Raw genomic sequence first — 57,266 nt, 5'->3', positions numbered from 1 at the left:
CGAGTACGCCGCGGCCCGCCCCGGTGTCCGCCGCCGCCCCCGCATCACCGGCATCGCACACACCGGCGCTGTCCGCGACCACCTCATGCGCCGCGCCCCGGACCTGATGCGGTATCCGCGCCGCTGGCTGGCCGCCTCCGCCGCCGTCCTCGTCCTGGCGGCCTCGGGCATCGCGGTCCGCGGCCTGGACTTCGGTGTCGAGTTCACCGGCGGCCGTCTCATCGAGTACTCCACCACGACCCCCGTCGACCCCGAGCGCGCACGCACGGCCCTCACCGACGCCGGATTCCCCCGCGCCGTCGTCCAGTCCTCCGGCGACAGGGGCCTGACCGTGCGCACCGACCGGCTGACCGATGCCGAGGAGGCCACCGTCACCGACGCCGTGCGCGGCCTCGGCGGCACGACGGAGAAGGTCCGCGACGAGCGGATCGGGCCCAGCCTCGGCAAGGAACTGCGCCAGGGCGCCCTGATCGCCCTCGCCGTGGCCCTCGGTGCCCAACTCCTCTATCTCGCGGCTCGGTTCCGCTGGATGTTCGGCACCGCCGCGGTCGTCGCCCTGACCCACGACGTGCTCATCCTCACCGGCATCTTCGCCTGGCTCGGCAAACCCGTCGACGGGCTGTTCCTCGCCGCCGTCCTCACGGTCATCGGCTACTCGGTCAACGACTCCGTCGTCGTCTTCGACCGCATCCGGGAACTGTGGCGGCGCGAGCACAAGACGCCCCTGGCACGTGTCACGAACCAGGCGGTCCTGCAGACGCTGCCCCGGACCGTCAACACCGGCATGGGCGCGGCGTTCATCCTCACCGCCCTGGCCCTGCTCGGCGGGGACTCGCTCACCGACTTCGCCCTCGCCCTGCTCATCGGCCTCGCGGTCGGCACCTACTCCTCCGTGTTCACCGCCGCCCCGGTGGCCATCGAACTCCATCGCCACCACGGCCCGGCGCACCGGCCCCGCCGCGCATCGAAGACATGACGGGGAGGTGACATCACCGCCGGCACGCATCGGCTGCGACGCACCTGACGGCTTTCAAGCCCTCTCGGGTGCGCCGCGAAGGGCCCAATGGCCCCCGTACGGGGACCGGTTGGCCGACGCTGCCGAGGCGCCCGGGGAGGCATGCTGACGGTGATCGAACCGGAGGTACTCGCGTGGACGACCGCACTCAGCGCCGACCCGGTCCTGTCCCCCGTCCCGGCCAGGGCAGGCGCGTGGTGGTGCGGCCGATGCCATCCGGTCAGGTCACCGTCCGGCCGCCCGCCACGTCAGCCCTGACCCTCGGGCGGCCGGATGCACGGCCCCGCTGTGTGCCCGATGAAGGAGCCGTCATGCAGACGCCTGAAGTCGATGCGGCTGCGCTGGAGACCCTGCTGTCAGCAGCGGTCGCGGCGCCGTCGATCCACAACACGCAGCCCTGGCGGTTCGGCATGGACCCGCTCACCCGGGCGATCGAGGTGCGCGCCGACCGCAGACGTCCGCTGCCGCTGGCCGATCCGGAACGGCGCGCCCTGCACATGTCCGTGGGCGCCGCCGTCTTCAATCTGCGAGTGGCCGCAGCGCATCTGGGCTGGGGTCCCGTCGTACACCTGCTCCCCGATCGCGGTGATCCGGATCTGCTGGCCACCGTGCACCTGACCGCCCTCGAGCCGGGTGGGCGGCCGTCGTACCGCGCTCTGTACGAGGCCGTCGAGCGGCGCCACACCAGCCGTATGCCCTTCACCGGCCGGCCGGTGCCGGAGCCCATCACGACGGAGATGATCACGGCCGCCCGGGGCGAGCACGCGCACCTGGACGTCCCCGACATCGTCGGCACCCGGCGTCTGCTGCGTCTGACCGGCGCCGCCGAGACACGCAACGCCGGCCACCCGGCCCGTACCGCCGAGGCCCGTGCCTGGATCAGCACGCCCGGCGACAAGGACCCCTACGGGATCCCGGTCACCGCGCTGGGCCCGCTGGAGGCGGCCGGGCGGATGCCGATGCGGGACTTCACCGGTCAGGTGCCCGGTATGCGCCTGCCCGCCCTGCGCTTCGAACGCCATGCGCAGGTGGCCCTGTTGTGGACCGCGCGTGACCGCCCGGAGGACTGGCTGCGGGCGGGCCAGGCGCTGGAGCGGGTCCTGCTGGTGGCCACGGTGCACGGGGTGCGCACCTCGATGCTGCACCAGGCCATGGAGTGGCCGGACCTGAGGGCGGCCGTCGGCAGCCCGAGGCGACGCTGCTTCCCCCAACTGCTGATCCGTTTCGGCTACGGCCCCGAGGGCGGCCGCACACCGCGTGCCGCCGCGCGCCTCACGGCCGACCGGTGCGGGGCCGGCGTCCCCTGACCGCCGTCCGGCACCGGAATGCGCCGGACGGTGGTGAGCGGCGACCTTACGACCTGGGGAGCAACAGGGAGCAGCGTCGCGGCGCCCGGTGCGGCCGCTCACGGCGTTGCCGAAACGTCCTGGTAGCTCCGCCACGAGGACCTTCCGGCGCCTTGCGATCGACCGCACCGGACGCCGCTCCTTCACCCACTCCCTATTGCTCCCCAGGTCGTCAGGACGCTGCGGGCAGCGGGACGACCCACTCCACCACGGTGCCGCTCGGCTTGTTCGAGGCCAGGGTGAAGGTGCCGCCCAGTTCCTCGGCCCGCCTTCTCAGGTTGCCCAGACCGCTGCGGCGGGTGACGGTGGGATCGATCCCCCGGCCGTCGTCGGCCACCCACAGGCGCAGGGCCGTACCGGACGCCTCGACGCTCACGTCGACCGCGGCGGCATGGGCGTGCCGGGCCGTGTTGGACAGGGCCTCACCGAGCACGGCCAGCAGATGGGCGGCGTGCTCGGCGGGCACCATGGTGTCCAGCAGGCCGGTCATGCGCAGCGCCGGGGTGAAGCCGAGCGACTCGGCCGCCCGGTCAGTGGCCGTCACCAGCCGGGCGCGCAGCCCGCTGCCCCGGGCCCGGTCGCTCTCCCGCAGGGCGTAGATCGTGGAGCGGACCACCTTGATCGTGTCGTCCAGGTCGTCCACGACCCGCTGGATCCGCTCGCCCACCTGGGGCCGGTCGGCGACCCGGCCCAGCGTGGACTGCAGGGACAGGGCCCCGGCGAACAGCCGCTGGATGACCAGGTCGTGAAGATCGCGAGCGATCCGGTCGCGGTCCCGGAGGACCAGCATGCGTTCCGCGTCCCGCCGGTGCTCGGCGACGTCCAGGGTCAGGGCCGCCTGGTTGCCGAACCCGGTGATCATGTCGACGACCTCTTCCGGGAAGACCGGGCCGCCGGGCACGTTCGCCACCAGCAGCACGCCGCGGACATGGTCGCGTGTGCCGAGCGGCACGAGGAAGGCCGGTCCCAGCTCCACCACCGAGGCGCTGCCGCCCTCGGCGCGTGGGTCCGCGCTGACGGCCTCGCTGATGATCGTCTCCCCGGACGCGAAGACCTTCGCGGCCAGGTTGGTGACGGGCAGCACCAGGCCGCGTAGCGCTTCGGCCCGCTTCCCGGACGCGACCTCGACGACCAGTTCACCGCTGTCGCCGACCGGCAGCGCCAGGGTGACCAGGTCCGCGCGGGCCAGTTCCCGCACGGTGCCGGCGACGGACTCCAGGACTTCGGCGGGGTCCCCGCCCGACAGCAGACCACGGGTCAGCTCGTCACTCGCCGCCAGCCACCGCTGCTTGCGCCGGGCGTCGTCGTACAGCCGGGCGTTGTCGATCGCCACGCCGGCCGCCGCGGCGAGCGTGCGCAGCACCGCCTCGTCATCGGCGTCGAACTCCGCGGCCCCCTTCTTGTTGGTCAGATACAGGTTGCCGAACATCTGGTCGCGCACCCGGATCGGGGCGCCGAGGAAGCTGGTCATCGGCGGGTGCCCCGGCGGGAAGCCCGCGGACGCCGGATGTTCCGCCAGGTTCGCCAGCCGCAACGGCTCCGGGTGCCGGATGAGCAGGCCGAGGATGCCCTCGCCGCGCGGATAGTGTCCGATCCGGGCGATGGTGCCCTCGTCCATGCCGACCGTGACGAACTGCTTGATCGTGCCGTCCTCGCCGAGTACCCCGAGCGCCCCGTACCGGGCGTCGACCAGGGTGGCCGCGGATTCCACGATGCGGTGCAGCACCACCCCCAGGTCCAGGTCGGAACCGACGGCCAGCACCGCGTCCAGCAGGGGGCGCATCCTGTCCCGGGCCGCCCGCACCTGCTGGACCTGCTCCTGCAGGCCGTCCAGCAACTCGTCCAGCCGCAGCTGCGGAGACGCCCCGGGGGTCCCATCGTGCCGACCCTGCCCGCGCTCGCTCACCACGGCTCCTTTACCTCTCTCCGACCTTGACCCATTCAGGATGCCCGACGCCCCGCGCTCCTTCGACGCCGCCCTTGCGGCACGGCCGGAGTCGGCCCCGGTCAGCGGCCGTCCGGGGTGCGCGGCCCCTCGCTGATCAGTACGGTGCTGGTGTCCGGCCGTGGACGGGTACGAGCGTGGCCGGACGCGACGTCCGTTGGTCATCGACTGGTCATCGACGCGGGGAGGCGACATGGCCGGCAAGAAGGCGGCGGCGACACTGCCGCGCAAGGTGTACGAGCGGGAACTGCTCCGCCTGCAGACGGAGTTGGTGAAGCTGCAGGAATGGGTGCGGTCGACGGGCGCCCGGCTGGTGGTCGTCTTCGAAGGACGGGACGCGGCGGGCAAGGGCAGCACGATCAAGCGGGTCACGGAGCATCTCAGTCCGCGCGTGGCCCGGATCGCGGCACTGCCCACGCCGACCGAGCGCGAACGTACCCAGTGGTACTTCCAGCGGTACATCGAGCATCTGCCCGCCGCCGGGGAGATCGTGCTGTTCGACCGCAGCTGGTACAACCGGGCCGGTGTCGAGCACGTGATGGGCTTCTGCACGAAGGAGGAGCACCAGCGCTTCCTGCGCCAGTGCCCGATCTTCGAACGGATGCTGGTGGAGGACGGAATCCTGCTGCGCAAGTACTGGTTCTCGGTGAGCGACGCCGTGCAGCAGGAGCGTTTCCACCGGCGCCTGGCGGACCCGGTGCGGCGCTGGAAGCTGTCGCGGATGGACCTGGAGTCGATCACCCGCTGGGAGGCGTACTCCCGGGCCAAGGACCAGATGCTGGTGCACACCGACATCTCCGAGGCGCCGTGGTACGTCGTGGAGAGTGACGACAAGCGCCGGGCGCGGCTGAACATGATCGCCCACCTGCTGGGGTCCGTGCCCTACCACGAGGTGCAGCCGCCGGTGCTGGAGTTGCCGCCGCGCCCGCCGGCGACCGGCTACGAGCGCCCGCCACGCGATCTGCAGACCTACGTCCCCGACCATGCAGCAAACCTCTGAACCGGTTACGGCACGCGCACCCAGGACGCCGGTCAAGCGGGTCTGAGCAGCACTTTCGACTCTGCATGCCATGTACACGCGGCATGTAGAGTCACGATCATGTTTTCGACGGGGAAGATGATCAAACGTGCGGCCGGGTTGCCTGCCGCGGCCCTTCTGTTCACGACCGCCTTCACGCTCTCGGGGTGCACGACCCTCCACACCACCGCGCCCGCCACCGTCCGCGCGCACCCCGCGGCGGGCGCACCGGCCCGGTTCGGGACCGTGGACTGCCGTCAGGCCAAGTGCATCGCACTGACCTTCGACGCCGGACCCAGCGAGAACTCGGCACAGCTGCTCGACATCCTCAAGGAGAAGCAGGTCCCGGCCACGTTCTTCCTGCTCGGCAAGCGGCACATCGAGAAGTACCCGGAGCTGGTGCAGCGGATGGCCGCCGAGGGACATGAAGTGGCCAGCCACACCTGGGACCACAAGATACTCACCGAGATATCAGAGCAGCAGATACGCGAGGAACTGAAGAAGCCGGACGAGGCGATAGAGAAGCTCACCGGGCGCAAGCCCACACTGATGCGCCCGCCCCAGGGGCGTACGAACGACACCGTGCACCGGATCTCCCGCGAGCAGGGGCTCGCCGAGGTGCTGTGGAGCGTCACCGCCAAGGACTACACGACGGACGACCCCGAGCTGATCCGCAAGCGGGTGCTGGAGCAGGCGTCCCGGGACGGGATCATCCTGCTCCACGACATCTATTCGGGCACCGTGCCGTCGGTGCCCGGAATCATCGACTCGCTCAAGGAGCGGGGGTACGTCTTCGTCACCGTGCCCCAGCTGCTGGCACCGGGGAAGGTCGAACCCGGTACGGTCTACCGTCCCTGACACATCGTCAGTCCCGCTTTGCCGCAGGGGGGACGTCCGCCGCGTACGATCCCCCTGATGGTCCTCTTCAGCCTCGAACGCCTCGCCCCACTCGCCGCCGACCAGGCGTGGCTACGGCTCACGGACTGGCCGCGCCACGCGGACGTGGTGCCGCTGACCCGGGTCACGGTCCTCACCCCGCCACCGACGGGAGTGGGCACGCTGTTCGTGGCCCGCACCGGCATCGGACCGCTCGCCTTCGACGACCCGATGGAGGTGGTCGCCTGGCAGCCGCCGACACGCTGCCGCCTGGTCAAACGCGGCGGTTTCGTCACGGGCTGGGCGGAGATCGAGGTGCGTCCCGACGACACGGGGCACGCGCGCGTGGTGTGGCGGGAGGAGCTGGCCGTACGCCCGCTGCCGAAATTCTTCGACCAGCCGCTCGGCTGGGTGGCGCGGTGGATGTTCGGGCGGGCGGTCGACGGGCTGCTGTGGCGGAATCCGGACCGCGGTGTCGGTGGCGGCGTCTAGGGTACGGCCCCATGACCGAGACCTCGCATCTGCAGATCACCAGGACGTCGTACGACACCGTGGCCGTCGACTACGAGCGGCTGCTGCGGGACAACTTGGCCACGAACACCTTCGACCGGGCCATGTTGGGCGCGTTCGCCGAGCGGGTGCTGGGCGGCGGGGGCGGGCCGGTCGGCGATCTCGGATGCGGACCGGGGCGGGTGACCACGTATCTGGACAAGCTGGGTCTTGACGCCTTCGGGATCGACCTGTCGCCGGAGATGATCGCCGTGGCCCGGAAGACCCACCCCGGGCTGCGGTTCGAGGTGGGGACGATGACCGGCCTGGACATCCCGGACGGCACGCTCGCCGGAGCCCTCGCCTGGTACTCCACCGTGCACACCCCGCCGCACGAACTGTCCGTACTCTTCACCGAGTTCCACCGCGTACTGGCGCCGGGCGGTCATCTGCTGCTCGCGTTCAAGGCGGGCGACGAGTGCGTGCACCTGGAGCACGCCTACGGCCACGACCTGTCCCTCGACGTCCACCGCTTCCCGCCGGACCTGGTCGCCGACCTGCTGGGGCGGGCCGGTTTCGAGGAGGTCGCCCGGCTCGTACGCGCGGCGGAGGAGCGGGAGGCCACCCCGCAGGCGTACGTCATCGTCCGCAAGCCTGTCTGACCTCGCGCCCCTGGACTTCGCATGCGCAAGAGATTGAGCTGCAGCCCTCTCCGGGGCGTCTCGGCTCCCGCCAGCCGCAGGTGACGGGAGCCGAGATGTTGCCTGTTGGGGCACCAGGACGCCATTCAGCCCCTGCCCGTCATTCGGCCGGCACCCACGAAAGGGTCACATCGCAAGACACGCTTTGCATGGCCATGCGTTGTTATGCATACTCTTTCTATGTCCAAGGTTCTCACCTCCCTGCCCGCCGGGGAGCGCATCGGCATCGCCTTCTCGGGTGGCCTCGACACGTCGGTCGCGGTCGCATGGATGCGCGACAAGGGTGCCGTCCCGTGCACCTACACCGCCGACATCGGCCAGTACGACGAGCCCGACATCGCCTCGGTGCCCGGCCGTGCGACGACATACGGTGCCGAGATCGCACGTCTGGTCGACTGCCGTGCGGCGCTGGTCGAGGAGGGTCTGGCCGCGCTCGCCTGCGGGGCGTTCCACATCCGCTCGGGCGGCCGTGCCTACTTCAACACCACGCCCCTCGGCCGCGCCGTCACGGGCACCCTCCTGGTCCGGGCGATGCTCGAGGACGATGTGCAGATCTGGGGTGACGGCTCGACCTTCAAGGGCAACGACATCGAGCGGTTCTACCGGTACGGCCTGCTCGCCAACCCCCACCTGCGGATCTACAAGCCCTGGCTGGACGCGGACTTCGTGACCGAACTCGGCGGCCGCAAGGAAATGTCGGAGTGGCTTCTCGCCCACGACCTGCCCTACCGCGACAGCACGGAGAAGGCGTACTCCACCGACGCCAACATCTGGGGCGCCACCCACGAGGCCAAGACCCTGGAGCACCTGGACAACGGCGTGGAGACCGTGGAACCGATCATGGGCGTGCGGTTCTGGGACCCCTCGGTCGAGATCCTCACCGAGGACGTGACGATCGGTTTCGAGCAGGGCCGCCCGGTGACGGTCAACGGCAAGGAGTTCCCCTCCCCCGTCGACCTGGTCATGGAGGCCAACGCCATCGGCGGCCGGCACGGCATGGGCATGTCCGACCAGATCGAGAACCGGATCATCGAGGCCAAGAGCCGCGGCATCTACGAAGCGCCCGGCATGGCCCTGCTGCACGCCGCGTACGAGCGCCTGGTCAACGCGATCCACAACGAGGACACCCTCGCCCACTACCACAACGAGGGCCGGCGCCTCGGTCGGCTGATGTACGAGGGCCGCTGGCTGGACCCGCAGGCGCTGATGGTGCGCGAGTCGCTGCAGCGCTGGGTGGGCGCGGCCGTCACCGGCGAGGTGACGCTTCGGCTGCGGCGCGGCGAGGACTACTCGATCCTCGACACCACAGGCCCGGCGTTCAGCTACCACCCGGACAAGCTGTCCATGGAGCGCACCGAGGACTCGGCGTTCGGCCCGGTGGACCGGATCGGCCAGCTCACCATGCGCAATCTCGACATCGCCGACTCGCGCACCAAGCTGGAGCAGTACGCCGGGCTCGGCCTGATCGGCACCGCCAATCCCGCCATCGGTGCCGCCCAGGCGGCCGCGACCGGGCTGATCGGCAGCCTGCCGGAGGGCGGCGCCGAGGCCATCGCCTCCCGCGGCGAGGTCTCCGGTGACGACGAGTTGCTCGACCGCGCCGCGATGGAGTCCGGCACGGACTGACCGAACCCGACACAGCGGCCCCGGCCATCCGCGATAAAGCGGACGGCCGGGGCCGCGGCACACTCAGCAACCGGCCCGCTCCGACCCGTCCACGCGACCCTCCCTCATCACCCGGGCATCACACGGCGGACGAGGTGGTCCAGGTGCTCACTGAGCGCTCTCTCCGGGTCCGGCGTGCAGGTCGACAGCGCGACCATGGCCGTCACGATGACGTCGCACAGCTCCTTGTTGACGTCATCCCAGGTGTGGGAGGCGCCCTTGCGGGGGTTGGCACCGAGCGCGCCGTGGACGGCCTCGGCGACCTCGCCGAACTCCTCGCCGATCTTGAGTACGCGCAGCAGGCGCACCGTGTCCCGGTTCGCCGCGTCATCCGCGTTCTCGTCCAGCCAGTTCCGCAGCCAGGCGACGCGGTCCCAGTCGCGTGCGTCCATCAGGGTTCTCCTCGCTCGTTGACAGGTGGTCCGACCAGCCAAGCAATGCGGACCAGCGGGCTTACCAGCGAATGACCTGCCCTTGCGGGCTGACGTGGACGGTGAACTTTTCGAGCGCCGGTGCGCCGTCGGTGCGCCAGCGGCTGAGCCGGTCCTCGACGGCGTCCCAAAGGGCTTCCGGACCGTCCTGACGGACGACCCAGCGGTCATTCACCTCATAGAGCGCAGCCCACGAGCCGGACTCGACGTCGATCAACACGTCTTCGACATGCCCGTCCTGCTGAAGGGTGAGGCGCTGAGCGCGCGGCGCGGCGCTCTGCACGACGAAGCGGGATGTCCAGTTGCTGAGGACGTCGGCTCCGATGGCGGCCTCGCGTTCCTTGCCCGCGCTCAGGTCGGGGAGTAGGCCGAGCGGGGGTGGCAGCTGCGGGCGCGCGAGCATGAAGCTGGCCCCGCCGCCCAGCAGCGGACCGGATGCCGTGCCGTCCTCGTGGACCGTCAGGCGGGCAAGCTCTGATGAGCCGAGCCAGCCGCCGACGGTCGCAAGGATCAGTCCGCCGGGGCGGGTCTGCTCGATCCAGTCCGGGGGAATCGTGCGCACGCCGCAGGTGGCGATCACGCGGTCGTACGGTGCCCCTTCCGGGTAGCCGAGCAGTCCGTCTCCGCTGATGAGGGTGGGATACCTCCCGACCCGGGCGAGGGCTGTCCGCGCCCGCGACGCCACGTCCTCGTCGTACTCGATCGAAGTGACCTGGCCGTCGCCAAGCCGTGCGCAGAGCACCGCGGTCGAGTACCCGGTGCCGGTCCCGATCTCCAGCACCGTCGACTCCGGCTCGGCCTCGAGTTCCTCCAGCATGCGCAGCACGAGTGACGGCAGTGTGCTGGAGCTGGTCGGCTGGCGCATGATCTCGCCGCGGATGTCCGTCGGCACGACGGTGCCGGCGATCTGGGTCACCAACGACTGGTCCTGGTAGCAGCCTTCGAGCCATCCGTCGCCGTCCTCCAGGACCGGGGACCAGGCCGAGGGCACAGCGCCGGCGACTGGACGGAAGAACCCGCCTCGCATGAACTCGTGCCGGGGGACCCTTTCGACGGCGCGCTTCCACGGCTCGGTGCGCAGGCTGCCGTTCGCCGTCATGTCCTCGATGAGCTTGTTGCGGAGCTGTACTTCGTCGGTCACGTCTTCCTCTCCAACAGGTCGGCCAGGGCCGCGCACATCGGCAGACCTGTCTCAGGCTCCAGCCAGTACCACTGGCCCGAGGGGTTGCACTCCAAGAACCACCATCGCCCGTCTTCGCCGACACAGAAATCGAAAGCGCCGAAGACGAGCCCGAAGTGGGCCAGGTATCGGCGCAGCGCCGTTTCGATCCCCGGCGGCGGCACTACGGGGGTGTAGTGCAACCGGTCGTAGTCGGTACGCCAGTCCAGAAGATCGGAGTCGATACGGACGCAGAACACCTGTGAGCCGATGACGGTGACACGGACGTCGGCCGTCTTGCGCACGCGTACTTGGAACAGGTGCGCAGTGCCCGCCACGCTTTCGTCGATGTCCTCGGCGGCCACCTCGGTGACCTTGACGGCGGAGGAGACGCCGTCGATGCGGTACACCGGATTGGACAGGGGCTTGTGGATGACCGAGCCGTGCCGCTTGACGAAGGCCCTGGCGGCATCGGGACCCGAGGTGATCAGTGTGGGCGGCACGTCGAAGCCCGCCTCCACCGCCGCAGCCAGTCCGGACGGCTTGAACTCCGCGTCCCCAATGCGGTGTGGGTGGTTGACGTACAGGCAGTCGGGCAGTGAAGCCAACACACCGCCGAGTCCGTACCTGGCCTGGGTGACGGCGAACCGCGCATCCTGCTCGCTCAGGTGCGGGAACGCGAACCCCGTCGGGCGGCGGTAGTACAGGGACCGGACGTTGGCCAGGTCGGCGGTGCGGGACGGTGTGAGGAGGCGCCCCCGAACGCCGTGCGGGGTGATCTCTGTCTCAACCGACAGTGATGCGGGGAAGTCCCCGGAGTCGAGCCGCACGACCGGGATGTCCCGGCCGTGCAACTCGCGGATCACCACGTCGGCGGTGGGGTCGTGCAGGCTGGTGACGACCAGCACCGGACGCGGGTCACTCACTGGTCGCTGTCACTCCCTGTGTCGCTGTCCTGGGTGGTGCCGTTGCCGTCAGGGCTGGTACCCGTGGACGGGGTCGTTCCGGTGCTGGTGCCGTGGCCGGGCATCTCCATGACCTGGCCAGCCTTGTCGAAGAACACAGCGGTCTGAGTGTCCGGGTCCAACACGGCCGCGGCGTAACCGGGCGCCATCGTGGGATAGGGCGCCATTCGGTTCACGCCCCATGGGGGCGGGGTGACGATTCCCTGAGGGATCGCCGGACTCGTGGGCAGACGGTCAGAGTGGGCGTACATACCTCTCCTTTGTGTTGCTGTCGTCGGTACCCGCCTGATCGACGGGTACGGTCCAGGTTTGAAACCGTCCGGTGCTGGGGCCTCGCAGGGGACAACGTGACCCCAGCACCGTTTTCCGCCCGTGCCGACTGCCTGCCGTGTGTCATCGGGCGGAGCTTGTAAGTGACCTGACCAGCCGCGCGGCCGTCCTTCCGTCTTCACCACGCGGGGGTCTTCAGAGTCACGCCCACGGACGTGGTGTACGGCGGCTGTTGGCCGGTAGGGGGATCCGCGGACGTGACACATCTTCCGGATGTGTCACACTCCAACCGCTACACCGCCGCCGCGGACGTGACCGTCTTCAGGACCGGCGGAGCCAGGGGCTGTGATGGCCCCGCCAGGGCCCAGAGGAGGACCGGCGCGGCTCACCACTGTCCCCTCGGATGCGGGTCCTTATGGCGGCGGATCTCGACATTGCAGTCCGAGACCTTCGACTGGTCCCCGGCACCTGCGGCCTCCGCGCGCTGCCTGGCCAGCGCCGCGCACACGCAGCAGCCCGGTACGGGTTGCGGCCACTCCGGCGGCACGCCGAGGTGAACGGGTCCGCTCATCGCGTTCGTCATCAGGAATCCTCCGCGGAAAGCCGACAGCCGCCGAGCGGTCGGCATGTCGTTCGGCACAGTGACTCACTGTGCCTGGCTGCCCGGCCCTCCCTGAGGCGGTCAGCCGGGACCGTGACCCCGCCCCCAACCCGGCAGGTGTATCGGGGAATGACACCATCGCCCTACGCCGGTCTCAGCGCGTACCAGCAAATTGCGGGGGACAGTTCCAGTCCAGGGGCTAGCTGGGCGCGACACCGGCCACGATGGTGGCCGTCAGGACGCTGAGGACAAGCACGTAGAGGACCTGCCCGACCACACTGTTCGGTCTCATGTCGCGCCGGTCTGCCCGCGCTGCACCATCGCCCACACCACACGCGGATCGCAGAGTTCCCCGGGGGAGTTCATGGGAACGCACCAGTACGCGCGCCCTCGCCGGCGCCCGGGCTCGGGCACGGGGACGCCCAGGTAGCAGTCCCGGCCGAGGCACTCCAGGCCCGGCCAGGCCCGCGCGTTCCACCGCCACGCGGTACTCCCGGGAACCAGGGCGTAGTACATGTCGGAGATCCGGTCCCTGAACACCGGGCCGCCCTCCAGGGCACGGTGGAGGAAGTCGTCCACGGCCTGGTCGTCGTCCGTCTTCACGGTCACCCGGACAAGGTCACCGGGAATCCGGATCGCGGCGAAGATCCCGCCGGCCGCCAGCAGCGCTACCCCGTGCTCTCGCCATTCCGCGCGGGCCCGCTCCTGATCCCCGGAGGCGGCCAGGAGCCAGTGGGCGACCGCGAGGTCCCGCTCCCGTCGCGTCACCAGGCCGACGCCCTCCAACTCCTCGGCCCTGTTCTCTCGGCGGCCCCACACTCCGCGGTGCACGCCCAGCACTTCGCCGCCAGAGCGGGAGTCAGCGTTCTTCGCTCGGCGCACACGTACAGCACGGCCATGGAGGGGCCAGGTGTGGTGGGAGTGTCGGCGGGGCTCTGCTGCGCAGTCCTGGTCATCGTCCAGCCTTGTGGTTGATCAAGAAACGTGGAGGTGGCCATTCCCCACGAGGGCAGGGGACGACCACCGCGTGCCAACCCGCCTACATGCGGCGACACTTGGCACTGAACCCAGTCAACGGTCACGCTCCGCTATGAGACCATCACGCATGCGGTACCCGCATACGGATATGCGCAGAGCGGGTACGGACAGGCACCCGGCGCCGTAAAGACGCCTAACGTGGAGGTACGTCATGAACTTCCAGACAGGACCGATCCGGGATGCCTCCCGGATCGGGGATTACGGGCGCGTGATCGAGCTGGCGCGCAAGGCTCAGCAGATGACGCAGACCGCATTGGGGCAGGCCCTTGGCCTGTCGCAGTCCGCCGTGTCCCGTCTGGAGAAGAAGGGCCAGGGCGACAGCGGGTCGGCCCGCTCCTGGTACGGCGGAGCAATCAAGGCCGCCCGAGCGGCAGGGAAATCGCTGCTGACCGCTTACCAAACCGGCACCCTGGCCCAGTTCGAGGCACATGCCGGGAACGGCACCGAGGCCCTGAACCTGACCCACAGGGCACGGCGGGCAATCGGCGAGAGGCGCCCGGCCGTCGCGGATGCGTGGCTGGCCTCGGTTGAGGCCTTGGCACACGCCGCGATCGGGGACCAGCGCGCCGCCGACCGGGCGCTGACGGCCTCCCGGAAGGCGGCGGAGACATTGACCACAGCCGAGGAGCCGCCGCCGTGGCCGTGGGTGTTCTCCTTCACCCCGGCGAAAGTGGCCGCCTGCCGCGTCAACTGTGGCGCTCTTCTTCGCCTCCCCGAGTGGGCGATCTCGGATGACGTAGAGGCATTGTCGACCGGCCACTCGAAGCAACGCGCCTTGCTAGTACTGGACATCGCAGCCGGTTACCTCTTCGCCGGCAGAGTCGAGGCTGCGTTCGCCCTCGCGTCGCGAGCGCTCGACACCGGCCTTGAGTACCGGTCCGGGCGGATCGTCGAGCGAGCCCGCACCGTGCGCCGTACTCTCACCACCGCCACCCCGCCCAAGGTGGTGCGGGACTTCGACGAGCGCCTCCACGGCGTCTGCCTGTAGGAGAGGGGATCAAAGCATGCGGACAGGAATCACCGGTCACCGCGGGCTGAGCAAGGATGTAGAAGAGCGGATTCGCGCGATGCTCGCTGACACCGTACGCGCCTACGACGCCGACGACCTGACGGCCGTCTCGTGCATCGCCGACGGCCCCGACTCCTGGTTCGCCGAAGCCGTCCTCAAGCACGGCGGTCAGCTCGAAGTCGTCATTCCAGCAAGCAAGTACCGTGAGAACCTTCCGGAATGGCATCACCCCGTCTATGACGAGCTGTACGCCCATGCGGCCGAAGTCCACGAGACCGGCATGACCGAGTCAACGTCTGAGGCGCACCAGGCGGGCAGCGAGGCTCTGGTGGGTCTGGTGGACGAGCTGATCGCCGTGTGGGACGGGAAGCCGGCCCGGGGTTACGGCGGGACCGCGGACGTGGTCGCGTACGCCGAGCGCACCGGCGTCCCGGTGCGGGTGCTGTGGCCGGAGGGCGCCAGTCGTTGAACCGGTCTGGGAGCGGACAGCGTAGCCCTGCTGCGTCTGCGGCCATCGGGGCGATGTAACTCTTGCCCTTCACCCAGCCAGGCAGTCAGCCCTGCTCAGCCTGGCCGACAGCCCCTTGAAGGGTTCACGCGGGCACCTTCTTCAGGCTCCTGACACATCGTCAGGTCCCTAGAGCCACCAGCCCCACCAGCGAGAGCGCGACGCCAACCAGCAGGGAAGGAACGCCCAGCAGCAGGATGAGCACCGCACCGAACACGAGGCTTCCCGTCGTACGGCGACCGACCTGGGCGGTCTCGGGGGCCGCAGGCTCGTATCTGATCTCAACCCGCTCATCGCCCCCGTTCGCGCCCGTGAGCTCACGCCGTACGCCGTGACTGTCGACGTACGCGTAGGTGTACTGCTTGACATCTTCGAACCAGAAGATCCTCTGCAGCTCTCCCTCGACGGTGATCCCTCGGGTACGCAGCACCCAGGCCTCCCGGAGCACCCGCCATCCGCCGAGCACGCCCAGCCCTCCGACGGAGAGCACCGCGGGGGCCACCGCCCAGAGGATCCCCGGGAACGCCGCGCCCTTCACCAGCAGCAGGACGAGCACCAGTACGTACGCGCCCCCGAGGCCCCACCACAGACGGACTCGGTTCGGTGTCGCCCGCTCCAGCAGCTCCTCGGCCACGAGCCCCGTCCCGTCCTGCCGCCGCTCGTCGGCGTCCCGTACGGGCAGTGCACCGCGGACGGCCTGCGCGAACTCGTGCACGGCGGGGGCACTGCGGCACCTGAGGTGGTACGCCGCGGGTTCGTCACCCGTCAGTACGACGGTCAGCCGCCGCCCCTTGGCGCCGTGAACGTCGACCCGTTCTATCGCCGCCACCGGTATCCGGCGCCGCACGCCGTCCGCCTCCAGCAGCACCACTCCGTCCCGCAGCCGGACAGAGGCACGACGTCTGCCGTGCAGCACCAGCGAGGACGTCCCTGTTGAGGTCACGTGGGCACCTTGGACGAGCCCGGGACCGGAGGAGACAGGTCAGACGTACGTCGTGAGCGATGCCGTGTCGCGGTGGATCGGCATGTGGGCGCCGGCCAGTGGAATCCCGCTTCCGCCGTGGCGGGTGGCGACGATCTCCGACGCGATGGACAGGGCCGTCTCCTCGGGCGTGCGGGCACCGAGGTCGAGCCCGATCGGGGAACTGAGGCGCGTCAATTCCCCTTCGGTGACGCCGACTTCGCGCAGCCGTTCGTTGCGGTCCAGGTGGGTGCGACGGGAGCCCATCGCGCCGATGTAGGCGACCGGCAGGCTCAGCGCCAGCTTCAGCAGAGGTGCGTCGAACTTGGCGTCGTGGGTCAGGACGCACAGGACCGTGCGAGCGTCGACCTGGGTTCCCGGGGGACGCCGTCCCTCGTCGTCCCCCAAGAAAGGCCCCCCTCAAACCCTGAAGGGTTACGCCCCGGCCAGATGCTCGGGGCGCACCGGCGTCCTGTTCAGCTCCAGTCCCGTAGCGTCACGGATCGCCGCGAGGACGGCCGGAGTCGACGAAAGGGTAGGTGCCTCGCCGACGCCGCGCAGCCCGTACGGGGCATGCTCGTCGGCGAGTTCGAGCACGTCGACGGGGATGGTCGGCGTGTCCAGGATGGTGGGGATCAGGTAGTCCGTGAAGGAGGGGTTCTTCACCTTCGCCGTCCTCGGGTCGACGACGATCTCCTCCATGACCGCGATGCCCAGTCCCTGGGTCGTGCCGCCCTGGATCTGGCCGAGGACGGACAGCGGGTTGAGCGCCTTGCCGACGTCCTGGGCGCAGGCCAGCTCGACGACCTTGACCAGGCCCAGCTCGGTGTCCACCTCGACGACGGCGCGATGCGCGGCGAAGCTGTACTGCACATGGCCGTTGCCCTGGCCGGTGCGCAGGTCGAAGGGCTCGGTCGGCCGGTGCCGCCACTCCTGCTCCACCTCGACGGCCTCGTCGCCGAGGACGTCCACCAGGTCGGCGAGCACCTCTCCGCCGTCGGTGACGACCTTGCCGCCCTCGAGCAGCAACTCGGCCGTGGCCCAGGCGGGATGGTACGAGCCGAACCTGCGGCGCCCCATCTCCAGGACCTTCTCGCGCACCAGCTCGCAGGCGTTCTTCACGGCGCCGCCGGTGACGTACGTCTGGCGGGACGCGGAGGTCGATCCCGCCGAACCCACCTGGGTGTCGGCCGGGTGGATCGTCACCTGTGCGACGCCCAGCTCGGTGCGGGCGATCTGCGCGTGGACGGTGACACCGCCCTGGCCGACCTCCGCCATGGCCGTGTGCACGCTGGCGACGGGCTCGCCCGCGACGACCTCCATGCGGACCTTGGCGGTCGAGTAGTCGTCGAAGCCCTCGGAGAAGCCGACGTTCTTGATGCCGACCGCGTAGCCCACTCCGCGTACGACGCCTTCGCCGTGCGTGGTGTTGGACAGGCCGCCGGGCAACTGCCGTACGTCCGCGCCCTCGGAGCTCTCCCACTGGCGCTCCGGTGGCATCGGCAACGCCTTGACACGGCGCAGGAGTTCGGCGACCGGCGCCGGGGAGTCGACGATCTGGCCGGTCGGCATGACCGAGCCCTGCGACATCGCGTTGCGCCGGCGGAACTCCACCGGGTCCATGCCGAGTTCCCCCGCGACCTTGTCCATCTGGGCCTCGTAGGCGAAGCACGCCTGGACCGCGCCGAAGCCGCGCATGGCGCCGCAGGGCGGGTTGTTGGTGTAGAGGCCGATGGCTTCGATCTCGACGTCGTCGACGTCGTACGGGCCCACCCCGAGCGAGGCCGCGTTACCGACCACCGCCGGGGAGGAGGAGGCGTACGCGCCGCCGTCGAGGACGATCCGTCCCTTGACGTGGGTGAGCTTGCCGTCCTTCGTGGCGCCGTGCTCGTAGTACAGCTTCGCCGGGTGGCGGTGGACGTGTCCGAAGAAGGACTCGAACCGGTTGTACACGATCTTGACGGGCTTTCCGGTGCGCAGGGCGAGCAGGCAGGCGTGGATCTGCATCGACAGGTCCTCGCGGCCGCCGAAGGCCCCGCCGACGCCCGCCAGGGTCAACCTCACCTTGTCCTCGGGCAGGCCCAGCACGGGCGCGATCTGGCGGAGGTCGGCGTGCAGCCACTGGGTGGCGACGTAGAGGTCGACGCCGCCGTCCTCGGCCGGAACCGCGAGACCGGACTCGGGGCCGAGGAAGGCCTGGTCCTGCATGCCGAAGACGTACTCGCCCTCGACGATCACGTCGGCCCGGCGGCGGGCCTCGGCCACGTCGCCGCGGACGATCGGCTGGCGGTGGACGATGTTGGGGTGCGGGACGTGGGCTGCGTGGTCATCCGTGCGGTTCTCGTGGACGAGGATCGCGTCCGGGGCGAGCGCGGACGCCTCGTCCGTGATCACCGGAAGGTCGCGGTACTCCACCTTGATCTTGGCGGCGGCGCGGCGCGCGGTCTCCGGGTGGTCGGCGGCGACCATCGCGACCGGCTCGCCGTGGTGGCGCACCTTGCCGTGGGCGAGGACCGGGGTGTCCTGGATCTCCAGGCCGTAGTTCTTCACCTCGGTCGGCAGGTCGTCGTACGTCATGACGGCGTACACGCCCGGCACGGCGAGGGCCTCGCCGGTGTCGATCGACACGATCTCGGCGTGCGCGACCGGGGAGCGCAGGATCTGGCCCCAGAGCATGTCCTCGTGCCACATGTCGGACCCGTATGCGAACTCGCCGGTGACCTTGAGGGTGCCGTCCGGGCGGAGCATGGACTCACCGATGCCGCCCTTGGTCCCCGAGGCCTGTGTGATCTTGGTGGGAGCGCCGTTCGGCATGTTCAGACCCCCTCGGACTGCCGGGCGGCCGCCAGGCGGACCGCGTCCATGATCTTCTCGTAACCGGTGCAACGGCACAGGTTGCCCGACAGTGCCTCGCGGATGTCCGCGTCGGTGGGGTTCGGGTTGCGCTCCAGCATGTCGTCGGCGGCGACCAGCAGGCCGGGAGTGCAGAAGCCGCACTGGACGGCGCCGGCGTCGATGAACGCCCGCTGGATCGGGGCGAGTTCCCCGCTCTCGCCGCTCTGGGAGCAGGTGTCCCTGGTCTGCGCGTGTCCGGCCTCGCCCGGTGGGGTTCCGCAGGCGGACAACCCATCGGAACGCTGCCTGGCCAGGTCCGCGAGGCCCTCGACGGTGACGACCTCGCGGCCTTCCGCCTGCCCGGCGGCGACCAGGCAGGAACACACCGGCACGCCGTCGAGGCGGACCGTGCAGGAGCCGCACTCGCCCTGCTCGCAGGCGTTCTTGGACCCCGGAAGGCCGAGCCGCTCCCTCAGGACGTACAGCAGGGACTCGCCCTCCCACACGTCGTCGGCCTGCTGCGGACGTCCGTTGACCGTGAAGTTGACACGCATTACGCGACTCCCTCCGAGGCGTGGGCGGTTCCGCGGTACGACTCCCAGGTCCAGGTCAGGGTGCGGCGGGCCATGACGCCGACCGCGTGGCGGCGGTAGCTCGCCGTGCCCCGGACGTCGTCGATCGGATTGCAGGCGGCGGAGCACAGGTCGGCGAACTGCCGGGCGATGGACGGGGTGATGATCTTCCCGTTGTCCCAGAAACCGCCCTCGTCGAGCGCCGCGTTCAGGAACTCCTCGGCCGCCGCGGCGCGGATCGGGGTGGGCGCCGCCGAACCGATGCCCGTACGGACCGTACGGGTGCCGGGATGCAGTGCGAGACCGAAGGCGCACACCGCGATCACCATGGCGTTGCGGGTGCCGACCTTCGAGAACTGCTGCGGACCGTCGGCCTTCTTGATGTGCACCGCCCGGATCAACTCGTCGGGGGCGAGCGCGTTGCGCTTCACCCCGGTGTAGAACGCGTCGATCAGGATGCGCCGGGAGCCGCGCACCGACTCGGCCTCGACCTCGGCGCCGGCCGCGAGGAGGGCGGGATGGGCGTCGCCGGCCGGAGAGGCGGTGCCCAGGTTGCCGCCGACGCCTCCGCGGTTGCGGATCTGCGGGGAGGCGACCGTGTGCGAGGCGAGAGCCAGTCCCGGCAGCTCGGTCCGCAGGTTCTCCATGATCCGGGTGTACGGGACCGAGGCCCCGAGCCGCACGCTGTCCTCGCCGACCTCCCACTCGTAGAGATCGCCGATACGGCCCAGGTCCATCAGGTAGTCGGGCCGCCGTTGGTCGAAGTTGATCTCGACCATCACGTCGGTGCCACCCGCAATCGGAACAGCGGTGGGGTGCTCGGCCTTCGCGGCGAGCGCCTCCTCCCAGCTGGCGGGGCGAAGGAAGTCCATGACCGGCTCTCTTCTTCGTCTCGTGATCGTCGGTTCGAAGCCGGGACCGGCGCGGCGGGCCCGGCTCGCTCATGTGCTGTTCACGGGGAGTGGTGTCAGTACACCGCTGTGTACTCCAGCGGGGTCAGTCACGGAAACCATGAAGGAGTTGGCTGGCCAAGGTGCCCATCTTGTAGATTCGTATGAACGGAAGCCCCGGTAACCTCCCCGCTCTCCTCTGGAAACACCAGGCACTGCCAGGAGGAATCACGGGCCCTGCTTCCGCAAGAACACCCCGCAGACACAAGAACGGCGGCGACGAGACATGCGGCTGCGCGCACTGCTGAACACCGACGCGCTGGGGCTGCGCCTGCTCGGCGGCGCGGACGAGCTGGACCGCACCGTGCGCGGTGTGATGACCACGGACCTCAAGGACCCCAGTCGCTATCTCTCCGGCGGTGAACTGGTCCTCACGGGCCTGGCATGGCGGCACGACGCCGCCGACTCCGAGCCGTTCGTCCGCATCCTCATCGCGGCGGGCGTCACCGCGCTCGCCTCGGGCACGGCCGAGCTGGGCGGCGTCCCGGACGACCTGATCGCGGCCTGCGCCCGGCACCGTCTGCCGCTGTTCGCCGTGCACGAGTCGGTGGCGTTCGCCACGATCACCGAGCACGTCGTCCGGCAGGTCTCCGGCGAGCGGGCGGGCGACCTGGCGGCCGTGGTGGACCGGCACCGCCGGATGATGACCTCGGGCCCGGCGGGCGGCGGCCCGGACGTGGTCCTGGACCTGCTCGGCTCGGACCTGGACCTGCGCGCCTGGGTACTCTCCCCCGTCGGCCGTCCGATCGCCGGCCCGACGCCGGGCCCCACGGCGGACGTGTGCTCCGCGCTGGCCGCCGAGCACCTGGCCGCGGCGCGCACCGGCCGCCACGGACCGCACCGGTCGACGGTCGGTACGACGACGTACTCGCTCTTCCCGATCCCCGGTAGCGGCCGCTCGGGCGGAGCCTCGCCGGACGTGCGCGAGACGGTGCTGTCCGACTGGCTGCTCGCCGTGGAGGCGGACGCCGGGGACTGGCCCGCGGAGCGGCTCGACCTGCTCCGGGGCGTCACCCAGCTGATCGCGGTCGAGCGGGACCGGCAGGACGCGGCGCGCACCGTGCGGCGCCGGCTCGCGCAGGAAGTGCTGGAGCTGGTGCAGGCGGGGGCCGCGCCCGCCGAGATCGCCGCCCGGCTGCGGGTGGCCGCACCCGTGCTGCTGCCCGGGCTCGGCGCGGCGCCGCAGTGGCAGGTGGTCGTGGCCCAGGTCGAGTGGGACGGCGGCACAGTCGAGTACGGACCGGTCGCTCAGTCGCTCCTCGAGGAGATCCTGGTCGACCCCCGGTCGGCGGGCCTCGAGCACTCCGACCGCATAGCCGTGGCCCAGATGGGTGATGAGGCGATCGCCCTGGTCCCACTGCCGGCGCTCTCCTCGGAGCACGACGGCCCCGAGTCGGGCATCCTCGCCGACGCGCTGCTGGAGTCCGTACGGGTCCCGCTGTCCGCGGGGCTCGACGACGACGGCCGGATCACGCTGGGCGTCAGCGCCGCGGTGCACTCGGCCGAGGGGCTGCGCGGTGCGCTGGAGGAGGCGCGGCACGCCCGCCGGGTCGCCGCTGCCCGCCCCGGACGGGTCTGCGCGGCCGGCCACCAGGAGCTGGCCTCCCACGTCCTGCTGCTGCCGTTCGTCCCGGACGACGTACGCCGCGCTTTCACGGCCCGCCTCCTGGACCCGCTGCGCGACTACGACCGCCGGCACCGCGCCGAGCTGATCCCGACCCTGGAGGCGTTCCTCGACTGCGACGGTTCCTGGACCCGCTGCGCGAGCCGGCTCCACCTGCACGTCAACACACTGCGCTACCGGGTCGGCCGTATCGAGCAGTTGACGAGCCGGGACCTGTCGCGTCTCGAGGACAAGCTCGACTTCTTCCTTGCGCTGCGCATGAGCTGACGTCACGGAATCGAGGATTCGGCACCGCCCTGCGCCGCCGAGGTCCCCCAAGTTTGTGAAATCTTTCACCCGCCCTCTTGGCCCCGTGCCACGATTGGTGCTGGAATGCCGCCACCACTCAACAGCTCAATGGCGTGCTCCGGGAGGGCAATGTGGCGCATACCGCCATGTCTGGTATCGGAACGACCTCAGGTGACGATCCCCTCCAGACCGCGGTATGGCGGCTGCGCTCACGCGCATGCTGGGCCGACGCGGCCGCCCTCCTCCAACCGCACACGGCGGGGGCCTCGCTCCAACGGGCCTGTCTGCTCGTCGAGCGGTGCCTGTACACGGAGCAGGGCTGGGAGGAGGCCGAGGACGCGCTGCGCACGGCCGAGGCGCAGGCCCACAGCGACGAGGAGCGGGGCGCCGCGGCCTGTGAGCGCGGACAACTGGCGTACGCGGCCACGCTGCACGGGGTGCGCGACCGGGCGGACGAGGCGCGGGCCGCGCTCGGCCGGGCCGCCGCGCTCATCGCGCCCGGCGCCCCGGGCCGGGCGCTGCTGGACTTCCGGCGCGGGCTCCTCGCCGAGAACCTGGCCCGCTCCCCGCAGGCGGCCCGCGCCGCCTACCGGCGCGCCCACGCGAGCGCCTCCGCGCACGGCGACGAACTGCTGCTCTCCTTCACCTGGCGCCACCTCTCCGGTCTCGCCCTGCGCGACGGCGAGATGACGGAGGCACGGCATGGTTTCGCCGAGTCGCTGCGGATCCGCGAGGAGCTGGGCTACCTCGTCGGCACGGCTCCGGCGCTGGCGTCGCTCGCGGACACGGAGAGCGAACCGGAGGCGTCCCGGCTGCGCGCCGAGGCGGGCCGGCTGTTCCGCCTCCTGGGCGGGGTGCCGACCTGGCTGGCACGCCAGCTGACGGCGGCGGAACCGTCACCGGGACCAGCCGCTTCGTAGGGCTTCACACGCAGTCGTCCCGCTTCAGGTTCAGAGGATGCTGAGAAATTGCTGTGCCCGGCACGATGGCTTCTCGCAGAAGGCGACAGGGCACGAAGACTGACAGTCCAGGGCCGGTGCGGTGTGCGGCCCGACTGTCAGGCCGCTCCCGCGACGTGCTCCCGCACCAACTGCTGCACCAGCACGAGATCCTGGGCGATCAGAGCCTCCAGCAGGGCCGTGTGCTCGGTCGCGTCGGCGAGCAGGTCGGCACGGCCGTGCGAGACCCGGCCGTCGACGAGCGGCCACTGTGCGCGGCGGTGCAGGTCCTCCGCGACCCGCGCCAGCTGCTCGTTGCCCGCGAGGGCGAGCACGCCGCGGTGGAAGGCCCGGTCGGACTCGGCGTAGACCGCCGGGCATCCGGAGGACGCGGCCAGGACGGTCGCCTCGGCCAGCGGGCGTAGCTCCACCCAGCGTTCGGCCGGCACCGTACGGGCGAGCCGCATCATCACCGGGATCTCGATCAGCGCCCGGACCTCGGTGAGTTCGGCCAGTTCGCGGGCGCCGCGCACGACGACGCGGAAGCCCCGGTTGGGTACGACCTCGACGGCGCCCTCCTGGGCGAGGTGCTGCATCGCCTCGCGCACCGGGGTCGCGGACACCCCGAACCGCTCGCCGAGAGCGGGCGCCGAGTAGACCTCGCCGGGCTCCAGCTCCCCCGCGACCAACGCGGTGCGCAGAGCGTCGAGGACCTGTCGGCGCACCGAGGCCCGCCGGATGACGGGGCGCCCGTCCACCGGGCGCGGTCCCGGGACCGGCGGCTCGCTGTGGGTGTGTTCCCCCCGGGCGGCGGCAGCGGAGGTGCCCCGCTCGCAGGCCTCGCCCCCCGGCCGGGGCCGCGCCGGCATCCCGGCGACGTCCGTACGGAAGCCCTGCGTACGGACATCCGGAACCCCCGTCTCGGCGGAGCCCTCCACGCTTCGGGAACGGGCCTGTTCCACGGGCTCCTCCTCCGGTTCTGACGGCGCCGGGTGACACTTGGGGCCATTCGCTAGTTACCGCTCGTTCAGCACCTTAGGCGTCTTACGCTCCAGTTCAAACACCGATTCGTTCAAGTAAGGCAAGGCTTACCTTCAAACGATCGCGCCACGACGGCCCGCACACCCCTCACCGCTCCGGCCCCGCCCGCACTCACGGACGCGCACGCCCGACCAGAGGCCTCCCCATACCCGATGGCCACGACGACTTCGAGTCGACCGTCGCACAACAAGCCGGCGGCCCGTTGAAGCACGCCAACCAGCTTCGCTCGTCGCAAGTTGAGGTGGCGTCAGCGGGTCCCGCAGACCGGACGTCTGGCCGCGTACCGTAAAATCCCCTCCGAACGAGGCCCCATGCGCATCACACGCGTATCACAACTTCCTCGGCTACCACAGGAATTTCCCGTGGAACCAGTCGCACGGGTAACCTTGTTCGAACTCACCTCCCGCCAATCAAGCGTGAGTTCGAGCAGAACGCCATCCAGCACATTCCCTTGCGCTTCCTTGGTGACCTCTTGCTCCGAAACCCCCTGAGGGATGGCGGGATTGGGCCACTATGGCGGGCGTTACGCCCTATCCCCATGCAAGGGACCCCAGATGACACTGACCGACATATCGCTGAACTGGCTGCTTCCGGGCGCCGTGCTGCTCGTGGGCGTGCCGACGGCGGTGGCGGTGCTCGCGCGCGGCAAGCGGTCCAAGGAGAACACGAGCGCCGACGACTCGTGGGAGCGCAGCGAGGAGCGCCGCAGGCGCAAGGAAGCGATCTACAGCAGCGCCTCCTATGTGCTGCTCTTCTGCTGTGCGGCCGTCGCCGCGGCGCTCTCCTTCCACGGCCTGGTCGGCTTCGGCCGGCAGAACCTCGGCCTCACCGGCGGCTGGGAGTACCTGGTCCCCTTCGGCCTGGACGGTGCGGCCATGTTCTGCTCGGTCCTCGCGGTGCGCGAGGCCAGCCACGGTGACGCGGCGCTCGGATCCCGGCTCCTCGTGTGGTTGTTCGCGGGTGCGGCGGCCTGGTTCAACTGGGTTCACGCGCCCAGGGGCATCGACCACGCGGGCGCCCCGCAGTTCTTCGCGGGCATGTCGCTGTCGGCGGCGGTGCTCTTCGACCGCGCACTGAAGCAGACCCGCCGCGCCGCACTGCGCGAGCAGGGCCTGGTGCCGCGACCTCTGCCGCAGATCCGCATCGTCCGCTGGCTGCGGGCGCCTGTTGAGACGTACAAGGCCTGGTCGCTGATGCTCCTGGAGAACGTGCGCAGCCTGGACGAGGCCGTCGAGGAGGTCCGTGAGGACCGGCGCCAGAAGGAGCAGGACAAGTCGCGCCAACGCGAGCAGCGGCGACTCGAGCGGGCGCAGCTCAAGGCGCTCAGCCGCGGCCACCGTTCACTGACCGGCGGGAACGGCGGCCGCAAGGTCGAGGTGCAGACCGTGGAGCGCACGGCTGAACCGGTCCCTTCGGAGCCTGCCCTACCGGCGGCAGAACTGCCCGTACGCACCCGCCACTCGCTCGAGCCCGTCCGGACCACCTCCGCTGACCCGCTCACCGTCGACCTCACCGCCGAGGACGACACCATGGCCCTGCCGCGGCTCGACTCCCTGGAGCGCAAGCTCAAGGATCTGGAGAAGCAGTTCGGCTGATCGGGCGCACTCAGGCGAACTCACGGCGTAGGCAGTCTGCGCAGGGTTGTATCCGACAACATGCGGTGACCATGACGGATGCCGATCTGAGCCAGCGGGAGTCAGTCTCACTGACTCCCGCTCTCCCATGCCGGCTCTCAGCGATCGCCACACACCTCCGACACACTCATCCCGCCGCTCAGGCAGCTCCCGCATCGAGTTCGAACCACACGGACTTCCCCACGCCGTGCGGCCGTACGCCCCACGCGTCCGCGAGGGACTGTACGAGGACCAGGCCCCTGCCGTGCGTCTCGTCCTCGGCGTCCGGTGCCCGCAGCGTCGGCCTTTGCCCCATGAAGTCCCGTACCTCCACGCGGAGTTTGCTCGGGGAGACGGTGGCCGTCAGGACCGCGTCGTGGTCGGTGTGGATGAGTGCGTTGGTGACCAGCTCAGTGGTGAGCAGTTCGGCCGTCTCGGACCATGCCGGCCTTGCCCAGCGCGTCAGCAGTTCCCGTAGCGCCCTACGCGCCTCGGGCACGGCCTTCAGATCGGCCCGCCCCAGCCTGCGCCTGAGATGTGCGTCTTTCGACCGGCCCCCCGCGCCGTCCGACGTCTCCTGCGTCTTCTCTGCCAAGTAGGCCCCGATGACCACAGGACCGCCCCCTCGTGCTCGCATCGTCATGGCCCCCCGCCCGCACGTGGATGTGGATTCCCCTCCTGCTCGAACGTGTTCACCGAATCCATGCCCCGTAGAAAGGGCGCCACTCATCCCGATTCGTCGGCGACCGGACGTAAGGGCGTGGATGGGGTCCGTGTGACCGGTGTGCGACGGCGACGGGCGGTCCGCGTGCGCGCATCGCGCAGGAGACGGGGCATCCTGCTCGCGCCCGGCGACAGCAGGCGCTGAGGCCGTGGGGGGTGTGGGGCCCGTCCACGCGCCCCCGACGGCGGGCCCACGCCCGTGAACCCCCGTCAGCCGAACTGGCCGGTGGGCACGATGGTGACCTGCCGGCGGTTCACCCGCGGGGGCAGCGTGGCGATGAAGGCGGTCTCCGCGATGTCCTGCGCCGCACCCACGGCGCCAAGCACTGCCACCACCCCCTCGTCGGCAACCTGCGCTTCTGCCACGAGTCCTTCCAGGCCCCAGGTCGAAGCGCCCTCAGGTGCGCGAAGGGCTTGGCGCCGGCTTCGTTGCGATGTTCCTCAACCCCGTTACGGACGAGGCAGGTTACGCAGGTTGGAGCGGGCCATCTGCACCATGCGGCCGACACCGCCGTCCAGCACCATCTTCGAGGCGGAGAGCGCGAAGCCCGTCACCATCTCCGCACTGATCTTGGGTGGGATGGACAGGGCGTGCGGGTCGGTGACGACATCGACCAGGGCGGGGCCGTTGTGCCGGAAGGCGTCCTTCAGGGCGCCCGCGAGCTGCTTGGGCTTCTCGACGCGGATGCCGTACACCCCGCACGCGCGGGCCACCGCCGCGAAGTCGGGGTTCTTGGTGGCGGTGCCGTACGAGGGCAGTCCGGCGACCATCATCTCCAACTCCACCATGCTCAGCGAGGAGTTGTTGAACAGGATTACCTTCACCGGCAGGTCGTACTGCACGAGAGTGAGGAAGTCGCCCATCAGCATGGAGAATCCGCCGTCGCCGGACATCGACACGACCTGCCGGCCCCGGTCGGTGAACTGCGCGCCGATCGCCATCGGCAGCGCGTTCGCCATCGAGCCGTGGGAGAACGAACCGATGATGCGTCGACGCCCGTTGGGGGAGATGTAGCGCGCGGCCCACACGTTGCACATCCCGGTGTCGACCGTGAAGATCGCCTCGTCGTCCGCCATCTCGTCGAGCACCGAGGCCACGTACTCGGGATGGATCGGGACGTGCTTCTCGACCTTGCGCGTGTACGCCTTCACCACGCCCTCGAGAGCGTCCGCGTGTTTCTTCAGCATCCGGTCGAGGAAGCGGCGGTTCTCCTTGGACTTCACGCGCGGGATGAGACAGCGCAGGGTCTCCTTCACATCGCCCCACACGGCGAGGTCCAGCTTGGAGCGGCGGCCCAGGTTCTCCGGTCGTACGTCGATCTGAGCGATCGTCACATCATCCGGGAGGAAGGCGTTGTACGGGAAGTCGGTGCCCAGCAGGATCAGCAGGTCGCACTCGTGGGTGGCCTCGTATGCGGCACCGTACCCGAGCAGTCCGCTCATGCCGACGTCGTACGGGTTGTCGTACTGGATCCACTCCTTGCCGCGCAGGGCATGCCCCACCGGGGATTTGATCTTCCCGGCCAGTTCCATGACCTCGGCGTGCGCGCCCGCCGTGCCGCTGCCGCAGAAGAGGGTGACCGTCTCGGCCCGGTCGATCATCTCGACGAGCTTGTCGATCTCCTCGTCGCCGGGACGGACGGTGGGCCGGGAGGTGACGAGCGCGGTCTCCGCGGGCTTGTCCGGGGCGGCCTGGTCGGCGATGTCGCCGGGGAGCGAGACGACGCTCACCCCGCTGCGGCCGACCGCGTTCTGGATCGCCGTCTGCAGCAGCCGGGGCATTTGCTTGGGGTTGGAGATCAGCTCGCTGTAGTGGGAGCACTCACGGAACAACTGGTCCGGATGGGTCTCCTGAAAGTAGCCGAGGCCGATCTCGCTGGACGGGATGTGGGAGGCGAGGGCGAGCACCGGCGCCATGGAGCGGTGGGCGTCGTACAGGCCGTTGATGAGGTGGAGGTTGCCGGGGCCGCAGGAGCCCGCGCACGCGGTCAGCTTCCCGGTGATCTGCGCCTCGGCACCCGCCGCGAAGGCGGCGGTCTCCTCGTGCCGCACATGGACCCAGTCGAGGGAAGGGCTGCGGCGTACGGCGTCCACGATCGGGTTCAGACTGTCGCCGACCACCCCGTACAGGCGTTTGACTCCGGCGCGGACGAGGATGTCGACGAACTGATCGGCGACGTTCTGCTTGGCCATCGATCCATGCACCCCTTCGGTTCCGAGATCCCGCCGTCGAACCGCCTTCCTGCGCCCGGCAGGCGGAAGAAGCCCGGCGACAGGCCCTTGGGTCCATCAATCCACAGCGACCGGGATCACGCCTCCCAAACGGCGGCCGCCGTACGGTCGTCGGCGTAGCCCTTCACCCGCACCGCGGTGTCCGCGAGAAAGGCGGCGAGGCCCGGCGGTCCGCCCGTCGACCAGCGGGTCGTCAGGTGCTCGGCGAGCTGCGGTTCACCGCGCAGCGGGTCGGCGAGGCCGCTGGTGCACAGCAGGAGCGTGTCACCCGGCCGGCCGATGGAGGCGCGGAAGCGAAAGGGGGCGCGCGGCGGTTCGGGCGCTGGATCGTACGGGCTCGGGGGCGTCGGGATCCCCAGGTCCATGGTGAGCCGGTCGCCCTCGGGGATCTCAGCGGGGAGCGAGCCGAAGCCGACCACCGCGTCGCCGGTCGTGTCGGCCACGCGCGGCTCGATGTCCTGCCATTCGCCGCCCCGCAGCCGGAACAGGCCGCCCGCTCCGACACCGAAGAACACCCGTGTGCGACAGGCCGGATCGGCCGGCAGCAGCAGACAGCGCAGGGAGGCGGTGTACTCCTCCGGCTCGACGCCCTGCTCGGTGGCGCTGGCGCGGAGCTTGCCGAGGCTGCGGTCGGTCAGCCGGTGCAGCCCCGACTTGAGGTCGCCGCGCCGGGCGGCCCTGATGTCCTCACCGAGGCGGGCGTGACTGCGCCCGACGGCCCGCCCGATCCAGTGACACACCTCGAGGGCGGCTCGGTGCGCCCCGGGCGTGTCTCGTGCGCCGGTGGCCATGGCGACGAGCACGAGCGCCTGGTCGCCGGTGCCGAAGCGGGCGGTGAGCAGGGAGTCCCGGCGCGGCTCGCCCCGGTAGCGGGCCGAGTCGCCGCGTAGGGAGACCGCGCGCAGCGTGCAGGCCCCGTATCGCGCTCCGTCCAGCACGGTGTCGGCGACCAGGTCCTCGAGGTCGTCCGGGTCGGCGGGCGGGAGGGCGGTGGGATCGGCGTCGTAGGTGGGCGGGCCCGACCCGAGGTGTCCGAGCGGAGGCCGGCTGCGGGGCACGGCGAGTGACGACGGCTCGGCTTCTGCGGCCGAAGGGGTGAGGTCCGCTTCAGCGGGCGAGGCCAGGGAGGCGGAAGCGGGGCCGGGAGATGCGGTCCCGGCCGGTAGGCGGTCCGGGGGCGGGGGCGCCTGGACAGGCGGCCGGTCGGGGGGCGGGGGCGCCTGGACAGGCGGCCGGTCCGGGAGCGGAGGCAGGCCGGCGGACGGCCGGAAGGCCGAGGCGGACGACGGCTCGGGCAGGGGGCCGCCGCGCGGTGGCTGTGCGCGGAACCCCGGCGGTTTGGGCCCGGGCGGGAAGGTCACGGGGCCCGGCGGGCGACCGGAGGGGGGTTCCCACGGGGCGCGCCCGCGGGCGTCCCCCCGGTCGGCCGGGTCCGGGAGCGGGGCGGGACCGGTGTCCTGGACGGCGTCACCCGCACCCGGCGGCGATGCGTCCGCGCCGGACGCATCGCAGGCGGCCCCGCTCCCCTGCCCCACGGCACCGGCCTGCGGTCCCGTCGCGCCCGGCGGCACCTCAGGCACTGGCGGCGCCTCAGAAGACAACGGCGCCTCAGAAGACAACGGCACGTCAGAGGACAACGGCACCTCGGAGACCGGCGGCGACCCATAACCCCCCACCGCCCCCTCCGCCGAGGCGAAGCGGTCGTCGAGGGTGTCGGCCGCGGGGGCCGCTCCCGTGTCGCCCGTGGAGTCGTCGTACAACTGCCCCCACCAGTCGTCCTTGTGCCCGGTAGGCCTCTCCCCCTGCTGGCTCATGCCCCCAATTGTCCACCGCACGGGCCATATGAAAATGGGGCAACCGGAAAATCGGCCGGGTGATCGGCTCCCGTCTGGTACGCCATCGGCTCCGGACCTGCGCGCCGGACGACGCCACGCGCGGTGATACGAATCCGGCCATCGTGAGACGGGCCGCCGGACGGTTCCACCCCCCACAGGCGAACCGCCCGACGGCGCCGCGGTGACAGGACCCGGCACACTTCCAAGGCCCGTCACGTTCTTGCGGGCCGAGTTGTCCTCGGCCCGATGGTCCCGGACGGGACCGCCACCTGGTTCCGCGGCGGCTGTCCGCCCTCGTCCCAGGCGATGGCCGGCGGCCAACGACCTGGGGAGCAATAGGGAGTGGGTGAAGGAGCGGCTTCCGGTGCGGTCGATCGCAAGGCGCCGGAAGGTCCTCGTAGCGGAGCTACTGGGACGTTTCGGCAACGCCGTGAGTGGCCGTGCCGGAAGCCGCGACGCCGCTCCCTATTGCTCCCCGGGTCGTAAGCCTCCCCAAGTCCCTCGTCGCCGGGCGCCCGTCCGCGTCCCGGCGGGCCAAGTCGACTCAATCCGGGAATTGCGGATGGCAGTTGTTTAAGCGGTGACGTCACTTTGGCAGAGGGGAAGGGGATACGGCGATGATGTTCTGAGGCGGGATTGCGCCGTGGCTGGTTTCCGCCACGACACAGCACCGCAGGGGCGGTCTTTGGGAAGGAACGACGGCTGATGCTGGCAGTGATAGGTCTGGACGAGACTCACGAGTCGGCGTATCGGGCACTGGTGTCCGCGGGTGCGGCCGATGTGACCGATCTCGCACGGCGGTTGACGATCGGTGAGCATGCCACCGAGCGCGCCCTGCGTCGGCTGGAGCGGCACGGCCTCGCAGCCCAGTCGACGGCCCGCCCCGGCCGCTGGGTCGCCGCACCGCCCGGGGTCGCCCTGGGTGCGCTGCTCACCCAGCAGCGGCACGAGTTGGAGCGGGCCGAGTTGGCGGCGGCGCTGCTCGCCGAGGAGTACCGGGCGGCTGCTGCCGAGCCCGCGGTGCACGATCTGGTCGAGGTGGTGATCGGTGCGGCTGCGATCACGCAGCGTTTCCTGCAGCTCCAACTCGGGGCGAGCGAGGAGGTCTGCGCCCTGGTCACCGGCACCCCGATCGCCGTGAGCGGCATGGAGAACGATGCGGAGGAGCAGGCGGCCGGCCGCGGGGTCCACTACCGGGTGGTGGTCGAGCGAACCGTGCTCGACCAGCCCCACGGCATCACCGAACTGACCGCCGCCCTCGTCCGCGACGAACAGGTGCGGGTGGTCGACAAGGTGCCGACCAAACTGGTGGTCGCCGACCGTTCACTGGCCCTGGTGCCGCTCACCTCCCCCAGCGCGGAGCCGGCCGCGCTCGTCGTGCACGCGAGCGGGCTGCTGGAACTGCTGTCCGGTCTCTTCGAATCGGTGTGGCGGGACGCACTGCCCCTGCGGCTCGGGACGTCCGGTGCCACCGAGCATCAGCCGGACGGCCCCGACAGCACCGATCTGCAGGTCCTGTCCCTGCTGCTCGCCGGGCTGACCGACGCGAGCGTCGCCAAACAGCTCGACCTGGGCCTGAGAACCGTACAGCGCCGGGTGAAGCGGCTGATGGAGCTGACCGGCGTGACAACCCGGCTGCAACTCGGCTGGCACGCGTACGAACGCGGCTGGGTCGCCCGGGACTGACCTGTGCTCCTTCCTCCGTTGCGACGCCCTTGTGCACGCCGCCTCATCGGCCGAGGAACGCCGGATCGATCGTGTCCGCGAGCGCGCTCATCCCCGCATCGTTGAAGTGGAGGTGATCACCCGGGTCGTAGGCGGGCAGGATGCGGGCGGGGTTAGCGGGATCGCGGACGGCGGCGTCGAAGTCCGCGACCGTGTCGAAGAGTTTTCCGCGGATGCGAGCGTTGACCTCCGTCCGTACGGCCTCCCGCTCCGGCGTCCAGGTGCCATGACCACCGAACGGCGTGAGCGTGGCGCCGACGACGTGGATGCCGTGGGCGTGCGCACGGGACACGATCCGGCGGTAGGCCTGTACGTAGGCGCCCGGATCCATCTGGGGCGGGTTGACGATGAGGTCGTTGATCCCCTCCAGGACGATCAGCGTACGTACTCCGCTGCGGGAGAGGGCGTCGGCGTCGAGGCGGGCGAGGGCGTTCGGGCCCGTTCCGTCGAGGAGGAGGCGATTGCCGCCGATCCCGGCGTTCAGAATGCCGGGCCTGCGGCTCTCGGGCAGCTTGCGCAGGCGTTCCGAAAGCAGGTCGGGCCAGCGGTGGTTGGTGCCGTAGGAGGATCCGGTGCCGTCGGTGAGGGAGTCGCCGAACGCGACGACACTGCCGGCGGCCGGACCCAGGACGTCGACCCCGGTCACGTAGTACCAGTGGGAGACGGTCCTGGTGTACGCGGCTCCGTCGGTGTCGGCGGCCCGATTGCCCTTCTCGGCGATGAAGTTGGTCTGCAGGGCGGTTTCGTGGAACGTCGCAGGGCCGAAGTCGCCGGGGGTGTGCACGGTGACGAGAAGGTCGGCCTCCGCCGGGACGCGGAAGCCGACGGGATCGCTGACGCGGTCCTCGCCCACCGGGACGGTCACGGAGGTGGCACCGGCGAAGGTGGCGCTGTGCACGGAGCCCGGAACCGCGTCGGGGCCGACGTGCACAACCGGCCGCTGCAACGCGACGGTGACGGTGTCGAGTTGGAGCGGGGCGGTGCCGAGGCGGTTGGAGACGTGGATGCGGACGGCGGTGCCGCCGACGCTGATGTGCACGACATTGCGGATGGAGGCGTCCGGGAGGGCGGGGGCGGTCCCGGAGGGGGCAGCCTCCCAGGTGCCGGTCCAGGGCGAGGCCGCCTCGGACCGGGCCGATGCGCCTTGGAAGGTGACCGTGGTCGAGACGACGGTGAGGGCCAGAACAGCGAGGCAGCGGCGCAAGGTTCCCCTCGCGCGGGGCAGTCGAATCATGCGCGCAAACTCTTTTCGCGGGCGGCCCCGGGCGCGGGGCCGGCGTTCCCTGCCTTCCCGCGACACGCCGACGAAGCAACACCTCGTCACACCTTCGGGTACATACGGCGGTCACCCCTTGTGAAGACCGCCGCGCTCATGTCCGTGGCCAGGGCCGGCGTTTCGGGCACGGTACCGCCCCGAACCGGCCTGTCGTGGCAGGCTTGTCGGCGGCGACCGTGCCCGCGAAGTCCTCTGTACGAAACCCGAGACGGCCTCGGAGGACCCCGACCGCAGGACGTGAGGAGCTCAGAAGTCGCGGGGAGCGAGGTCTTCGACGTCCTCGACCACCCACTGCCATTCCTCCTGGTCCATGTCCCACCTGGCCATGATCGCCCTGGCGCGAGTGCTGTTGTCCCGCTGCACCTCGTCCAGGGTCTGCAGGAAGTGGACGTGGAATCCGGACGGCAGTGACTTGCGCCTGCCACCCAGTGTCACGCCCACGGCGAGAGACACCACGCCCTGAGTGTCCGACCTCAAGGCTCGCACACGGTTTCCGTCTCCGCTGACGCTGGTGATGACGTCGGCTCGGACGAAGCCCCTCCTCTTGCCGCCCTCGGTGGGCTGGGTGAGAACCCAGATGTCCGCCACAGTCCCCTCCTCGATAGCCGGTCGGTCCACGTCCATCATTGCGGGGCGGCGTCAGGCCGCGGGCCCGGATCGCCTCAACTGCCCGATCTGCCCGGCGGCCTGCGACCACTGCGCACCCCGATCACCCGTGACGGGAAATGGCGGTGCGGACGTCGCTATGTGCTGCTAGCGTTCCCGGCATGAAGCGCGCTGCTGTGACGACGACGCCGGAGAGTGTCCCGGCGCGCTGACAGATGTCTCAGTCCGAAGCCCCGGGGCGAGTGCCCCGGGGCTTCGTCTTGCGGTCACTCGCCCGATGTCCGCGAGGAGACCGCCATGCATGACCACCGCAAGCTCGGCCGTGAACTGGGCCTGTTCGACACCGACCCGCTGATCGGCGCGGGACTGCCCTACTGGCTGCCCGACGGCGCGGCCGTACGGCACACCCTGGAGGAGTACATCCGCACCGCCGAACGGCGAGCGGGGTACCGGCACGTGTATTCACCGGTCCTCGGCAAGCGGGAGCTGTACGAGATCTCCGGCCACTGGGCGCACTACAGCGACGACATGTTCCCGCCGATGCACCTCGGTGGTGAGCAGGTCGTCCTGCGGCCGAGCCTGTGTCCCCACCACGCGGTCATCTACCGCTCCCGTTCCCACAGCTACCGCGAGCTGCCCCTGCGCATGGCCGAGCTGGGAGGCATGTACCGCTCCGAACTCTCCGGTGTGCTCGGCGGGTTGACCCGTGTCCGGGCCATCCAGCTCAACGACGCGCACATCTTCTGCACCCTGGACCAGGTCGCCGAGGAGGCGCGGGCAGCGCTGGAGATGATCCGCCGTGCGTACGAGGCGCTCGGCATCACCCCGACCCGCTACCGGCTCTCCCTGCCCGGCCCCGGCGGCAAGTACGTCGCCGCACCCGAGAAGTGGCAACGCTCCACCGCCCTGCTGACCGACGTCCTTGACCGCTCGGGCCTGCCCTACGAGGCGGCCGAGGGCGAAGCCGCGTTCTACGGCCCCAAGATCGATGTCCAGGTCGCCGACGGCGCCGGCCGGGAATCCACCCTGTCCACCGTTCAGGTCGACTTCCACCAGCCCGAGCAGTTCGACCTCCACTACATCGGCGCGGACGGCGCCAGACACCGCCCGGTCATGGTCCACCGCAGCATCATCGGCAGTGTGGAGCGAGCCGTCGCCCATCTCATCGAACGGCACGGCGGTGCCTTCCCCGCCTGGCTCGCCCCCACCCAGCTCGCGATCCTCCCGATCTCCGACACCGAACTGCCGAACGCCGTGGCGCTCGCCCGGCGATGCTCCGGCCTCGGGCTGCGTGCCGAGATCGCAGGACCGGACCGCGGCAGCCTGGGCGCCCGTGTCCGAGAGACCCGCCTGATGCCCTACCAAGCCGTCATCGGCGCCAAGGAAGCCGCCGTCGATCACGTCGCACTGCGGCTTCGTGACGGACGCCGACTCGACCCGCAACCGATCGGCAGTGCGCTTGCCCACATCAGCGCTCTCGTCGATGCCCACAGCACCGACCTGTGGGTTGACGCCGCCTGAGGCCCCAACAGCTGCCCACCGGCCGGGCGGGGCAGCGGGGAGCCGGACGGGCCGGATCCCCGCTGCAGGCGGCCCGGTGGGGCAGGCGGGCACGAGCCCGCCTACCGCCACCGTCCGCGCTTCGCCTCCATCGCGGCCCTCCCCTGGGCTCCCTTCCGCTTCCACTCGCGCCGCAGCTCCGCCCGAACCCGTACGTCCGTCTTGGCGACGATCCACTGGTTCTCCCTGAGCAGCTTCCGGTAGCTCTCCAGCCGCCGCTCGGGCAACTCCCCCGCCTCGACCGCGGCGCGCACCGCGCATCCGGGTTCGGCGACATGGGCGCAGTCGTCGAAGCGGCATCCCTCGGCGATCTCCTCGATCTCGGAGAACACCTGGCCGACACCGGTCCCGGCGTCCCAGAGTCCCACTCCGCGCAGGCCGGGCGTGTCGATGAGGACGCCTCCGCCCGGCAGGGCGAGCAGGTTGCGTGTGGTCGTGGTGTGGCGTCCCTTCCCATCCACGTCCCGCGTGGCATGCACGGTCATCACATCCTCGCCGACCAGCGCGTTCGCGAGGGTCGACTTCCCCGCGCCGGACTGCCCGAGCAGCACGGTCGTACCGCCGGACAGCAGCGCGGCGAGGACGTCGAGTCCCTCTCCCCGCTGTGAGCTGACCGGCAGCACCTGCACTCCGGGCGCGGTCGTCTCCACGTCCTGGACGAGGTAGGAGAGCGTCGTCGCTTCCGGTACCAGGTCGGCCTTGGTGAGCACCACGACCGGCTGCGCCCCGGACTCCCAGGAGAGTGCCGACTTGTGCAGCAGGGCCTCACCGCTCGAGCTCGCATGGGCGAGCGCGAGGAACCGCTCGACCCGACCGAGGTCCAGTTCGAGCGCGAGCGACACACAGATGACGACGTGATCGATGTTAGTGGCCAGCACCTGACCGTCGGAACGCTTGGACGACGTCGACCGCACGAACGCGGTACGGCGGGGCAACAGCGTCCGCACGTACCGCGGATCGCTGCCTTCAGGGTCGACAGCGACCCAGTCCCCCGTGCACACGACCTTCATCGGATCGCGGGGAACAACGAACTCCGTGTCGGCACGAACAGTGCCGGCCGACGTGACGACATCGCACAAGCCACGGTCGACGCGTACGACGCGGCCAGGTACGAGGCCCTGATCGACATAAGGGGCGAACGCCGTCTCCCAATCGGCATCCCAGCCATATGGCACGAGCGGATGCGAGGAGGACAACGAAGCCATGGCAGAAGAGAGAGGCAAGGGGTGACCCTTCGAAAGGTGGCCCCGGCACACGCGCGTCGGCGCGGAAAGGGAAAGGTCAGCCGGAAACCACGGAGGTGAGATGAATGAACGTCCGGATGCGCGCAGCACCCACCACAGAAACAGCCATCGGTCACACCTCCTCGACCACGCCGAACCACCACGACAACTCGACCAGCTGCCGCGCGAACACAGACGACCCTAGAGGCAACGGGCAGACGACGCCAACGAATTACTCCCCCACTCGACAGTGCCGGCTTGCCGACCCTCCGGGTGGAGCTCTGCAGCCGTCAAAGCGGACCGGCTCGAGCGTCGATGACGCGAGAGCCGCATCAACATCAGCCCTGCTCGTTGCCGGTGCTGTGGGCGAACAGAGCCCGCCGACAGTACGGTGTCCGCCTTGCGGAATTCCGCTTGGCCGCGACGGACCCGTTCTGCTGGACTACCACCTTGACCGGGACCCGTCCGCAGGCGTGTACGGGCCATTCGTCCAGCCACCACCACGTTGCCGGGAAGAGCCATCCATGACCACCGAGCACCCGACAATCCGGGCACTCCAGGGAATCGACGCGTTGCCCTGGGCCGATCTGAAGCACAACCACGGGACCGCTGAGGACATCCCGGGGCTGCTGCGCGACATCGCCACCGGTGACAAGGACGGGGAGGCGAGCGAAGAAGCGGCCTACGAACTGCTCGACCGACTCTTTCACCAAGGCGGCTGGATCTGCCCGGCCGCGACGGCCGCACTCCCGTACGTGTTGGCCGTGGCGGCGATACCAACGGTGCAGCAACGGCTGACCCTGCTCGAACTGGTCGAGAGACTGGCCGAAACGGCGGCAACCGCAGAGCCCCGCTTCGTGGATCGGAACTGGCCGGACGCCTGGGCACAGTCCCGGCCCTCCGTCGTGGCTCTGTTTGCCGACGCGGTCCCTGCGGTCCGCCGCGCGGCTGTCGCCATCCTGGCCGTGGCACCCGAACCGGTCACGCCGACCCTGACGCTGCTGCGGGAGCGCTGGGAGCAGGACAACGATCAGACGACCCGGCTCACGGCACTGATCGCGCTGGGCCAGACGGCGGCGAAAGCCTCGCCGGACGAGCTCGGCCGGGTGACCTCCCTCCTCGACTCCCTGCTCACCGCAGAGCAGCCGGCCGTGAGGCTGGCCGCACTCCACGCTCTGGGATCTGTGGACCGCGACGCGCCCGCCCGCCACCTCGACCTGCTCATCGACACGCTCACCGCACCCCAGGCAGCGACGGATCTGCCCGAGGCCTGGTCGGACACGACCCTGGCCCGCCTCACCCGCGAGAGCTACGACCTCGTGGCAGGCAAGCCCGAGACAGCCACCGCTTTCGTGACCCGCCTGGCAGCGCCGACCAGGCCGGTGGAGCTTCGCCGCGCCGCGCTGGAACGCGCCGGTCTGCTGTTGGCGCAGTGGCGCTCCCCGGCCACGGCCCTGCTACCGGTGCTGGCGCAGAGCCTGGAGGCGGCAGAACCCGAAATCCGGGTCCAGGCCGCACACCTACTCGCAGCCCTGGGCGCCGTCTCAGCCCCGTACGCCGAGCAGTTGGTCGCCCACCTGGCCGACCACGGGTCCCGGCCGTCACGGCGAGTCGCGGACACAGTCGCGGACAACGCCCTGTGGGCGCTCAGCCGATGGGGAGATCCGCGCTGCCTGCCCGGACTCGTCGACCGTCTCTTCGCGCGCAGGGCCGTCTTCGCGACGCACGGTTCGCACTACTCGCCCGACTTCCTCTACTTCCCCACGCTCCCGGGCATGCACGAGGTGCTGATGCCGCTGAGCGCTCACGCGGATGAGCTGCTGCCTGGCCTCCGGGCACTGCTGCGTCGAGTTCACACGTCCGACGACCAGGAGGCAGCACGCGCGTGCGCGCAGGTCCTGGCCGCCTGGGGGCCGGCCACGCTTCCCGCCCTGCCTGAGCTGACTGACCTGCTGGCCCACCCGCAACTGCGGCGCTTCGCCACCGAGGCGCTCGCGTCAATCGGCCCCGGAGCCGCCGATGCTCTTCCGGATCTTCGTCGCGCGGAAGCCCGCATCGAAGCGGGCACGCGCGCGGAGGCGTCAGAACGACAACTGTTCGCGTGGGCGCGGGTACAGCTGGGCGACGACCCGCAGCCTGCCCTGGAGTTGCTGGGAGCGGCCTTGGGGAAAGACGGAGTGTTCCACGCCGCGATCCGGTATCTGGGGGACCTCGGTCCGCAAGCCGTCGGCCAGGCCGACCGCCTGCACTACCTCATGGAGAGGGCTCATCCCGGGAGCTGGGAGCAGATCGAGGCGGCGGTCGCACTGTGGAAGGTCACAGGCGCGCCGGAACCAAGCCTCCAGTCGCTCGAACAGGCCGTCCTTCCTCTGGCCCAGGGCCGATACCTGCCGGTGATGCGTCGAGCCGTGGAAGGGCTGGCCGACATCGGCCGGCTCGGTGCCGAGACGCGCGTCGCACTCGAAGCCGCCCTGACCCTCGACCGTCGACTGACCTCGTCGGGAAGTTGGCGAAGTTTCGTCGAAGACGAGCAGATCCGCCACGCCGTCCACCAACTGCTCGCCACGGTCGACTGATCGGCCCTGAGGGCACGTCTCCCTGTTGCCTGCGCTTTCCAACTGTTCCTCTGGGTGTCCAACCGGGTTCGCCACTGTTCTGACCGGCGGCACAGCGCCTGGCCTCGGCCCGCTCGGACCCCTTGAACGGAATTGAATGCAACCCGAACTGCAACCTTTTGGCGGTCAGCCACCAGCTGTCCATCGCTTGATCACGGCGGGGGCGCTGTAGGGGGCCGGCCAGATCCGGAGGTATACCTGCTCGATCGCCTCGGGGGCTTCGTACCCTTCCTCGCCTGGCTGGCGGACGTTTGCCAGGTTCGCCCGTGACGCACGGATCCGCACGAAGCCCTTGGGGACTTCGAAGCGCGCAGCGTCCGGTAGGTAGTCGGTGCAGCCCAGAACCGCGATGCGGCCGGTAGGCACCTCGATACTCGCTTCCACCACGTGGTCGAAGGTGTCGATGTCGTCAACCGGCGGATGGTCGAGCAGCTCGACCGTCACCGCGACGTGCATGTTGACCTCGGTGCCGATGCCGAGCGTCTGCTCCGATACGGCGAGGGCTTCCGACACCGCCTCCTTCGTCCACGCGTCGCCCAGATCGTCTTCCGCGTCCTCGTCCATCACGTGCAACTGGAAGTAGTCGGCGAAAAGCAGCAGTTGTGTGGTTGCCACCGGCCGATGAACCTTCTCTCGATCTTCTTGCTGGTCAACGTCTCGTGCGACTCCTCAGACGCTCGCTGCGAGGCGGCGTGCGGCGTCGGGCCAGGGCGTGGGTTGCAGTCCGTCCTCGGCCATCATGACCTCCTCCTCCCACCAGCCGGTCCCGTCCAGCCAGGAGATCAGCCACTGGGCCACGGACGGCGAGTCCAGGAACCTCGCGTCGGCCCATTGGTCAGGGCCGGCGTTCGGCTCGAAGAGGAGAACGGGAGCGTCGGGGGCCAGGCAGTCAACAGCGGCGTACATGCCGCAGCCCCAGTCCAGAATCGGCAGCACGCCGCGCGGCCAGTACTCCGAGCGAGTGTTGCGGAGCGGCCCGTACTCGGCCACGGCGGTTCGCCCGTCGCCGACAAGTGGCAGAAGGGTGCAGTCAGGGCCGAAGCCGCCGTTGGCGACCTGGAGGTACAGAAGGCGGAGCAGCGGCGGCAGGCGGCTGAAGCCGAGTGCCTGCTCGGCGTCGGCGATGTCCTGTTCGCTGACGTACGGGGCAAGGACCCCTCTCTCTTGCTCAGCGCGGTCACGCACGCGCAGCAGGAGCTCGGGCAGGTTGTTCATGCAACTGCCTCTTCGCTGGCGAAATGCCGGTCGATGACGTCAGCGGACTCAGGTGCGAGCTGGTAGATCCCCTGCAGGCTCAGTGCCCGCAGGAGCCGACCGCCCTCGACGTACTTGAGCTTCCGCTCGCCCCGTCGCGAGATGAAGGTGAGGTGTTCCAGCTGGCATCCGGGCAGCGGCCGGTCGAACCTAAGCGGGCTGCCGGGTGGCCCCAGCACGACCTCGGAGAGGCAGCCGCTCTTCAACGGGCGCCAATGGATCAGCTTGGGATAGTCCTCGTCGGCGAGCTCCGCACCCGCCCTGTCGTAGTCGACGATCCGCTGGACTTCCATCGAGCAGACCGGGTACAGCGCGGTCCGCCGGGCGCGGACAGCGAAGATCCGGTCGCCGGACGCGACGCCGGCACGTCGGAAGCTCGGACGCGACTGATGAGGTCCGCCGAACAGCACCGTCGGGCGCTGCCCCGTGAAGCCTCCGCGTATCAATTCACGGCACAGGTCATTGGTCCACAGCACGGTGTAGGAGTTGGCCACGGCCCCGAACATAGCGGTGGGCACCGACAGTGCGTCACGGCTACCGGTCCAGCAGATGGTGCATGACGGTTTCGGGGATGGCGGGATTGGCGGCGGCGCCGGTTGCAGTCGCGGTGTCGTGCAGGAGGGTGGCCAGGACACGGGTGGGCAGGCGCGGGTCGGCGGCTGCCTCGTCCCGTATGCCGTGGTGGGGGTCGTCGAGCATTCGGATCACGGATGCGGCGGACAGGCGCTGGTCGCGCAGGGCTCGCCAGCGGACGCCTGAGTCCGCGTCCCGGCTGAACCGTTCCACCAGCTCGGCGGTCGACTTCGGATCGAGGAGAGCGAGCTCGCGCGTACGGGGGTCGGGATCGTCCGCGTAGCGCAGGGTCCCCTGCCGAGGGAAGTTGGGGTGCTCGGTCATCCGTGCGGCTGAGTAACCGTTCCAGCTCTGCGCCATCTCCAACAGTACGTCGGCCGGGGCCTGGGCACAGTGTTCGGCCAGGAAGAGCCGGACGACCCAGTCCTCGTCCTGCGCCAGCAGGTCGACCACGTCGGGTGGCAGGTTCTTCGCGCACGCGGCGCTGCGGCGGAGCATCACGTGCGCGGAGGTGGCGCAGCGACGCATGGCCTCCTCGTCGTCCTCCAGGTCCCGGACCCACTGGAGAGGATTGCAGCGGGCACTCGGGTCGAACTCTACGGCAATTCCGGAGCGTTCCGCTTCGGTGAGGTCCGGGCGGACGGAGACCAGCCAGCGAACGCCGGGCTCCGGGTCCTGGCCGAGCAGGGCCACCAAGTCGGTGTCCAGATTCGGGTTCTGCGCGGTGGCGCTGCGCAGAACGGTCTCGGTGCCGTGGACCAGATCCTCGGCCAGCTCACGGGCGAGCACGCAGGTACGGGCAGCGCCTTCTCGCCCTCCGTCGCTGGGGAGTTCGGCGAAGTCGGCCGCCGAGAGCGGGGTGGAACGGTGGTACCGCAGGAGGGCTTCGGTCCGCACCTCGGCATCCGGGTCTGCGAGGAGGGCTGCCTGCGCCGAAGGGGCCAGGTGAATCCACACGCGTGGGGCGGCCACCTTGCGTACCTGGGGGTCCGGGTCGGCGGCGAGCGCGGCAAGATTCCGCACCGGCAGGTCGCGGTGGAGGGCCAGTTCGGCGCGTACACGCGGGCTGGGATCGTCTGCGAGCTGAGCGTACGTGGCGGCGGTGAGCGCTGCTCGGCCGTCCACCGCGCACGTGAGGAGGATCCACCGATGACGGGGCTCGGGATCGTGGAAGTGTTCGGCGCGCTGTTCGGCGTCGAGCAGCCATCGCTCCGCCAACGCTTTGCGTACCCGCCACTCGGGGTGCGCGACCCAGGCCCCGACTACGTCTTCGGGGAGGTCCCGATAGATGAGCCAGGAGGGGAGCCGCTCCTCGGGAGCGACGTCGAGGAGACGGAGCAGCACGGACGAGGAAGCGCAGCGGTTTTTCGCCAGCCCCTCGCGCCATGCTCCCTGCAGCCTGGCCGAGGCGGTCTTCCACCGCAGGACGGTGTTCCAGCCGGCCTCCCGGTCCTCCGGGCTCTCCGCAGCCCGGGCCTGTGCCGACGACTCCAGCCAGTCGGTGAACGTGGCGATGGCGACGAACCAGACCGCGAACGCCTCGGTGGTGACGCCCAGGACGCTCTCTCCGTCCAGGGACATCGCCACGAATTCCGGTTGGCCCGCCTTCGGGCCGCGAAGCCCGGCCAGATCCCAGCCCTCCGCCAGCCGCACTCTGGTCCAGTGGCCGTGTTCGCAGCAGGTGCAGCCCTGGTTGGCGACGCTGATCAGGAACTCTCCGTCCGCGTTGATCACGTCGTGCTCGACAGCGATTCGGTGCCATTGCCGGTTCAACTCAGCAACCAGGTCGGCATGGTCGTCCGGCACCGCGAGCGTGGGCTCTGTGCTCCCCCCGATCACAGGGCGCCAAGCGGCCGCTGTGGGCAGCGCATTGGAGACCCGGCCGTGCCCGACCACCTCCAGGCCGGCGCGATGGAACAGTTCGCTTAGTGGTCGGCTCCGTAAATCCTTCAGGGGTTGACTTCGAAGGCGGGATCGTGGCTGGCGTCCGGTCAGGTGTTCGGGGCGGCGAGGTGGAGGTGGCAGGCGCAGTCGAGGGCCTGTGCGGGGGTGCCGGTGAGTGAGCCGGTGGGCAGGACGGTGTTCTCGTACGTGTCGCTGCTGGCGAGGTAGAGGGCGAAGCCCCACGTGGCGGCGGTGCCGTTGTAGCGCAGTCGCATCAGCTTGACCTGTTCGCCGTCGGCCAGCTGCCCGGGCACGTAGGCGAAGGTGCCGCGGTGGCGGACGTGCAGGCGGGTCAGCTGCGGCCAGGCGGTGCGGGCGTGGTCGCCCAGGCGCTGCTCGAGTGAGAGCCTGGTGTGTTCCGAGGGTGCGGGCATGGCACCATCCTGCCCGCCGGGCCGGGGCCGAGAGACGGCAGGCTACGGCTGTCGTGCTCTGTCTCTCTCATGATCGGCTCCCGCTCCATGCCTGTTGTCCCGGCCCGCCTGATCACCCTGACCGCTTCCGAGCGTGGGCGGCTCAAGAAGATGGCCTACGGTCACAAGACCGAGTACCGGCTGCGGGCTCGGGCGCAGGTGGTCCTGCACGCGGCCAGGGGACGCTCCAACGCTCGGATCGCCCGGGAGACCAGCCTGCATCTGGACACGGTGCGCAGGTGGCGGGGCAGATTCGCCGAGCAGCGCCTGGCCGGGCTCGCCGACCGTCGACGCTCCGGCCGCCCGCCGGCCTTTACCGCGTTGCAGATGGCCGAAGTCAAGGCGCTGGCCTGCCGGTTACCCGCCGAGAGTGGTGTGCCGCTGTCGCGCTGGTCGTGCCCGGAACTGGCCCACGAGGCGATGGTCCGGGGCATCGCCACGTTCGTGTCGGCCTCCACCGTGCGCCGCTGGCTCGCCAACGACGCGCTCAAACCCTGGCAGCACCATTCCTGGATCTTCATCACCGATCCCGACTTCCGCACCAGGGCCCAGCGCGTGCTGGATCTGTACGCCCGCACCTGGCAGGGCGTCCCGCTCGGCGAGGACGAGTACGTGATCAGCGCGGACGAGAAGACCTCCATCCAGGCCCGCTGCCGCTGCCACCCCACCCTCGCACCCGGCCGGGCGAGAGCGATGCGCGTGAACCACACCTACGAGCGCGGCGGCGCCGTGGCCTACCTGGCCGCCTACGACGTCCACACCGCCAGGGTGTCCGGCCGCACCGAACCACGCACCGGCATCGAGCCTTTCATGAACCTGGTCACCCAGGTCATGACCCAACAGCCCTACGCCAGCGCCAGACGGGTGTTCTGGATCGTCGACAACGGCTCCTCCCACCGCGGCAAGAAGGCCGCCGACCGGCTGACCGCCGCGTTCCCGAACGCCGTCATGGTCCACACGCCCATCCACGCCTCCTGGCTGAACCAGGTGGAGATCTACTTCTCCGTCGTCCAGCGCAAGGTCGTCTCACCCAACGACTTCACCGACCTCACCGAGGTCAGGAACCGGCTCCGAGCCTTCGAAGACCGCTACAACGCCACGGCACAGCCGTTCCAGTGGAAGTTCACCACCTCCGACCTGGACGATCTGCTGGCCAGGCTCGACCGGCACACCACCGATCACCAGGGAAAAATCCTCGCTCCGCCTCGCCGCATAATCAACCCCCGAAGGACTTCCGGAGCCGATCGCTCAGAGCCAGGGCCGGCGGCCCGGTCCGGTCGGGTGCGTGCCTGTGACGCCCATGACCACCGAGTAGAGGCTGGTCTCTGCGGCAATGAAGAGACGGTTGCGCTTGGCGCCGCCCCAGGAGATGTTGGCAACTGCCTCGGGGACGTTGAGCCGCCCGATCAGCGTGCCATCGGGGTCGTAGCAGTGCACTCCGTCGCCCATCGCGGCGGCCCAGAGCCGACCGGCGTCGTCGAAGCGGAGATTGTCGAAGCGGGCGGCCTTGCGGGCCTCCGCTTCAGCGAAGACTTTGCCCTCGGACAGCGTGCCGTCCTCGTGTACGTCGAAGACCCGGATGAAGCCTGCTCGGGTGTCGGAGACGAACAGTTGCTGCTCGTCATGTGAGAACACCAGGCCGTTCGGGGCGCCGAAACAGTCGGCGACCAGCCGCACTTCGCCGGTGGCCGGATCAATGCGGTAGACGTTGTTGGAGCCGATCTCGCTCAGCGCACGATAGCCCTCGTAGTCGCTGGTGATGCCGAAGTCCGGGTCGGAGAACCAGATCGAACCGTCGGACTTGACGGCCGCATCGTTCGGGCTGTTCAGGCGCTTGCCCTTCCACCGGTCCGCCAACACGGTGATGGTGCCGTCGTGTTCGGTCCGGGTCACTCGACGGTTGCCCTGCTCGCAGGTGATCAGCCGGCCTTGACAGTCGAGAGTGTTGCCGTTGGTGTGCCCGGCGGAGTGGCGGAAGACGCTGACGGTACCGGTCTCTTCGTCCCAGCGCAGCATCCGGTCGTTGGGGATGTCGCTCCAGACCACTTGCCGCCAGGCAGGCAGGTAGATCGGCCCCTCGGCCCAGCGGCAGCCGGTGTACAGGACCTCCAGCGCCTCGTCACCGTTCATGCATCGCCCGGTACGGAACCGGTCGTCGAGCATCTCGTACAGTCCGGGGCGCTCGCCGGTCATGAGGCCTTCCCTTCTGTAGGCATCGCACACTGAACATGCTTTGGCTAAGAACCTAGACAACAGGACAAGGTATGGTCAGCACAAGAGAATTCCGAACGGAGAGTTGTGGATCACGTCGATCGCGTCCTGCTGGCGCAGCTCCAGCGAGACGCCACCCAGTCCTACGCCGCGCTGGGCCAGGCCGCCGGTCTCTCGGCCGGCGCCGCTCACGAACGTGTGCGCAAGTTGCGGGAGCGCGGCGTCATCCGGCGCACCACCGTCGAGACAGACCCGGCCGCGCTGGGCGGCGCCGTCCTGGCCTATGTGATGGTCGACTCGACTTCCTGGATGGGTGATGCGGCACAGGATTTCGCCGCGCTCCCCGAAATCCTGGAGGCGCACATCATCGCTGGCAGCGCCTCGGTGCTGGTGAAGGTCAGAACCGCATCCACCGAGCAACTGCAGGACGTGTTGCGCCGGATCTACGCCATCGACGGGGTCAGCAGGACGCAGGCCACGGTGGTCCTTGAGACCTTCTTCGAGCGGCCGCTCTCCCCGCGGACTCCCGAGCAGACGTGATCGAGCACTTCATCGGACACTCCCTATCTCGCGACCACCGACATCTGCCGCAGCGACATGCACGGTCGCTGCTCCGGCGTCAACCCCCGAGGGACTTCCGGCCCCGACCACTTAGTTCACTCATTTCACCCGTCATGACGCCCATCTTCCTCCACGGCCAACGAGGTGGGTCCGGAAACCTGCTGGGTATCGGATGGGTAGGTACCCGACGCTGTCAGAGGCATCCGCCGTCCGCTGAAAACCGAGACCAAGGTCCAACGAAGACCCCGGCCGTCGAGCGGTCCGGGTGCCCAGCCGAGCGAACGGTCGCGCTGGTCGGCACATGTGGGTGTCGGCCGGCGACCGCGCGTTATGGGAGGAGCTGATCGGTGAGAAGACGCTTCTTCCGGTGACTCCGGCCAGCGAGGAGGACGATGTGACCACCTTCGCTGAACAGGAGCTCGACCGATCCTGCAGGGAGGGAAAAGAAGGCTGGTTCGTCAGCGACGGCCGGCCTATCCGTGATCTCGATCTGTAAACCGGCGGTTTGACCCTTCCGCGCATGCCGGTTCAGCGCTCCCATGAACCGATGTGGATCACTTCCGTCGAGCGCGCTGCTGCCTCCGTCGCGCTGGGGTGCCCGCCGTGGGAGCTTGGGCTGTGCGCGGGCTGCGGCCAGCTGATGCGGCGGTCCGGACGGAGCGCCGCCATGTACTGCAACGTGTGCCGGGCAGTGCTCAACGGGCGATAGCCGGGAACTGCAACCGCTGACGTTGAAGGGCCCGCTGCACAGTCGCGCCGGACTCCCAGGCCAGCGCGAGGAAGCGTTCGACGCGGCCGAGGTCCAGTTCCACCGCGAGTGACACGGCGACGACCGCGTGGTCGACGTGGGCCGCGAGGATCTGCCCCTCGGACCGCTTGGAGAAGGTGGAGCGCACGAAGGCGGTACGGCGCGGCAGATACGTCCGCACTTGACTTGCTCCTCGGGCTGAAGCCCGAGGATTCTGGTCTTCTCTTCCGCCCTGTGCCGCTACGCGGCATGGGGTTCGGGGGAGAATCCGTGGCTTCCTGCTTCGTCGCGCTGTGCCGGGACGGGTCCTGGTCTTACCTGCGCTCCACAGGCTGTCACCGCCAGTCCGGCGGCCGTTTTCACGTTCTTCGCGGCGTTGTGGTCCCGGTCATGGACTGTGCCGCAGGCGGCACAGGTCCACTCCCTGATGTGGAGGGGCTTGAGGCCGTCCTGGACGCCGCAGGCCGAACAGGTCTGGGAGGTCGGCTCGAACCTGCCGATCTTCACCAGGGTGCGCCCGTACCTGAGGGCTTTGTACTCCAGCATGGCCGTGAACTGCGCCCAGCCCGCATCGTGCACACTCTTGGCCATCCTGGTGCGCGCCAGTGCCGTGACCGCCAGGTCCTCCACGCCGATCGCTTGGTTCTCGCGGATCAGCCGTGTGGAGAGCTGGTGGTGGAACTCGCGGCGCACGTCGGCCACTTGCGCATGGGCACGGGCGACCTTCAAGCGGGCCTTGTCACGGTTCTTCGATCCCTTCTGCTTTCGGGACAGGTCCCTTTGGGCTTTCTTCAGTTTCTTCTCCGCCCGGCGCAGGAACCTCGGGGAGTCGATCCTCGTGCCGTTGGAGAGGACCGCGAAGTGTGTCAGGCCCAGGTCGATACCGATGCTCTGGTCGCTTGCGGGCATGACGGCCAGGTCGGCGGCCGGGTCGGTGTCGATGACGAAGGACGCGAAGTACCGTCCGGCCGCGTCCCTCACCACGGTGACCGAGGAGGGCGTGGCGGGCAGGGCACGGGACCACTTCACCTTCACCGCACCGATCTTCGGCAGGTTCAGCCGCCCGCTGCCGTTGACCGACCAGCGGGCATTGGCCGTGAACCGGATCGACTGCCGGGCGTCCTTACGGAACTTGAAGCGGGGCGCGCCCACTTTCGGGCCCTTGCGGGTCCCTTGGAGGGAGGCGAAGAAGTTGCGGTAGGCGGCCTCGGCGTCCCGCAGGGCCTGCTGGAGCACCACGGCGGAAACCTCCCTGAGCCAGTGCCGCTCCACGGTCTGCTTGGCCCGGGTGATCAGCTGTTTGGACAGCTCACCAGGCGTGGGGAAGGCCGCTCCCGTCTTCCTCGCGTCCTCGCGGGCGCGGACCGCGTCGTTGAACACGACGCGGGCGCACCCGAACGCCCTGGCCAGCGCGGCGGCCTGGGCGGTGTCCGGGTACAGGCGGAAGCTGTACCGAAGCTGCATGGCAGCCACGGTACATATTTGGGTTATGGGTGAGATGTAGAAGATCAGAACTGGTCGGCACTGTGCTTTCGTCATGCATGTCCACTTGGTCTTCGTGACCAAGTTCCGGCACAGCGTGTTCGGGGATGCTCATCTGACGCGCATGGAGGAGATCATGCGGTCGGTGTGCGGGGACTTCGAGTGCGAGCTGGTGGAGTTCAACGGCGAGAGCAACCACGTCCACCTCCTGGTGAACTTCCCCCCGAAGGTCGCCGTCACCAAGCTGGTCAACTCCCTCAAGGGTGTCTCCTCCCGCCGCCTGCGCCTGGGGGTACCTCCCGGCCGAAGGCTGGGGGAGAGTTCCCCGACCTGGTACAGCACTACTGGCGGGCCAACAAACCCTGGTCAGGCTCCTACTTCGCCGGCACCGTCGGTGGCGCTCCGCTCTCCGTGGTCAAGCAGTACATCGAGCAACAGAACCGGCCCGTGTGAGCATCACCCGGCTCCGCCGGCCAGGATTCCGCGACACTCCGCGTCGCCACGACAAGATTCACCTCACCACCGACCTGAAGGCCGATGCACTGCGAATGAATCCGGTAGCGGGGGTTGCCCGCGGGTTCGATGGCGACCCAGTCGCCGGTGCACACGACCCGCAAGGGGTCGTGGGGTGTGACAAAGGCGGTGTCGGCGCGCAGCACCCCGTCGGCGGTGATCACGTCGCACCGGCCGCGGTCGACCCGGACGACCCGCCCGGCGATCAGTCCTTCGGCGTCGTACGGGGCGAACGCGTCCGCCCATGCGTCGTCCCAGCCGTAGGGGGCGAGCGCGGAGAAAGCAGAGGGCGTGGAGGTGGAAGTCAAGGGAGACCCTTCACAAGGGTGGCCCCGGCGGGCGCGCGTCGGCGCCTGTGGGTGTGGTGTCAGCCGGTGGCCACGGAGGTGGGCGAGATGAATTCCTGAATGCGGGCAGCGCCCGTCGCAAGGACAGTCATCGGTCGACACCTCCTTCATCCCATGTAGTTGCCGACGGCCACGGTCGGCCCCGGCGTACGGCCGTCACCTTAGCCCGGCCGGTCGGCGATCCGCCAGGGTATTTTTTTCCCAGCCGGTCGGCGCGGGCGCGGGCTCCGCGCGTCGTCGGCGTTCTGCCAGGTTGTACGGGGGAAGCGAAAGCCGGAGGGTTCGCGGGTCCGGTGACCAGCAGCGGGAGGGGCCGACACGCCCATGGGCGCAGCCGCGGTGTGCGAAGCTCCTCGCCGAACTCGCAGCCCCTCGAGGAGATCGCCGCCCCAGGGCATCAGTCCGCTGACCGCCGAGACCCGCACTGGCCGCACGATGGCGAAGCCCGGCACCCGGGGCCGGGCTCAACTGGTGGTCTTCACCTGCGAGTCGGGGCTGGGCCGGACCCTCTCAGGCCTCGGCGACAGTGATGACGTCGTGGCACACCGCGTGCGGGCGGTCCGCCTCGACCTGGAGCGTCCATGTTCCCGCCGCCGCCGTCAGCTCTGCGGCCAGACCACCCGTCCCGTCCGGCAGCAGGGTCACGGGCTTGGCGTCGGTCTCCGGAAGCCCCGGAGCGACCAGCCGGGCCCGCAGTGTCCGCCCGGTGACGGTCGGGCCGCTCACCCGAACGGTGAAGGGCTCACCGTCCAGCGCCAGATCGGGCATTTCCAGGCCGAAGTCGGCATCACCCGAGAGCATCTGACGGGCCGGCCTGCTGCGGCGGATCGCCATCAGCTGCGGCCGCAGAGTCTCCGCGCCGGCCATCCCGGCATGGCGCTCGCCGTTCCACAGCGCGTCGTCCTCGCGCTCCAGCGCCCACGAGGCGAAGGCCGACCCGCCGAGCACGGTGCCGTCCCCGCCCCAGTCCCGGTCATTGTCGAGGCGCGTCGGGAACGTGAGGCCCCCGTCGACACCCACCACGACGCCGGCCACGGTGGGATGCGCCCGGCCGGCGAAGCAGTGCACCCGGTACGGCGGTGCGGCGAGCCCGGCCTGATTGCGTTCCCAGGCGTTGTCGATCGCCTCGTGGAAGGCGAACGCCTCCCGCACCAGTTCGGGCGGAAGATCGGGCACGGGTACCCGGTTCAGCCGTTTCCTGCCGCTTCCGTCCTCCTTCGCCACGCACCGGTAGAACGGCAGCAGTTGGGCGACGGAGGGAAACGACCTTGCGAGTGCGGCAAGTCTCTCGTTGACCGACAGCACCCGCTGAACGGCCCGGGCAGCCAGGTTTCGGGGCTCCACCGCATGACCGGTGAGGACGCGGACCGCCTTCGCCGACCCCTGGAAGGGCGTGCCCAGGGTGACCAGCGCGCGGGTGTCCTCGCGTCCGCCGAGGCATTCGAGGTAGTAACGGGCGACGAGCCCGCCCATGGAGTGGCACATCAGGACGACTTCGGGTGGATCGTCGTAAGCCTCCGGATACACGCCCGGAGCGATCGACCGCCACTCGTCCAGGGCGCTGTCGAGCCGCTCCTTCAGCCGCCGGGCAGTGAGCTTGTTCGACAGCCGCCAGTCGTAGGGGAACACCAAGTACTGCTTCGGGTGCAGCTGTTGGCCGCCCTGTCCGTCGTTCCAGCCCAGCGCCGCCCGGACGTCGGGATAACCGGTGCAGGACAGGAATCCGGGCAGCGCTTCGGGCCCCTTCAGCAACCGGTCGGCCTCCAACGCGTACGGTCCGTCGGGGGCTTCGTCGCGGATGCCGGGTGGCAGCATCAGACCCTCCACGGCCCTGCCCGGGCTGCGCAGACTCAGCAGAGCCTGTTTCGACTGGTTCCACACGTCCTTGCCGTCGCGGGTCAGACGCGTGCCGAGAATGCCCGGTACGAAGACAACCAGGTCGTGGTGCATGAGGCGGGTTCTCCGTCTTCTTTCTCTCCTGGGCCGGACTCGGCCCGGCGGTCGTTGCCTCGCGTCCGCTCAGGCGCGGCCGACGGCGGTCTGGAGGCGGTCCCGGGGAATCCTCACCTGGTCACACCGGTCGCGGCACTGCAAGAACAACGACAGGCCGTGCGACGCGATGTGCACGGCGTTCGCCGTGTGGACGGCGGCGCCGCGGTACGGGACAGCCAGCTCGTCCACCCACCTCCCGTGCACGACGTCCCGGACGGTGACTGTCCCTTCGCCGCCGAAGGCCAGCAGCAGGGGGCGGCTCATGGTGCCGGCGAAGGCCAGGGCGGTGGGCGTGCCCTGGCAGGTGAACCGGCGCACGGACAGGACACCGTCGTACTCGGCCAGGTGCAGCGAGCCCGCCTCGCTCCAGGCGATGAGGGGCAACAGCTCACCGTCGTCGTACTGGCAGGTCAAAGCGATGCCCGCGCGGGAATCGGGGTGGGCGAGTCGCTGTCCGAGGCGGGTGAAGCCACCCTGCTCGGTGCTTTCCCACAAGATCAGTTCGGTGCCGCAGTCCGCCGCGACCCAGGTGCGCCCGGACGCCGTGTGCGCAGCCACGCCGTACACCCGGATCTGGGCGGCCTCGATGGCCTCCTGCGGTGCCCAGCCGGTGCCCCTGCGCAGGAAGGGCACCACCTGGCCGCCCTCGGGCACGAACAGCCAGGGGCCGCCCGACGGACCGGCCACCAGGGCCAGCCCCGGAATGACGTCCTTGGCGTCGCCGCTGAGCTCGACGGGCGAGTCCTCGGTGTGCCGCGTCAACGGCGAGTCGAGACGCCAGATACGGACCTGGCGACCCGCCGCGGCGGCCACGGTCCATCCGCCGTCGTGCCCCAGCGCGGCCACGGCACTCACCTGCGACCCGCACGGGAGGACCACACCGTCGCCGGCCCGCCCGCGCAGCGGGTGATGCAGGCCGACCAGCACCTGCCGGCCGGCCGCCCGCGCCAGCAGCACGTTCCCGGACCCGTCCGTCGCGACGACGGGCCTCGGCCAGTTCTCACTGAGCTGGGGCAGGGGCGGGGCGCCGACGGCTGCCGGCGACCCGATGTCGATCACCCGGACCTCGTCGCCGTCGCCTACGGCCAGCCGTCCGGTGCCCCTGGGGTCGAACGCCAGACCGCTGCGCTCGCTGGACAGCTTGAGCACCGCGTCGACGGTGTCGTCGGTGGGGCTGTGCACCCTCACGTGGCGGCCCTCGTGCAGGGCGAGCAGCGGCACATCGCCGCGCCGCCCGAGGGCGAGTTCCCGTGCCGCGGAGGCGTATCGGCGCAGGGGGGTGACGACCGGGGCCGTGTGTCCCTGCGCGGTGATGCGCCACACGATGACCTCCTCGTCGCCGTCCGAGGCGGCCTCGGAGGCCGCGATGAGCCCGCTTTCGGCGTTCTCGGGCAGCACAGCAAGGCGGCGGCCGGAGGCCGCGGAAACCTCCCACCGCGCCCGCACCAAGCCCTGCTTTTCGTTGTTCAACTTGCCGTTCAGCTCGTGCAAGGCCACGGTGTCGCCCGCGGTGAGCAGAAAGAAGCGGTCGCGCAGGCTCAGCAGCGCCACCCGCTCGGCCGGGACGGGCAGGATGTCGTGGCGTACGACCTGTTCCTCCTCGGCACGCCAGGCCCACACGCACTTTCCGTCTGCCGCGACGATCTGGACGCCGTCGCCGCAACGGGCGGCGTCCAAAGCGCTGATCCGGCCGCCCCAGGTGTAACTCCTGCGCGGTCGGCGCTCGTCACCCCACCACAGGTGCAGCGACCGGCCGTCGTGGGACGCGGTGATCCGTGTGCCCCGCGCGGTCACCTCGCGGACCTCGGCGAACACCGAGTCCCCCGTCCGGCCCTCGGCAGGGCGTCTGGTGTGCAGGTAGGCGCCCGTGTCGGCGCGGCGGGTGACGATCTCGCCGCGGCCGGCCACGGAGATCGTGCCACCGGCGGCCCGGCTCCAGCTCAGGGCGCGGGCACCGCCGAGCGGCGCGGGCAGCATCAGTTCCGGCGGCTGCGGGACCGCATCGGTCCACACCTCCCGCCAGACCTGCTCGGCGAAGCCCGGCAGGCGGCCGAGCATCTCGTGGGTGTCGGGGTGGTTCACGAACGCCTCGGCGCTGAGCATCGCCCGGCGCTGGTCCTGCGAGGTGTGGCTCCTGAACCTGGTGCCGACCCGCCGGTACAGCGCGGCACCGTCGCTGGTGCCGATCAGCCGCCCGGTGAGCGGCAGCATGACGTCCGGCTCCGTGCGCACCAGGAACCCCGGGTCGCAGAACAGTTGCTCGAGCGGGTGCTGCTCGTCGGGTAGATCATCGGGGCTCGCCGGGATCTGGGCGGCGTGCGCGCCCAGATAGGTCAGGGTGTACTCGTCGGCCTGGTCCCAGTCGCCCGCCGGCCGGTACAGGGCGCCGAACACGCGGCGGTGTGCCGCCGCTTCGCTCAGCCGGGCGCGCTCCAGCAGGGCGGTGCCGTAACTGGCGTGGTCCAGCCGGTGCAGCGGCTCCAGCCCCGGCCGACGCTCCGTCGTGATCAGCACACCCTTGAGCCGCTGGAGCATGCTGTCGAGCATCTCCCGCGTGATCTCGAAAGTGGCCCGCCGGCGCAGCTTGTTCGCCAAGCGCAGCCACAGGTCGCGGTCGGCCAGGCCAGGGCCCTGGACCACGGCCAGAGGCAGCAGCAGTTCGGCGTAGCGACCGCGGTCGCCGGGGTCGAGGTCGTTCAACTCGTCCGTCATCCGCTCGCGCAGCTCGTCGCCCCCGTGCCGGACGAAGGAGTCCAGCTGCTCCGCGGCCAGTGGTTCCGGCCGCCGGGCCAGGGCCTTGGCCACCAGGCGGGCGACGAGGAATCTGCGCTCGCTGTGCCGCGCCACCTGTGCCGCGGCCTCCCGCCGCAGTGCCTCGGCGTCCGGACCGGCGTACACCGATCCCGGGACCTCGTCGAGCAGGGACGCCACCAGCGCGGCGATGTCACGTTCCGTCTCCCGGTCACGGTCGAGCACCAGGTCGGGAGAGGAGCGGTCAAGCGCGTCCAGCAGCGACTCGCGCGCCTCACCGTCCATCGGCCGACGGGGGTGGGCGCGCGTGCCGACGATCACTTTCACACCGGGGCATCGGGACAGCGGGTTCAGCAGCCGGCGCGCGATCTCGTGGGCCTGCCCGGGCATGGCCTCGTCCAGCCCGTCAACGAGCAGCGTGATGCCGCCGATCCGGGGCACCGCCGTGCCGATCCGGTCCACGGCGACCTGCGCAGTGATGCCCGCCTCCTTCGGCACCTCGACGCCGAGCGGGGCCAGCGCGTGCAGCAGCAGATGGGCCAGGGAGTGCAGCGTCGCGCCGTGGCAGGACACCGCGCCGTGGACCGAGCCGGGCGGCGGCACGGTCTGCGGCGGCGGCGCGGGGTCCAGGGCCTGCTGCCGGCGGCGTACGGAGAGCAGGCCCAGCCGGGCGAGGAGCGCGGTCTTCCCGGTGCCGGCGGGGCCGGTGACCACGAGCATGCCGCGGCTCTGGGAGGCCATCCAGGTGACGAGCCGGCTCAGCGGACGCACACGGCCGGAGAACTGGTGCGGCAGGATGCCGCCGGTGGCCGGGCCGAGTCGGTCGGCGGTGAGCCAGGGCTCGCGGTCCGGCGGCAGCACGGCGGGGCGGTAGACGGTGCCTTTCGCATCGAAGTGCGGGTTGTGCAGGAACCGACGGCTCAAGGAGTTGATTTCGTTGAACGCCGGCCGCAACGCTTCGTCCTCGAAGCCGGCTTCCTGGGCGCGTCGGTCGATCGCCTCCAGCAGGTCCGGCACCAGAAGGAAGGGCGCCGTCTGCTCGAACGGCCTTACGATGCCGTCGAGTTCGAGCTGGGGGTCATCCAGGGCCTGCTCCAGCCAGTCCACCCAGAGACTTTCCTCCATGGGGCGGTCGGCACCCGCGGTGGCCAGGATTCCGAAACCGTCCGCCGACAGATCGGTCCCGCCCACGACCCGCAGAGCGTCGCGGAGTGTCCGGCTGCCGTGCAGGGTGCGCTGCGACTCACAGGCGTCGACGACCACCAGCAGTTCGGAGCCCCGCACCTCGGCGAGTTCGAGCATCAGCGTCTTGAACGGCATCGCGAGATGGCGTTCGGGATGCGGCTCGCCCCGCTGGTAACTGCCCCGGCACGCAAGGACGTAACCGCTGTCGGTGGCGTGGCCGTGCCCGGTCCAGTAGAGGATCTTCCGGTCGGCCTCGGCGGCGATGAACCGCCTCAGGCCCGCCTCCACCGCCGCCCGCGTGCCGTCGCCCTCCAGCTTCTCCTCCCGGTCGAAGCCGAGTCGGCCGCACAGTCGAACGAACCGCTCACGGGCGTGCAGCACGTGCTTGCGGTCCCGCAGCCCACCCTGCTCCCCGTACTCGGCGATGGCCACCGTTCCGACCAGGCCGGACGCCCGCAGTTCTTCCCGCCTGATCTCCAACTCGAACGACATCCCCGCAGCCCCTCCCGCACCTATACTGCGGGATCACCGTGAGACATGTCACGTGACCACCAACAAAGCCTCGAGAAGGACGTGTTGATGACCTCAAGGGACCGCTTCACCGTGGTCGGACGCCGGACCGACTGCCATGTCTTCGAAGGCGACGGGACGCGTCCGATCGCCGAGGAGAACATGCGGGTGAGGTACGTGCCCGAGCCGGTCGAGCTCCCCGAGGAGATGGCCGAGTGGCGCCGTGAGATCGAGGCGGCAGAGGCCGCCAGGGAAGCGGCCGGCGAACTGCACCGCTGGAACAACCCGCGGTTCGCGGTGCGGCGACTGATCGTCACCCGGACACACACGGCGGAGGACCCGGTCACCACTCTGACGCTGTGCGACGCCGACTACTTCGACTTCCTGACCACGTCCATCAACCTGGACCGCAAGCAGAACAACGGCCTGACGCTGCGTCAGCAGTACATGGAGGGCAGGGACCCCCTCGACGCCCCGGAGTTCATGTTCTGCAGCCTCGGCGTCAACGTCGCCGTGGAGACGGGCAAGGACGGCAAGATGCTGTTCTCCCACCGCAGCACCAAAGTCGTCGGGCCGAACAGCTCGAAGTGGAACTCGTCCGCGAACGAGGGGCTCGCCCGTAACCACGATCTGTCGCCCAACGGGCGGGTCAGCCTGCACGCCGTCGCCCGCCGGGCGCTGCGCGAGGAACTGGCCGTCCAGGACTCCGACGACGTCGACCTCGAACTGCTCGGGTTCGCCTTCGATCTGCGCAACAACCAGTGGGCCGCGTTCTTCCGGGCCGTGCTCACCGACCTGTCCGAGGACGACCTGCGCGTGCGCTGGAGCCGGGGCGTGGAGGACAAGTGGGAGCACGACCGCCACGCCTTCGTCCCCGCGGACCCGGAGTCCGTCCTGCGGTTCATCCGCGACGAACCCGAGAAGAAGTGGACACCCTGCGCGCCGGCGCTGTTCTACCTCGCCCTGGTCCGCGGCGCGGTCCGTGCGGCCGACGGGAACCCCGACGCCCGCTACGACGTCGAGACGATCGAACGCAAGGTCATGCGCGAGCTCGACGACGACGAGGACGACCTCGCCCAGGGCCTGTTCTGAGTTCCACGTCGTCCGCGCGGAGCGCGGGCGCAGCGGC

45 protein-coding genes and 6 pseudogenes (1 of these 51 running past the window's edge) are annotated in these 57,266 nt (G+C 70.1%); 20 read left to right on the top strand and 31 right to left on the bottom strand.

The features are described from left to right. On the top strand, positions 1-976 hold the 3' portion of the coding sequence (gene secD / locus BIV24_RS21635; protein ID WP_071368047.1) for a protein translocase subunit SecD. Its footprint begins 1,289 nt before the window's first position; the window shows 976 of its 2,265 coding nt (coding positions 1,290-2,265); its start codon lies beyond the left edge, outside the window; it ends in the stop codon at positions 974-976. Positions 977-1,326: 350 nt separating this feature from the next. Further along, complete coding sequence (locus BIV24_RS21630) at positions 1,327-2,322, top strand: Acg family FMN-binding oxidoreductase (RefSeq protein WP_071368046.1); 996 nt, start codon at positions 1,327-1,329, stop codon at positions 2,320-2,322. A gap of 211 nt (positions 2,323-2,533) precedes the next feature. Here BIV24_RS21630 and BIV24_RS21625 read toward each other — a convergent pair whose 3' ends face one another. Then, positions 2,534-4,267 (bottom strand): sensor histidine kinase, encoded by a 1,734-nt coding sequence (locus BIV24_RS21625; RefSeq protein ID WP_245766885.1) that lies wholly within the window; start codon positions 4,265-4,267, stop codon positions 2,534-2,536. Positions 4,268-4,499: 232 nt separating this feature from the next. Here BIV24_RS21625 and ppk2 point away from each other — a divergent pair, with 232 nt between their 5' ends. The 5 genes from ppk2 (at position 4,500) to argG (ending at position 9,016) form a co-directional block, all read left to right on the top strand. After that, on the top strand, positions 4,500-5,306 hold the full coding sequence (gene ppk2, locus BIV24_RS21620; RefSeq protein ID WP_071368045.1) for a polyphosphate kinase 2: 807 nt from the start codon (positions 4,500-4,502) through the stop codon (positions 5,304-5,306). Positions 5,307-5,405: 99 nt separating this feature from the next. Continuing rightward, positions 5,406-6,182, top strand: coding sequence for a polysaccharide deacetylase family protein (locus BIV24_RS21615; protein WP_079168429.1), 777 nt, complete (start codon positions 5,406-5,408; stop codon positions 6,180-6,182). A 57-nt stretch (positions 6,183-6,239) separates the two neighbouring features. Then, positions 6,240-6,692, top strand: a complete 453-nt coding sequence (locus tag BIV24_RS21610) for an SRPBCC family protein (RefSeq protein WP_071368043.1) — start codon at positions 6,240-6,242, stop codon at positions 6,690-6,692. An 11-nt stretch (positions 6,693-6,703) separates the two neighbouring features. Further along, entirely contained in the window at positions 6,704-7,351 is a 648-nt protein-coding gene (locus BIV24_RS21605) for a class I SAM-dependent DNA methyltransferase (RefSeq protein WP_071368042.1), read from the top strand. Between the two features lie 219 nt (positions 7,352-7,570). After that, a complete protein-coding gene (argG, locus tag BIV24_RS21600) occupies positions 7,571-9,016 on the top strand; it encodes an argininosuccinate synthase (protein ID WP_071368041.1) in 1,446 nt (481 codons plus the stop codon). A gap of 107 nt (positions 9,017-9,123) precedes the next feature. Here the strand turns inward: argG and BIV24_RS21595 are convergent, their stop codons facing one another. From BIV24_RS21595 to BIV24_RS21575, 6 genes are all read right to left on the bottom strand, one after another. Further along, positions 9,124-9,447 carry a MazG-like family protein gene (locus BIV24_RS21595; protein WP_071368040.1) on the bottom strand — a complete coding sequence of 108 codons (324 nt, stop codon included), beginning with the start codon at positions 9,445-9,447 and terminating at the stop codon, positions 9,124-9,126. Positions 9,448-9,508: 61 nt separating this feature from the next. Continuing rightward, positions 9,509-10,627 (bottom strand): ATP-grasp peptide maturase system methyltransferase, encoded by a 1,119-nt coding sequence (gene tgmC, locus BIV24_RS21590; protein WP_245766884.1) that lies wholly within the window; start codon positions 10,625-10,627, stop codon positions 9,509-9,511. Then, the gene (tgmB, locus tag BIV24_RS21585; RefSeq protein ID WP_071368039.1) at positions 10,624-11,571 is read right to left on the bottom strand and encodes an ATP-grasp ribosomal peptide maturase; all 948 of its coding nucleotides are present in this window, start codon (positions 11,569-11,571) and stop codon (positions 10,624-10,626) included. Before tgmB ends, tgmC begins: the two co-directional genes overlap by 4 nt. Beyond that, complete coding sequence (gene tgmA / locus BIV24_RS21580) at positions 11,568-11,861, bottom strand: putative ATP-grasp-modified RiPP (RefSeq protein WP_071368038.1); 294 nt, start codon at positions 11,859-11,861, stop codon at positions 11,568-11,570. The genes tgmB and tgmA overlap by 4 nt, the downstream gene beginning before the upstream one ends. A 404-nt stretch (positions 11,862-12,265) precedes the next feature. Then, positions 12,266-12,463, bottom strand: a complete 198-nt coding sequence (locus tag BIV24_RS32250) for a hypothetical protein (protein WP_079168428.1) — start codon at positions 12,461-12,463, stop codon at positions 12,266-12,268. A gap of 306 nt (positions 12,464-12,769) precedes the next feature. Then, positions 12,770-13,312, bottom strand: a complete 543-nt coding sequence (locus tag BIV24_RS21575; protein WP_177198783.1) for a hypothetical protein — start codon at positions 13,310-13,312, stop codon at positions 12,770-12,772. A 358-nt stretch (positions 13,313-13,670) separates the two neighbouring features. Between BIV24_RS21575 and BIV24_RS21570 the strand changes: the two genes are divergently transcribed. After that, entirely contained in the window at positions 13,671-14,507 is an 837-nt protein-coding gene (locus tag BIV24_RS21570) for a helix-turn-helix domain-containing protein (protein ID WP_071368037.1), read from the top strand. Positions 14,508-14,523: 16 nt separating this feature from the next. Beyond that, positions 14,524-14,997, top strand: a complete 474-nt coding sequence (locus BIV24_RS21565) for a hypothetical protein (RefSeq protein ID WP_071368036.1) — start codon at positions 14,524-14,526, stop codon at positions 14,995-14,997. A gap of 160 nt (positions 14,998-15,157) precedes the next feature. Here BIV24_RS21565 and BIV24_RS21560 read toward each other — a convergent pair whose 3' ends face one another. The 5 genes and pseudogenes from BIV24_RS21560 to BIV24_RS21540 all read right to left on the bottom strand — a co-directional run bounded on the left by BIV24_RS21560 (position 15,158) and on the right by BIV24_RS21540 (position 20,276). Beyond that, on the bottom strand, positions 15,158-15,979 hold the full coding sequence (locus BIV24_RS21560; protein WP_143064640.1) for a hypothetical protein: 822 nt from the start codon (positions 15,977-15,979) through the stop codon (positions 15,158-15,160). 39 nt (positions 15,980-16,018) lie between these two features. Continuing rightward, positions 16,019-16,372, bottom strand: a pseudogene (locus tag BIV24_RS21555) (XdhC family protein); the annotation flags it as partial. Between the two features lie 60 nt (positions 16,373-16,432). Beyond that, a complete protein-coding gene (locus BIV24_RS21550) occupies positions 16,433-18,811 on the bottom strand; it encodes a xanthine dehydrogenase family protein molybdopterin-binding subunit (RefSeq protein ID WP_071368033.1) in 2,379 nt (792 codons plus the stop codon). Positions 18,812-18,813: 2 nt separating this feature from the next. Beyond that, positions 18,814-19,386 carry a (2Fe-2S)-binding protein gene (locus BIV24_RS21545; protein WP_071368032.1) on the bottom strand — a complete coding sequence of 191 codons (573 nt, stop codon included), beginning with the start codon at positions 19,384-19,386 and terminating at the stop codon, positions 18,814-18,816. Further along, the gene (locus BIV24_RS21540) at positions 19,386-20,276 is read right to left on the bottom strand and encodes an FAD binding domain-containing protein (RefSeq protein ID WP_071368031.1); all 891 of its coding nucleotides are present in this window, start codon (positions 20,274-20,276) and stop codon (positions 19,386-19,388) included. The genes BIV24_RS21545 and BIV24_RS21540 overlap by 1 nt, the downstream gene beginning before the upstream one ends. A 304-nt stretch (positions 20,277-20,580) precedes the next feature. Here BIV24_RS21540 and BIV24_RS21535 point away from each other — a divergent pair, with 304 nt between their 5' ends. Next, the gene (locus tag BIV24_RS21535) at positions 20,581-22,245 is read left to right on the top strand and encodes a PucR family transcriptional regulator (RefSeq protein ID WP_071368030.1); all 1,665 of its coding nucleotides are present in this window, start codon (positions 20,581-20,583) and stop codon (positions 22,243-22,245) included. 152 nt (positions 22,246-22,397) lie between these two features. Next, positions 22,398-23,186, top strand: a complete 789-nt coding sequence (locus BIV24_RS21530) for a hypothetical protein (RefSeq protein ID WP_071368057.1) — start codon at positions 22,398-22,400, stop codon at positions 23,184-23,186. A gap of 137 nt (positions 23,187-23,323) precedes the next feature. Here the strand turns inward: BIV24_RS21530 and BIV24_RS21525 are convergent, their stop codons facing one another. Next, the gene (locus BIV24_RS21525) at positions 23,324-24,073 is read right to left on the bottom strand and encodes a GntR family transcriptional regulator (RefSeq protein WP_079168432.1); all 750 of its coding nucleotides are present in this window, start codon (positions 24,071-24,073) and stop codon (positions 23,324-23,326) included. Positions 24,074-24,799: 726 nt separating this feature from the next. Between BIV24_RS21525 and BIV24_RS21520 the strand changes: the two genes are divergently transcribed. Further along, the gene (locus tag BIV24_RS21520) at positions 24,800-25,840 is read left to right on the top strand and encodes a DUF2637 domain-containing protein (RefSeq protein WP_071368028.1); all 1,041 of its coding nucleotides are present in this window, start codon (positions 24,800-24,802) and stop codon (positions 25,838-25,840) included. A gap of 178 nt (positions 25,841-26,018) precedes the next feature. Here the strand turns inward: BIV24_RS21520 and BIV24_RS21515 are convergent, their stop codons facing one another. The 4 genes from BIV24_RS21515 to BIV24_RS21505 form a co-directional block, all read right to left on the bottom strand. Next, positions 26,019-26,471: an ATP-binding protein gene (locus tag BIV24_RS21515; protein WP_079168426.1), complete on the bottom strand. Its 453-nt coding sequence runs from the start codon at positions 26,469-26,471 to the stop codon at positions 26,019-26,021. A gap of 320 nt (positions 26,472-26,791) precedes the next feature. Continuing rightward, positions 26,792-26,947 (bottom strand): hypothetical protein, encoded by a 156-nt coding sequence (locus BIV24_RS34510; RefSeq protein WP_177198781.1) that lies wholly within the window; start codon positions 26,945-26,947, stop codon positions 26,792-26,794. 84 nt (positions 26,948-27,031) lie between these two features. Further along, positions 27,032-28,774, bottom strand: a complete 1,743-nt coding sequence (locus BIV24_RS21510) for a pyruvate dehydrogenase (protein WP_071368027.1) — start codon at positions 28,772-28,774, stop codon at positions 27,032-27,034. A 116-nt stretch (positions 28,775-28,890) separates the two neighbouring features. Then, positions 28,891-30,627, bottom strand: coding sequence for a protein phosphatase 2C domain-containing protein (locus BIV24_RS21505; RefSeq protein ID WP_071368026.1), 1,737 nt, complete (start codon positions 30,625-30,627; stop codon positions 28,891-28,893). A gap of 726 nt (positions 30,628-31,353) precedes the next feature. Here BIV24_RS21505 and BIV24_RS21500 point away from each other — a divergent pair. Continuing rightward, a complete protein-coding gene (locus tag BIV24_RS21500) occupies positions 31,354-32,334 on the top strand; it encodes a TrmB family transcriptional regulator (protein WP_071368025.1) in 981 nt (326 codons plus the stop codon). Between the two features lie 43 nt (positions 32,335-32,377). Here the strand turns inward: BIV24_RS21500 and BIV24_RS21495 are convergent, their stop codons facing one another. Continuing rightward, on the bottom strand, positions 32,378-33,607 hold the full coding sequence (locus BIV24_RS21495; RefSeq protein ID WP_071368024.1) for an SGNH/GDSL hydrolase family protein: 1,230 nt from the start codon (positions 33,605-33,607) through the stop codon (positions 32,378-32,380). Positions 33,608-33,895: 288 nt separating this feature from the next. Next, positions 33,896-34,237: a hypothetical protein gene (locus tag BIV24_RS21490; RefSeq protein ID WP_143064639.1), complete on the bottom strand. Its 342-nt coding sequence runs from the start codon at positions 34,235-34,237 to the stop codon at positions 33,896-33,898. A 309-nt stretch (positions 34,238-34,546) separates the two neighbouring features. Between BIV24_RS21490 and thrS the strand changes: the two are divergent. Then, positions 34,547-35,776: pseudogene (thrS, locus tag BIV24_RS21485) on the top strand (threonine--tRNA ligase); the annotation flags it as partial. Between the two features lie 101 nt (positions 35,777-35,877). On the opposite strand, the gene rsgA reads toward thrS, so the two are convergent. Then, positions 35,878-37,020, bottom strand: a complete 1,143-nt coding sequence (rsgA, locus tag BIV24_RS21480) for a ribosome small subunit-dependent GTPase A (protein WP_071368021.1) — start codon at positions 37,018-37,020, stop codon at positions 35,878-35,880. A gap of 542 nt (positions 37,021-37,562) precedes the next feature. Between rsgA and BIV24_RS21475 the strand changes: the two genes are divergently transcribed. Further along, on the top strand, positions 37,563-39,614 hold the full coding sequence (locus BIV24_RS21475; RefSeq protein WP_071368020.1) for a hypothetical protein: 2,052 nt from the start codon (positions 37,563-37,565) through the stop codon (positions 39,612-39,614). A 165-nt stretch (positions 39,615-39,779) separates the two neighbouring features. Here the strand turns inward: BIV24_RS21475 and BIV24_RS21470 are convergent, their stop codons facing one another. The 5 genes from BIV24_RS21470 to BIV24_RS21450 all read right to left on the bottom strand — a co-directional run bounded on the left by BIV24_RS21470 (position 39,780) and on the right by BIV24_RS21450 (position 43,798). Further along, on the bottom strand, positions 39,780-40,268 hold the full coding sequence (locus tag BIV24_RS21470; RefSeq protein ID WP_071368019.1) for a hypothetical protein: 489 nt from the start codon (positions 40,266-40,268) through the stop codon (positions 39,780-39,782). 54 nt (positions 40,269-40,322) lie between these two features. After that, a complete protein-coding gene (locus BIV24_RS21465) occupies positions 40,323-40,868 on the bottom strand; it encodes an SMI1/KNR4 family protein (RefSeq protein ID WP_071368018.1) in 546 nt (181 codons plus the stop codon). Then, the gene (locus BIV24_RS21460; protein WP_071368055.1) at positions 40,865-41,401 is read right to left on the bottom strand and encodes a hypothetical protein; all 537 of its coding nucleotides are present in this window, start codon (positions 41,399-41,401) and stop codon (positions 40,865-40,867) included. Before BIV24_RS21460 ends, BIV24_RS21465 begins: the two co-directional genes overlap by 4 nt. Positions 41,402-41,441: 40 nt before the next feature. Then, positions 41,442-43,286 (bottom strand): PE-PGRS family protein, encoded by a 1,845-nt coding sequence (locus BIV24_RS21455; RefSeq protein WP_245766883.1) that lies wholly within the window; start codon positions 43,284-43,286, stop codon positions 41,442-41,444. Between the two features lie 185 nt (positions 43,287-43,471). Beyond that, entirely contained in the window at positions 43,472-43,798 is a 327-nt protein-coding gene (locus BIV24_RS21450; protein ID WP_071368017.1) for a hypothetical protein, read from the bottom strand. A gap of 69 nt (positions 43,799-43,867) precedes the next feature. Here BIV24_RS21450 and BIV24_RS32245 point away from each other — a divergent pair. Next, a pseudogene (locus BIV24_RS32245) lies at positions 43,868-44,920 on the top strand (IS630 family transposase); the annotation flags it as partial. Positions 44,921-45,085: 165 nt separating this feature from the next. On the opposite strand, the gene BIV24_RS21440 reads toward BIV24_RS32245, so the two are convergent. Then, positions 45,086-46,030, bottom strand: a complete 945-nt coding sequence (locus BIV24_RS21440) for an SMP-30/gluconolactonase/LRE family protein (RefSeq protein ID WP_071368015.1) — start codon at positions 46,028-46,030, stop codon at positions 45,086-45,088. 105 nt (positions 46,031-46,135) lie between these two features. Between BIV24_RS21440 and BIV24_RS21435 the strand changes: the two genes are divergently transcribed. Continuing rightward, positions 46,136-46,588 (top strand): Lrp/AsnC family transcriptional regulator, encoded by a 453-nt coding sequence (locus tag BIV24_RS21435; protein ID WP_071368014.1) that lies wholly within the window; start codon positions 46,136-46,138, stop codon positions 46,586-46,588. Between the two features lie 322 nt (positions 46,589-46,910). After that, a complete protein-coding gene (locus tag BIV24_RS33475; RefSeq protein WP_107459623.1) occupies positions 46,911-47,105 on the top strand; it encodes a hypothetical protein in 195 nt (64 codons plus the stop codon). Positions 47,106-47,361: 256 nt separating this feature from the next. Here the strand turns inward: BIV24_RS33475 and BIV24_RS21425 are convergent. Both BIV24_RS21425 and BIV24_RS21420 read right to left on the bottom strand, forming a co-directional pair. After that, positions 47,362-47,625 (bottom strand): annotated as a pseudogene (locus BIV24_RS21425) (ribosome small subunit-dependent GTPase A); the annotation flags it as partial. Beyond that, positions 47,598-48,821 carry an RNA-guided endonuclease InsQ/TnpB family protein gene (locus BIV24_RS21420; RefSeq protein ID WP_071368012.1) on the bottom strand — a complete coding sequence of 408 codons (1,224 nt, stop codon included), beginning with the start codon at positions 48,819-48,821 and terminating at the stop codon, positions 47,598-47,600. The gene BIV24_RS21420 and the pseudogene BIV24_RS21425, both read right to left, overlap by 28 nt. A 73-nt stretch (positions 48,822-48,894) precedes the next feature. Here BIV24_RS21420 and tnpA point away from each other — a divergent pair. Beyond that, positions 48,895-49,292 (top strand): annotated as a pseudogene (tnpA, locus tag BIV24_RS32240) (IS200/IS605 family transposase). A gap of 104 nt (positions 49,293-49,396) precedes the next feature. Here the strand turns inward: tnpA and BIV24_RS32235 are convergent. The 3 genes and pseudogenes from BIV24_RS32235 to BIV24_RS21405 form a co-directional block, all read right to left on the bottom strand. Then, positions 49,397-49,660 (bottom strand): annotated as a pseudogene (locus tag BIV24_RS32235) (ribosome small subunit-dependent GTPase A); the annotation flags it as partial. A gap of 549 nt (positions 49,661-50,209) precedes the next feature. Then, positions 50,210-51,649, bottom strand: a complete 1,440-nt coding sequence (locus tag BIV24_RS21410; RefSeq protein ID WP_071368010.1) for an esterase/lipase family protein — start codon at positions 51,647-51,649, stop codon at positions 50,210-50,212. 69 nt (positions 51,650-51,718) lie between these two features. Next, entirely contained in the window at positions 51,719-56,119 is a 4,401-nt protein-coding gene (locus BIV24_RS21405; RefSeq protein ID WP_071368009.1) for an AAA family ATPase, read from the bottom strand. An 87-nt stretch (positions 56,120-56,206) separates the two neighbouring features. Between BIV24_RS21405 and BIV24_RS21400 the strand changes: the two genes are divergently transcribed. Beyond that, positions 56,207-57,229 (top strand): translation initiation factor 2, encoded by a 1,023-nt coding sequence (locus tag BIV24_RS21400; RefSeq protein ID WP_245766882.1) that lies wholly within the window; start codon positions 56,207-56,209, stop codon positions 57,227-57,229. Positions 57,230-57,266 lie beyond the last annotated feature (37 nt).

This window comes from Streptomyces colonosanans (assembly GCF_001866645.1).
Lineage (GTDB): Bacteria > Actinomycetota > Actinomycetes > Streptomycetales > Streptomycetaceae > Streptomyces > Streptomyces colonosanans.
The sequence above is the reverse complement of the archived record's forward strand: the minus strand, read 5'-3'. Positions and strand labels throughout refer to the sequence as shown.

Bases quoted from the DNA above. Each gene is read 5' to 3' on its own strand.
- BIV24_RS21630 (WP_071368046.1), top strand. From the start codon at position 1,327: ATGCAGACGCCTGAAGTCGATGCGGCTGCGCTGGAGACCCTGCTGTCA.
- ppk2 (WP_071368045.1), top strand. From the start codon at position 4,500: ATGGCCGGCAAGAAGGCGGCGGCGACACTGCCGCGCAAGGTGTACGAG.
- BIV24_RS21615 (WP_079168429.1), top strand. From the start codon at position 5,406: ATGTTTTCGACGGGGAAGATGATCAAACGTGCGGCCGGGTTGCCTGCC.
- BIV24_RS21610 (WP_071368043.1), top strand. From the start codon at position 6,240: ATGGTCCTCTTCAGCCTCGAACGCCTCGCCCCACTCGCCGCCGACCAG.
- BIV24_RS21605 (WP_071368042.1), top strand. From the start codon at position 6,704: ATGACCGAGACCTCGCATCTGCAGATCACCAGGACGTCGTACGACACC.
- argG (WP_071368041.1), top strand. From the start codon at position 7,571: ATGTCCAAGGTTCTCACCTCCCTGCCCGCCGGGGAGCGCATCGGCATC.
- BIV24_RS21595 (WP_071368040.1), bottom strand. From the start codon at position 9,447: ATGGACGCACGCGACTGGGACCGCGTCGCCTGGCTGCGGAACTGGCTG.
- tgmA (WP_071368038.1), bottom strand. From the start codon at position 11,861: ATGTACGCCCACTCTGACCGTCTGCCCACGAGTCCGGCGATCCCTCAG.
- BIV24_RS32250 (WP_079168428.1), bottom strand. From the start codon at position 12,463: ATGACGAACGCGATGAGCGGACCCGTTCACCTCGGCGTGCCGCCGGAG.
- BIV24_RS21570 (WP_071368037.1), top strand. From the start codon at position 13,671: ATGAACTTCCAGACAGGACCGATCCGGGATGCCTCCCGGATCGGGGAT.
- BIV24_RS21565 (WP_071368036.1), top strand. From the start codon at position 14,524: ATGCGGACAGGAATCACCGGTCACCGCGGGCTGAGCAAGGATGTAGAA.
- BIV24_RS21550 (WP_071368033.1), bottom strand. From the start codon at position 18,811: ATGCCGAACGGCGCTCCCACCAAGATCACACAGGCCTCGGGGACCAAG.
- BIV24_RS21545 (WP_071368032.1), bottom strand. From the start codon at position 19,386: ATGCGTGTCAACTTCACGGTCAACGGACGTCCGCAGCAGGCCGACGAC.
- BIV24_RS21540 (WP_071368031.1), bottom strand. From the start codon at position 20,276: ATGGACTTCCTTCGCCCCGCCAGCTGGGAGGAGGCGCTCGCCGCGAAG.
- BIV24_RS21535 (WP_071368030.1), top strand. From the start codon at position 20,581: ATGCGGCTGCGCGCACTGCTGAACACCGACGCGCTGGGGCTGCGCCTG.
- BIV24_RS21525 (WP_079168432.1), bottom strand. From the start codon at position 24,073: ATGCCGGCGCGGCCCCGGCCGGGGGGCGAGGCCTGCGAGCGGGGCACC.
- BIV24_RS21520 (WP_071368028.1), top strand. From the start codon at position 24,800: ATGACACTGACCGACATATCGCTGAACTGGCTGCTTCCGGGCGCCGTG.
- BIV24_RS21510 (WP_071368027.1), bottom strand. From the start codon at position 28,774: ATGGCCAAGCAGAACGTCGCCGATCAGTTCGTCGACATCCTCGTCCGC.
- BIV24_RS21505 (WP_071368026.1), bottom strand. From the start codon at position 30,627: ATGAGCCAGCAGGGGGAGAGGCCTACCGGGCACAAGGACGACTGGTGG.
- BIV24_RS21500 (WP_071368025.1), top strand. From the start codon at position 31,354: ATGCTGGCAGTGATAGGTCTGGACGAGACTCACGAGTCGGCGTATCGG.
- BIV24_RS21495 (WP_071368024.1), bottom strand. From the start codon at position 33,607: ATGATTCGACTGCCCCGCGCGAGGGGAACCTTGCGCCGCTGCCTCGCT.
- rsgA (WP_071368021.1), bottom strand. From the start codon at position 37,020: ATGGCTTCGTTGTCCTCCTCGCATCCGCTCGTGCCATATGGCTGGGAT.
- BIV24_RS21475 (WP_071368020.1), top strand. From the start codon at position 37,563: ATGACCACCGAGCACCCGACAATCCGGGCACTCCAGGGAATCGACGCG.
- BIV24_RS21465 (WP_071368018.1), bottom strand. From the start codon at position 40,868: ATGAACAACCTGCCCGAGCTCCTGCTGCGCGTGCGTGACCGCGCTGAG.
- BIV24_RS21450 (WP_071368017.1), bottom strand. From the start codon at position 43,798: ATGCCCGCACCCTCGGAACACACCAGGCTCTCACTCGAGCAGCGCCTG.
- BIV24_RS21440 (WP_071368015.1), bottom strand. From the start codon at position 46,030: ATGACCGGCGAGCGCCCCGGACTGTACGAGATGCTCGACGACCGGTTC.
- BIV24_RS33475 (WP_107459623.1), top strand. From the start codon at position 46,911: ATGTGGGTGTCGGCCGGCGACCGCGCGTTATGGGAGGAGCTGATCGGT.
- BIV24_RS21420 (WP_071368012.1), bottom strand. From the start codon at position 48,821: ATGCAGCTTCGGTACAGCTTCCGCCTGTACCCGGACACCGCCCAGGCC.
- BIV24_RS21410 (WP_071368010.1), bottom strand. From the start codon at position 51,649: ATGCACCACGACCTGGTTGTCTTCGTACCGGGCATTCTCGGCACGCGT.
- BIV24_RS21405 (WP_071368009.1), bottom strand. From the start codon at position 56,119: ATGTCGTTCGAGTTGGAGATCAGGCGGGAAGAACTGCGGGCGTCCGGC.
- BIV24_RS21400 (WP_245766882.1), top strand. From the start codon at position 56,207: ATGACCTCAAGGGACCGCTTCACCGTGGTCGGACGCCGGACCGACTGC.